At 52.5% G+C, this 57,671-nt stretch carries 49 protein-coding genes, 1 tRNA gene and 1 riboswitch (1 of these 51 running past the window's edge); of the genes, 23 read left to right on the forward strand and 27 right to left on the reverse strand.

Features of this window, described 5'->3' with window-relative positions:
* Positions 1-353: 353 nt before the first annotated feature.
* Complete coding sequence (gene tyrS, locus QWI17_RS12775; RefSeq protein WP_302722901.1) at positions 354-1,661, reverse strand: tyrosine--tRNA ligase; 1,308 nt, start codon at positions 1,659-1,661, stop codon at positions 354-356.
* 295 nt (positions 1,662-1,956) lie between these two features.
* Between tyrS and QWI17_RS12780 the strand changes: the two genes are divergently transcribed.
* Positions 1,957-3,387, forward strand: a complete 1,431-nt coding sequence (locus QWI17_RS12780) for a peptidoglycan DD-metalloendopeptidase family protein (RefSeq protein ID WP_302722902.1) — start codon at positions 1,957-1,959, stop codon at positions 3,385-3,387.
* A gap of 2 nt (positions 3,388-3,389) precedes the next feature.
* Positions 3,390-4,514 (forward strand): anhydro-N-acetylmuramic acid kinase, encoded by a 1,125-nt coding sequence (locus QWI17_RS12785; protein ID WP_302722903.1) that lies wholly within the window; start codon positions 3,390-3,392, stop codon positions 4,512-4,514.
* Between the two features lies 1 nt (position 4,515).
* On the opposite strand, the gene erpA is transcribed toward QWI17_RS12785, so the two are convergent.
* The 4 genes from erpA to argC are packed head-to-tail and all read right to left on the reverse strand — an operon-like array spanning position 4,516 to position 7,173.
* Positions 4,516-4,869, reverse strand: a complete 354-nt coding sequence (erpA, locus tag QWI17_RS12790) for an iron-sulfur cluster insertion protein ErpA (protein WP_302722904.1) — start codon at positions 4,867-4,869, stop codon at positions 4,516-4,518.
* 59 nt (positions 4,870-4,928) lie between these two features.
* Positions 4,929-5,333, reverse strand: coding sequence for a bactofilin family protein (locus QWI17_RS12795; RefSeq protein ID WP_302722905.1), 405 nt, complete (start codon positions 5,331-5,333; stop codon positions 4,929-4,931).
* Positions 5,334-5,357: 24 nt separating this feature from the next.
* Positions 5,358-6,098 (reverse strand): DUF6776 family protein, encoded by a 741-nt coding sequence (locus tag QWI17_RS12800; protein ID WP_302722906.1) that lies wholly within the window; start codon positions 6,096-6,098, stop codon positions 5,358-5,360.
* Between the two features lie 28 nt (positions 6,099-6,126).
* Positions 6,127-7,173: an N-acetyl-gamma-glutamyl-phosphate reductase gene (argC, locus tag QWI17_RS12805; protein WP_302723084.1), complete on the reverse strand. Its 1,047-nt coding sequence runs from the start codon at positions 7,171-7,173 to the stop codon at positions 6,127-6,129.
* A 150-nt stretch (positions 7,174-7,323) separates the two neighbouring features.
* Here argC and hemJ point away from each other — a divergent pair, with 150 nt between their 5' ends.
* From hemJ to hemL, 4 genes are all read left to right on the forward strand, one after another.
* On the forward strand, positions 7,324-7,746 hold the full coding sequence (gene hemJ, locus QWI17_RS12810) for a protoporphyrinogen oxidase HemJ (RefSeq protein WP_302722907.1): 423 nt from the start codon (positions 7,324-7,326) through the stop codon (positions 7,744-7,746).
* A 65-nt stretch (positions 7,747-7,811) separates the two neighbouring features.
* Complete coding sequence (thiD, locus tag QWI17_RS12815; protein ID WP_302722908.1) at positions 7,812-8,636, forward strand: bifunctional hydroxymethylpyrimidine kinase/phosphomethylpyrimidine kinase; 825 nt, start codon at positions 7,812-7,814, stop codon at positions 8,634-8,636.
* Between the two features lie 54 nt (positions 8,637-8,690).
* Complete coding sequence (gene thiE, locus QWI17_RS12820) at positions 8,691-9,329, forward strand: thiamine phosphate synthase (protein ID WP_302722909.1); 639 nt, start codon at positions 8,691-8,693, stop codon at positions 9,327-9,329.
* Between the two features lie 14 nt (positions 9,330-9,343).
* On the forward strand, positions 9,344-10,633 hold the full coding sequence (gene hemL, locus QWI17_RS12825; protein ID WP_302722910.1) for a glutamate-1-semialdehyde 2,1-aminomutase: 1,290 nt from the start codon (positions 9,344-9,346) through the stop codon (positions 10,631-10,633).
* Here hemL and QWI17_RS12830 read toward each other — a convergent pair whose 3' ends face one another.
* Entirely contained in the window at positions 10,634-10,981 is a 348-nt protein-coding gene (locus QWI17_RS12830; protein WP_302722911.1) for a PilZ domain-containing protein, read from the reverse strand.
* 5 nt (positions 10,982-10,986) lie between these two features.
* Entirely contained in the window at positions 10,987-13,377 is a 2,391-nt protein-coding gene (locus tag QWI17_RS12835; RefSeq protein ID WP_302722912.1) for a DUF1631 family protein, read from the reverse strand.
* 407 nt (positions 13,378-13,784) lie between these two features.
* A riboswitch (guanidine-I (ykkC/yxkD leader) is annotated at positions 13,785-13,889 on the forward strand.
* Positions 13,890-13,960: 71 nt separating this feature from the next.
* Here QWI17_RS12835 and QWI17_RS12840 point away from each other — a divergent pair.
* From QWI17_RS12840 to uca, 6 genes are all read left to right on the forward strand, one after another.
* Positions 13,961-15,001, forward strand: coding sequence for a putative urea ABC transporter substrate-binding protein (locus QWI17_RS12840; RefSeq protein WP_302722913.1), 1,041 nt, complete (start codon positions 13,961-13,963; stop codon positions 14,999-15,001).
* A 48-nt stretch (positions 15,002-15,049) separates the two neighbouring features.
* Positions 15,050-15,871, forward strand: coding sequence for an ABC transporter permease (locus QWI17_RS12845; protein WP_302722914.1), 822 nt, complete (start codon positions 15,050-15,052; stop codon positions 15,869-15,871).
* On the forward strand, positions 15,868-16,656 hold the full coding sequence (locus QWI17_RS12850; RefSeq protein ID WP_302722915.1) for an ABC transporter ATP-binding protein: 789 nt from the start codon (positions 15,868-15,870) through the stop codon (positions 16,654-16,656). The genes QWI17_RS12845 and QWI17_RS12850 overlap by 4 nt, the downstream gene beginning before the upstream one ends.
* Complete coding sequence (locus QWI17_RS12855) at positions 16,653-17,369, forward strand: urea amidolyase associated protein UAAP1 (RefSeq protein ID WP_302722916.1); 717 nt, start codon at positions 16,653-16,655, stop codon at positions 17,367-17,369. The genes QWI17_RS12850 and QWI17_RS12855 overlap by 4 nt, the downstream gene beginning before the upstream one ends.
* A 9-nt stretch (positions 17,370-17,378) precedes the next feature.
* Complete coding sequence (locus QWI17_RS12860) at positions 17,379-18,017, forward strand: urea amidolyase associated protein UAAP2 (RefSeq protein WP_302722917.1); 639 nt, start codon at positions 17,379-17,381, stop codon at positions 18,015-18,017.
* An 86-nt stretch (positions 18,018-18,103) separates the two neighbouring features.
* Complete coding sequence (uca, locus tag QWI17_RS12865; RefSeq protein ID WP_302722918.1) at positions 18,104-21,718, forward strand: urea carboxylase; 3,615 nt, start codon at positions 18,104-18,106, stop codon at positions 21,716-21,718.
* 74 nt (positions 21,719-21,792) lie between these two features.
* Here the strand turns inward: uca and QWI17_RS12870 are convergent, their stop codons facing one another.
* Positions 21,793-23,625 (reverse strand): fasciclin domain-containing protein, encoded by a 1,833-nt coding sequence (locus QWI17_RS12870; protein ID WP_302722919.1) that lies wholly within the window; start codon positions 23,623-23,625, stop codon positions 21,793-21,795.
* A 303-nt stretch (positions 23,626-23,928) separates the two neighbouring features.
* On the opposite strand from QWI17_RS12870, the gene QWI17_RS12875 reads away from it, so the two are divergent.
* A complete protein-coding gene (locus tag QWI17_RS12875) occupies positions 23,929-24,555 on the forward strand; it encodes a sigma-70 family RNA polymerase sigma factor (protein ID WP_302722920.1) in 627 nt (208 codons plus the stop codon).
* Positions 24,552-25,199: a ChrR family anti-sigma-E factor gene (locus tag QWI17_RS12880; protein WP_302722921.1), complete on the forward strand. Its 648-nt coding sequence runs from the start codon at positions 24,552-24,554 to the stop codon at positions 25,197-25,199. Before QWI17_RS12875 ends, QWI17_RS12880 begins: the two co-directional genes overlap by 4 nt.
* A gap of 84 nt (positions 25,200-25,283) precedes the next feature.
* Here QWI17_RS12880 and pnp read toward each other — a convergent pair whose 3' ends face one another.
* The 8 genes from pnp to QWI17_RS12920 form a co-directional block, all read right to left on the reverse strand.
* A complete protein-coding gene (gene pnp / locus QWI17_RS12885) occupies positions 25,284-27,434 on the reverse strand; it encodes a polyribonucleotide nucleotidyltransferase (RefSeq protein ID WP_302722922.1) in 2,151 nt (716 codons plus the stop codon).
* 105 nt (positions 27,435-27,539) lie between these two features.
* A complete protein-coding gene (gene rpsO, locus QWI17_RS12890) occupies positions 27,540-27,809 on the reverse strand; it encodes a 30S ribosomal protein S15 (RefSeq protein ID WP_302722923.1) in 270 nt (89 codons plus the stop codon).
* Positions 27,810-27,931: 122 nt separating this feature from the next.
* Positions 27,932-28,879 (reverse strand): tRNA pseudouridine(55) synthase TruB, encoded by a 948-nt coding sequence (truB, locus tag QWI17_RS12895; protein WP_302722924.1) that lies wholly within the window; start codon positions 28,877-28,879, stop codon positions 27,932-27,934.
* Positions 28,879-29,262 (reverse strand): 30S ribosome-binding factor RbfA, encoded by a 384-nt coding sequence (gene rbfA / locus QWI17_RS12900; protein ID WP_302722925.1) that lies wholly within the window; start codon positions 29,260-29,262, stop codon positions 28,879-28,881. The genes truB and rbfA overlap by 1 nt, the downstream gene beginning before the upstream one ends.
* An 87-nt stretch (positions 29,263-29,349) precedes the next feature.
* Entirely contained in the window at positions 29,350-32,055 is a 2,706-nt protein-coding gene (infB, locus tag QWI17_RS12905; RefSeq protein WP_302722926.1) for a translation initiation factor IF-2, read from the reverse strand.
* Positions 32,056-32,121: 66 nt separating this feature from the next.
* Positions 32,122-33,603 carry a transcription termination factor NusA gene (gene nusA, locus QWI17_RS12910; RefSeq protein WP_302722927.1) on the reverse strand — a complete coding sequence of 494 codons (1,482 nt, stop codon included), beginning with the start codon at positions 33,601-33,603 and terminating at the stop codon, positions 32,122-32,124.
* A 41-nt stretch (positions 33,604-33,644) separates the two neighbouring features.
* Entirely contained in the window at positions 33,645-34,100 is a 456-nt protein-coding gene (rimP, locus tag QWI17_RS12915; RefSeq protein WP_302722928.1) for a ribosome maturation factor RimP, read from the reverse strand.
* A 343-nt stretch (positions 34,101-34,443) separates the two neighbouring features.
* Positions 34,444-34,520, reverse strand: a tRNA-Met gene (locus QWI17_RS12920).
* Between the two features lie 212 nt (positions 34,521-34,732).
* Between QWI17_RS12920 and QWI17_RS12925 the strand changes: the two genes are divergently transcribed.
* A complete protein-coding gene (locus QWI17_RS12925) occupies positions 34,733-35,152 on the forward strand; it encodes a DUF4399 domain-containing protein (protein ID WP_302722929.1) in 420 nt (139 codons plus the stop codon).
* 36 nt (positions 35,153-35,188) lie between these two features.
* Here QWI17_RS12925 and QWI17_RS12930 read toward each other — a convergent pair whose 3' ends face one another.
* The 7 genes from QWI17_RS12930 to bioB form a co-directional block, all read right to left on the reverse strand.
* A complete protein-coding gene (locus tag QWI17_RS12930) occupies positions 35,189-35,368 on the reverse strand; it encodes a DUF3094 family protein (RefSeq protein ID WP_302722930.1) in 180 nt (59 codons plus the stop codon).
* A gap of 112 nt (positions 35,369-35,480) precedes the next feature.
* Positions 35,481-36,392: a putative metalloprotease CJM1_0395 family protein gene (locus QWI17_RS12935; RefSeq protein WP_302722931.1), complete on the reverse strand. Its 912-nt coding sequence runs from the start codon at positions 36,390-36,392 to the stop codon at positions 35,481-35,483.
* Positions 36,393-36,403: 11 nt separating this feature from the next.
* Positions 36,404-36,634 carry a hypothetical protein gene (locus QWI17_RS12940; RefSeq protein ID WP_302722932.1) on the reverse strand — a complete coding sequence of 77 codons (231 nt, stop codon included), beginning with the start codon at positions 36,632-36,634 and terminating at the stop codon, positions 36,404-36,406.
* 326 nt (positions 36,635-36,960) lie between these two features.
* A complete protein-coding gene (gene bioD, locus QWI17_RS12945; protein ID WP_302722933.1) occupies positions 36,961-37,641 on the reverse strand; it encodes a dethiobiotin synthase in 681 nt (226 codons plus the stop codon).
* Entirely contained in the window at positions 37,638-39,197 is a 1,560-nt protein-coding gene (bioC, locus tag QWI17_RS12950; protein ID WP_302722934.1) for a malonyl-ACP O-methyltransferase BioC, read from the reverse strand. The genes bioD and bioC overlap by 4 nt, the downstream gene beginning before the upstream one ends.
* Positions 39,194-40,378, reverse strand: coding sequence for an 8-amino-7-oxononanoate synthase (gene bioF / locus QWI17_RS12955; RefSeq protein WP_302722935.1), 1,185 nt, complete (start codon positions 40,376-40,378; stop codon positions 39,194-39,196). The genes bioC and bioF overlap by 4 nt, the downstream gene beginning before the upstream one ends.
* Positions 40,379-40,397: 19 nt before the next feature.
* Entirely contained in the window at positions 40,398-41,468 is a 1,071-nt protein-coding gene (bioB, locus tag QWI17_RS12960) for a biotin synthase BioB (RefSeq protein WP_302722936.1), read from the reverse strand.
* A gap of 113 nt (positions 41,469-41,581) precedes the next feature.
* On the opposite strand from bioB, the gene QWI17_RS12965 reads away from it, so the two are divergent.
* From QWI17_RS12965 to QWI17_RS12980, 4 genes are all read left to right on the forward strand, one after another.
* A complete protein-coding gene (locus tag QWI17_RS12965; protein WP_302722937.1) occupies positions 41,582-42,268 on the forward strand; it encodes a ComF family protein in 687 nt (228 codons plus the stop codon).
* 55 nt (positions 42,269-42,323) lie between these two features.
* Positions 42,324-43,316: a serine/threonine protein kinase gene (locus QWI17_RS12970; RefSeq protein WP_302722938.1), complete on the forward strand. Its 993-nt coding sequence runs from the start codon at positions 42,324-42,326 to the stop codon at positions 43,314-43,316.
* Positions 43,317-43,391: 75 nt separating this feature from the next.
* Positions 43,392-44,192: a serine O-acetyltransferase gene (gene cysE / locus QWI17_RS12975; RefSeq protein ID WP_302722939.1), complete on the forward strand. Its 801-nt coding sequence runs from the start codon at positions 43,392-43,394 to the stop codon at positions 44,190-44,192.
* Between the two features lie 125 nt (positions 44,193-44,317).
* Positions 44,318-45,139, forward strand: coding sequence for a 3-keto-disaccharide hydrolase (locus tag QWI17_RS12980; RefSeq protein ID WP_302722940.1), 822 nt, complete (start codon positions 44,318-44,320; stop codon positions 45,137-45,139).
* Positions 45,140-45,333: 194 nt separating this feature from the next.
* On the opposite strand, the gene QWI17_RS12985 is transcribed toward QWI17_RS12980, so the two are convergent.
* Positions 45,334-45,954 carry a TetR/AcrR family transcriptional regulator gene (locus QWI17_RS12985; protein ID WP_302722941.1) on the reverse strand — a complete coding sequence of 207 codons (621 nt, stop codon included), beginning with the start codon at positions 45,952-45,954 and terminating at the stop codon, positions 45,334-45,336.
* A gap of 289 nt (positions 45,955-46,243) precedes the next feature.
* On the opposite strand from QWI17_RS12985, the gene QWI17_RS12990 reads away from it, so the two are divergent.
* Complete coding sequence (locus tag QWI17_RS12990; protein WP_302722942.1) at positions 46,244-47,413, forward strand: efflux RND transporter periplasmic adaptor subunit; 1,170 nt, start codon at positions 46,244-46,246, stop codon at positions 47,411-47,413.
* 31 nt (positions 47,414-47,444) lie between these two features.
* On the forward strand, positions 47,445-50,645 hold the full coding sequence (locus QWI17_RS12995; RefSeq protein ID WP_302722943.1) for an efflux RND transporter permease subunit: 3,201 nt from the start codon (positions 47,445-47,447) through the stop codon (positions 50,643-50,645).
* Between the two features lie 269 nt (positions 50,646-50,914).
* Here the strand turns inward: QWI17_RS12995 and QWI17_RS13000 are convergent, their stop codons facing one another.
* Entirely contained in the window at positions 50,915-51,502 is a 588-nt protein-coding gene (locus tag QWI17_RS13000) for an HD domain-containing protein (protein ID WP_302722944.1), read from the reverse strand.
* Positions 51,503-51,898: 396 nt separating this feature from the next.
* The gene (locus tag QWI17_RS13005; RefSeq protein WP_302722945.1) at positions 51,899-55,351 is read right to left on the reverse strand and encodes a HEAT repeat domain-containing protein; all 3,453 of its coding nucleotides are present in this window, start codon (positions 55,349-55,351) and stop codon (positions 51,899-51,901) included.
* Between the two features lie 320 nt (positions 55,352-55,671).
* Here QWI17_RS13005 and QWI17_RS13010 point away from each other — a divergent pair, with 320 nt between their 5' ends.
* Both QWI17_RS13010 and QWI17_RS13015 read left to right on the forward strand, forming a co-directional pair.
* A complete protein-coding gene (locus QWI17_RS13010; protein WP_302722946.1) occupies positions 55,672-56,025 on the forward strand; it encodes a hypothetical protein in 354 nt (117 codons plus the stop codon).
* Between the two features lie 45 nt (positions 56,026-56,070).
* Positions 56,071-56,976 carry a transporter substrate-binding domain-containing protein gene (locus QWI17_RS13015; protein WP_302722947.1) on the forward strand — a complete coding sequence of 302 codons (906 nt, stop codon included), beginning with the start codon at positions 56,071-56,073 and terminating at the stop codon, positions 56,974-56,976.
* A 4-nt stretch (positions 56,977-56,980) separates the two neighbouring features.
* Here the strand turns inward: QWI17_RS13015 and QWI17_RS13020 are convergent, their stop codons facing one another.
* A protein-coding gene (locus tag QWI17_RS13020; protein WP_302722948.1) for a sugar phosphate isomerase/epimerase family protein crosses the window boundary here: on the reverse strand, positions 56,981-57,671 show its 3' portion. It continues 260 nt past the right edge of the window; only the last 691 of its 951 coding nucleotides appear in the window; the start codon falls outside the window, past its right edge; its stop codon occupies positions 56,981-56,983.

Genomic DNA, 57,671 nt, shown 5'->3' on the forward strand with positions numbered 1-57,671 from the left:
CACTTTTTAATAAAAGTTTTTGCCGCCGGTCAAAGCCATCAAACCGCCTTAACCGAGACAACTCAAAGCCGCTCTGGCTCCTTGTTGGGGAGGCGCATTATACGCATCCACTGGCGCTTGTAAACACTTAATTTCAAGTCAATTTTCAAGCCCGAAAAACGATCAATATCACCACCGTTTTCCGCTCCGCCCTAAGGACAGGCGCGCATTATACGCAGCTACTGTTAGCGCACAAGTGTTTTAGGAGGTAATTATTAAATTTAGTAGACACCGTATAAATTGCAAACGATATGCTCACAATAGACACAAAAAAGGCCGCTGACGCCGCCTTTGGTTCACCCTGCAAGCAAAGTTCAGACAACTTCAAACAAGTGGTATTTCTTTTTACCTAGCTTCACCACATAAAAGCGATCAAAACGCGCTGAAGCCTGGGGGAAACAAGCCGGTGCATCGAGATTTTGCTCGAAGCTTATCGCGCCCCCGTTAATTACTACTGCCTCGCGCCCCAGGGCATCCTTAACCTGCTTGCCCGAAGCTGCCATGCCGGCATCCACCAGCCACTGTGTCAACGGTTTCTCACTCAACTCTGAACGCTGCAGAGTTGAGCTTGGCAAACCGTCAAGCTTCAACTGCTCCAAATCTGACTCACTGAGCTGATCAAGACTGCCGGAAAATAGGGCCCCGGTAATACGCTCCGCCGCCTGCAGCCCCTCAGCACCATGAATAAGCTCTGTGACTTCACGCGCGAGTATGCTCTGCGCTTGCGGGCGACCTTCAGCGGCACGGTCCTGCGCTTCAATGTCTGCGATCCGCGCCAAAGGCAGAAAGGTGAAGTAACGCAAAAACTTATACACATCCGCATCTGCAGTGCCCAGCCAGAATTGATAAAAAGCATAGGGCGAGGTCTTGGCAGGATCCAACCAAACGGTACCCGACTCAGTTTTGCCAAATTTAGTACCGTCCGACTTGGTCACCAACGGCAAGGTCAGGCCGTAGGTCTCACCACTGTACATGCGACGCGCCAAATCGATTCCACCCGTGATATTCCCCCACTGGTCGGAGCCGCCGATCTGCAGTGTGCAATTATAACGCTTGTACAGCTCTGCAAAGTCGTACGACTGCAGCAACATATAGGTGAACTCGGTAAAGGATATTCCCGCACCTTCGCGGTCGATCCGCTGCTTAACCGACTCTTTGTTAATCATATTATTGACTGAAAAGTGCTTGCCCACATCACGCAGGAACGTCAGCACATCCATACTGCCAACCCAGTCGAGATTATTGACCACCTCGGCTCTGTTCTCACCACAATCAAAATCAATAAAGCGGCTCACCTGATCTTTCAGTTTTTGGGTCCAGCCCGCCACTATATCCGGGGTATTGAGCTTGCGCTCCGCCGCCTTAAAACTTGGATCCCCTACCAAACCCGTCGCCCCACCGACCAGAGCAACCGGCTTGTGCCCAGCCTGCTGGAAGCGCTTCAGTGCGAGCAGGGGCACAAGGTGACCTATATGCAAACTGTCGGCCGTAGGGTCAAAACCGCTGTACAGTGTACGACTTGCGCTGCTCAGGTATTCCGCCAGTACATCTCCACCCGTGGTTTGGGCGATCAGACCGCGCGCCTGTAAATCTTCAAACAGCGATGCATCGATAGTCGTCATGGTTTTGCCTTAAAGGTAATCATTCATCATTAACGCCGCACCTTGCGAGGCGGCCGGACTAGGCGGGCAAAGATACCTTATATAGATGCAAAAACAAGCCCCTCGCGACGCAAAATCGAGCGCCAGGCCTTGCAACTTCTGGCCCCTGAAATGGACTAAGCTGTGCCGAGCTCAATCGACATGTAAAATAAAGCGCCCCGAAAGCTCAAAAAACAACCAGAAATTATCGATATTAAACTGCATTTCTGATATAACTATGCGCAACACTTACCTCGGAAAAAGGCTTAAGAGACACGTGCAAGCCCCTGATAAACATCAAGTAAAGACTTCGGAAGTTACCAATAGCAGTTTTCCGAAGGGCCACATCCTAGCCGCTGGTGCGCTTGCTCTGGGGCTAATTGCGTGGGCTGCGTCCTCTCCATCCAAGCAAAGTCATCCCGATACCGTTGCAATTAACTTAACCCCTGCTCCCTCGGTTGAGCGAGCCGATATCCTACCTAAGAGCGAGCTGAACCCAGCCCCCTTAAACACCGAAGCTAACGTACTGGATATCGCCTTGGCGGAGAAGCCTTCGGCAAAACCAGTTGAACCTGCCATGCCGACGTTGGAACAACGCAGCTTTACGGTGCGCTCAGGAGACAGCCTGTCGACCATTTTTAAGCGCGCCGGGCTAAGCGATCGCGACGTCTACGAGCTGACACATTCGTGCCCGGAAGCCAAATCACTCACGCGCATAATGCCCGGCCATAAAATCGTGTTCTACCTTGACGAAGCGGGCGCACTGCAGAAACTCAGCCATATTACCGACCGCCTAAACTCCACTCACTTCGAGAAAAGCGAAGCGAGCTACGTTAGCATTAAAGAGATTAAACAGCCGGAAGTTCGCACCGCCTATAAAGAAGCGACCATTAGCAGCTCGCTGTATATGGCAGCGGTAGGCGTAAGCATGCCAGAAAGCCTGATCATGGAAATGGCCAACGTGTTTGGTTGGGACATCGACTTTGCACTGGATTTACGCAAAGGCGATCATTTCAGCGTACTTTACGAAGAAAAGTTTCTGGATGGCGAGAAAATCGGTCACGGCGCCATTCTCGCCGCCGAGTTCACCAACCAAGGCGACAAATTCAAAGCCGTCCGCTACACCCACGCCAATGGCGAAGCTCACTACTACACACCCAACGGCGAAAGTATGCGCAAAGCGTTTCTGCTGGCACCGGTAGACTTTCGTCGCATCAGTGGCAACTTTAATCCCAAACGCCTGCACCCTATTTTCAAAACGGTACGCCCTCACCGCGGCACTGATTACGCCGCCAACCGGGGCACCCCAGTCTGGGCCTCAGGCGACGGTAGAGTAACTGCCGCGGGCTACAGCAAGGCAAACGGTAACTACGTGTTTATCCAGCACGGCAATAACGTCGTCACCAAGTACCTGCACCTACACAAGCGCTTCGTGAAAAAAGGCCAACGCGTAAAGCAAAAGCAATCGATTGGTACCGTAGGCTCTACCGGATACGCGACCGGCCCGCACCTACACTATGAATTCTTGCTCGATGGGGTCCACCGCAACCCACGCACCATTGTGCAGAAGCTGCCAAAGGCTAAATCTATAAACGATGGTGAAATGCAGGATTTCCTTAGCCAGACGCAACCTCTAATGGCTTCGCTGGAACAACGCTTCAACGCCTCTCGCCTCGCGATGGGCACGACCGACCGCAACATAAACTGAATATGCCGCTTTATATCGGTCTAATATCAGGGACCAGTGCTGACGGAATAGACGCCGCACTGGTTTCTATAGAATCAGGCCAAACTCAACTTCTTGCCCATTTCGCCCATGACTTCAGCTCGTCTATGCGCGAGCGTATTCACGCTCTGTGCGCCCCAGGTGATAACGAAATCGACCGAGCTGGCGCCCTAGATCGGGCGCTGGGCATCGAGTTTGCCGAAGCAACCCTCGCCCTGCTTGAAACGGCAGCGGTCAAACCTGAGCAAATCAGTGCTATCGGCAGTCATGGCCAAACTATTCGCCACCGACCACCTGGGCACAGCGACACCCCCTTCACCTGGCAAATTGGTGACCCCAATATCATTGCGCAACGCACCGGCATTTGTACCGTTGCCGATCTTCGCCGGCGCGATATGGCGGCAGGCGGTCAGGGCGCACCTCTGGTCCCGGCCTTTCACCAGTCGGTTTTTACACACCCTCAGGTCAATCGTGCGATTATCAATATTGGCGGTATAGGCAATATAAGCTGGCTGCAACCCGGCCAGCCCGCTCTCGGTTTTGACACAGGCCCAGGCAACACATTGATGGACGCCTGGATACTGAAGCACCAGGGGAAAAAATACGACGCCAACGGTAATTGGGCACGCGAGGGCGAGCCTGACAGCGAGTTGCTGGCCACCCTGCTGGAGCACCCTTATCTGGCGCGACCCATACCTAAAAGCACTGGTCGCGAGGACTTTCACCTAGCTTGGCTGGAATCTCATCACCCACGGGTCAGTCAGTTAGAGCCACAGCATATTCAGGCCACCTTATTGGAATACACGGCGCAAACCCTGGCCAATCACCTGCACAGCTGCCCCAATGCCGCGTTAGGTGGAGAAGCCTATGTCTGTGGCGGCGGGGCTCATAACTCGACACTGATGAGCAGGTTACAGGCGCTGATGTCGGGCTTTAGAGTTGAAACCACGGACAGGCTAGGAATAGCACCAGACTGGGTCGAAGCGAGTGCCTTTGCGTGGCTGGCACACCGCACCCTGCAAGGTCTACCGGGAAACTTAGCGAGCGTTACAGGTGCCTGCGAAGAGGTCGTATTAGGAGCAATTTACCCGGGAAGACCCAGGGCCTAAATTAAACAGAGAAAGACGCGCCGCACCCACACGTAGTAGCAGCATTGGGGTTGGTGACGACAAACTTAGCCCCCTGCAAACCCTCGGTATAATCGACACTAGCACCTACCAGATAGGGGTAGCTCAAGGCATCAACAACCACTTTGATACCGTCTTTTTCCACCACGGTATCGTCTTCGGCTGTGACGTCATCAAAGGTAAACCCGTACTGAAAGCCTGAACAGCCTCCGCCGGTGACATAAACACGCAGCTTCAACTCGTCATTGCCTTCCTCTTCAACCAGGCCTTTTACCTTGGCCACCGCTGGGGCGCTGACGTAAATCGGCTCTGGGGTAAAAACTTCAGGGGTAGACATAGATAAACTCCGGTACTGGCTAACAGGTTATTATCCCAATACCAGAGTAAAACAGTCAACTATTTCGCATCGACATTGGACTTTTCACTGCCAAAGTTCTTGTCGGGCTTGGCTGCGGGCTGAGTCGACTCGCCGTAGACCAGAGAGCCATTGACCTGAGCACCTTTAACCATCTCGATCAATTGGTAGTGCACATTGCCTTCAACCACCGCCTTGCCAGCCAATTCAACGTGCTTACTTGAGTAAACATTGCCGATCACCTTACCGTTGATAACGACCATTGGCACACGAATTTCGCCCTCGACAACACCCTTGTCGGCGACCACCAACTTAGCATCAGCGCCGCCTTCGACAATGATGTTACCTTTTACTTTACCTTCTACTTGTAGATCACCCGTAAAATGGACATCGCCGATGATACTGGTCCCTTTGGAAATTAAGGTGTGACTATTACTGAATGCCATTGTGCTCAAGCCCCCGCACTTATTTTATCTATCTTCAACGAGCCAACTGTAGCTCTTGGATACCTTGCCACCATCACGACCTGCGGCCTGTGCTGATAGCTCAAGTTTTTGTGCCTCAAAACCCTCGGGCAGAGTTAGCTCACCCTCAACATTTTGAAAGTATTTAAACCGTAATTTGATGTCTTCGCTATCGATGTCATCCGACAACTGATATAAAGGTACTCGAGTCACGCCACCATTGCTACGACCGATAACATCGACATTCAAGGTTCCGTTCAGCACCTGATGGTTGGTCGCCAACTGTTGCATCACCACCTTGAAGGAAAAACGCCCCGCCTGTGATGTTTCGACAAGATTAACATCGCCAATCGTCAGTCCGCTATTGGACTCACTGGGCTCCATTAATCCCCGATAGAATGAGATGTCGGTTTCCAAACTCGCAATTTGCTGGCGCAACTCCATGACCTCAGTGCGCACTTCTTCTGAGGCATATTGATCCACTTCAGAGGCAAGCGATAAGTTAGCCACTTGCTGGCGAAGCTGTTCAGACTCTGCCTGTGAATCTTGCAACTCCACTCGCAATCGCTCTAGTTGCTGCAAAGCGTTGCTTTGCGTACCAGTACCCTGCCAGTAGCCGGCAAAATAAGCGCCCGCTATACACACAACCACAACAAGCAGTAACATCAGGACGATCAAAAAACGCCGGGCAGGACGATGGGGAACGACCTTTAGTGAATACTGCGTACTGCCTTTTACTGCACTCATAGGCTCTCGTAATTACTCTCAAGGTTTATTATGGCAGCAGTGCTACCACGTCGAGTCCGGCGGATTCCTCAAAGCCAAACATGATATTCATGTTCTGAATAGCTTGGCCAGAAGCCCCTTTGGTGAGGTTATCGATAACCGACAGGATCACGATGGTATCGCGCCCTTGCGGTTGGCACACGGAAATACGGCACATATTCGAGCCTTTTACCGAGCGCGTTTCCGGTACCTGCCCCTCTGGCAGCACATCGACAAACGGTTCATCCACGTAGCGCTCTTCAAATACGCGCTGTAAATCTGGCAAAGTATCGGGGTTCAATGCACGCGCATAACTGGTGACATGAATGCCTCTGACCATCGGCAATAGATGTGGTACAAAGGTAACGGCAGCAGGAACCGCTGCGGCTGGTTGAGCATCATGCAGCGCCTGCTCAATTTCAGGCAAATGACGATGGCCAGACACCCCATAGGCCTTAAAGCTGCCGCTATTTTCAGTCAACAACATACCCACTTTGGCCTGACGGCCGGCGCCGGACGCACCGCTGGCGGCGCTAATAATCAATCCGGTCGGGTCCACCAGTTCATTTTCAAGCAACGGCAGCAAACCGAGCTGCGCTGCCGTCGGGTAACAGCCCGGGCACGCTACCAGCCGGGCACTCTTGATAGCGGCACGATTATTTTCGGGTAAACCGTACACAGCCTCGCTGATTAACTCGGGGCAGCCATGAGCCTGGTCATACCAGTGAGCCCAGAGCTCGGCATCGCGAATTCGAAAATCCGCTGACAGATCAATCACTCGGGTGCCAGTCGCCATCAAGGCGGGCATCAGGTTTTGCGCAACACCATGCGGGGTGGCGAAAAAGACCACATCACATTTTCCCAATGCCTCCACATCGGGTTCGCTAAAGCACAAATCAACATGACCGCGCAAATTGGGATAAAGATCACTGACGGGAATACCCGCTTCAGCACGCGAGGTAATAACGCTTACCTTCGCCTGCGGATGCTTACACAGTAAGCGCAACAGCTCGACACCGGTATAGCCGGTCCCCCCAACAATCCCCACATTAATCACAATAACAACCTCTTGTATGTTCACGCCGATACGGCTAGCGTCTATAACGGACGCACTATCATAAGAGCGCAGCGGCTAAATTGCCAGCCGCTGGGCGGCGCCTCAACGCGATGGCATAATAACGAGCAATGCTCACTTGGGATTGACTCTATGCTTTGGATTAAAGCCCTGCACATTATTGCCGTAATATGCTGGTTTGCCGCGCTGTTTTACTTGCCGCGACTGTTCGTATACCACGCCATGAGTTCAGACGAGGTTAGCAACGAGCGCTTTAAGATAATGGAGCGCAAGCTCTACCGAGGTATCGCTACGCCCTCAATGATCGCCACACTGGTTTTTGGTGCCGGTCTTATGCACCTGCAGTGGGACTATTTAGTGACCGCCAACTGGATATGGGCGAAGCTCGCCATTGTTTTGGCCCTGATCGGTTATCACCATATGTGTGGTGCCCATATAAAACGCTTTGCAAAAAACGCCAACACACACTCTGATCGGTATTATCGGATATTTAACGAGCTACCGGTGTTTGCCTTATTTGCCATTGTCATATTGGCGGTCGTAAAGCCCTTCTAAGCCAATCGGGTCACTTCCACACTGTGCTAAGCTTTAACTAGAGTTTTAACCAGCTGGCGACCTCAATGACCGAAATGCCAACCGAAACGCCGGTAGTGCTGTCACTCTCTAGCCACGACCCGTCCGGCAGCACAGGCCTGCAAGCAGATATCGAGTCCTGTTTTAGTCTCGGGGTGCATTGCTGCGGTGTCGTCACCGCACTGTGCGCTCGCGATACCCGTCAGATCGTCAGCATGACCCCTACCGATACCAGCCTCATCATTGCGCAAGCGCGGGCCATTCTCGAGGATATGCCGGTATCAGCGATTAAGCTTGGCTACTTTTGCCAAGTTACGCAAATAGAAGCCGCACACAGTATTTTACGTGATTACCCCGAGCTGCCCGTGCTTCTCGACCCCGTAATGCACCTGTCTATTGCCGGTGACGGGCAGAGCACGGCAGACAGTGAAGGGGACTTGTGTCGTGCAATAACGACACTGTTAATGCCGCTGGCAACCATCACCACACCTGATATTGTCGAGGCCAACAGTTTGGCGCGCCAAGCCGATACCGCCGATGCATGCGGCCAACAAATTCTCAACCATGGCAGTCAAGCCGTCCTCATCACCGGCACCAGCCGCACAAACAAGGATTACATCAATACCCTGTATGTTCCCGGTCAGCAGGCAAGACGCTATAGCTGGCCGCGCTTAAGCCACTTTAGCCACGGCAGTGGCGCCACTTTATCTGCCAGTATTAGCGCCTATTTAGCCTATGGGTTACGCTTGACCGATGCAGTCGAACAGGGTCAAGAGTTTACCTGGCAAAGCCTCAACGCCAGCCGCCGCCTGGGAATGGGGCAGTGCATACCCAACCGGCTGTTCTGGGCCGATAAGCACAATAAGAGATAGTCCGCGTCTTGTTTAAGGTTTCGCTCAGGCTCCCGCACTTGTTAAAATGTCGGAATGCCGACAACTTTGCACAACACTAATGCTCTTTACGCGATTACAGACTGTGCAAACCTGCGCGGAGCTGCCCTATATTCACCCGTACAGCAGGCGTTGGCCGGTGGCTGCCGCTTCGTTCAGTACCGTGACAAAAGTGATGACAAAGTCCGGCGTTACGCCGAAGCCACTCAGTTGCTAAAACTATGTCGCCAGTTCAACGCCAAACTCATTATTAACGATGATGTCGCTCTCGCCCGCAGTGTGAAGGCCGATGGCGTCCATTTGGGCCAGAGCGACAGCACCATTCGCGAGGCGCGCCAAGCTCTGGGAGCGAAGGCTATTATTGGTGCAACCTGCCATAGCGATATGGAGCTCGCCCGATACGCCCTGCAAGACGGCGCCAATTATGTTGCCTTCGGGCGCTTTTTCCCCTCGGCAACCAAACCCGATGCACCACCCGCTCGGCTCAGTTTACTCACGCAGGTCCGACGTCGCTGGCCCGATTGCTGTATCGTTGCTATCGGCGGCATCACCCAAGCCAACGCTGAGCTTGCAATACAACAAGGCGCCAACTATGTAGCTGTATGCCATGACGTCTGTCACCACCCTAACCCCACTGCGTATGCTCGCGCCTTTGCGCGAACAAGCGCTGCTTAGCTTTTGAGGAAAATATGAACCATTCCGAGCAACTCTTTGCCCAAGCGGCCCAATTTATTCCCGGCGGCGTAAACTCCCCTGTGCGCGCATTTAAAGCCGTGGGCGGCACCCCGATTTTTCTGCAAAGTGCTAAAGGGGCTCGCATTACCGATGTCGACGGTAAAGACTACATTGATTACGTCCAGTCCTGGGGCCCGATGATTCTCGGCCACAGCCATCCTGATGTTATTGCCGCTGTGGTCGACGCGGTGCAATCCGGACTCACATTTGGCGCACCCACGGAGCGCGAAACACAGCTGGCCGAAATAGTATGTAAGCGCATGCCCGGTATAGACCTGGTTCGGTTTGTGAACTCTGGAACAGAGGCGACCATGAGTGCGATTCGCCTCGCGCGCGCGCATACAGAGCGAGACACTATCGTTAAGTTTGAAGGCTGCTATCACGGCCACTCCGACTCACTGTTAATCAAAGCGGGTTCCGGCGCGCTCACTCTCGGCGTGCCCAGCTCTCCCGGCGTGCCCAAAGCGTTAGCAGAACATACCGTAACGCTGAATTACAACAACAGCGAACAGGTTCGTCAATTTTTCGCGGAAAAAGGAGACCAGGTTGCCTGTATTATTATCGAACCAGTCGCCGGCAACATGAATTGTATCCCCCCCGTACCCGGCTTTTTGCAAACGCTGCGCGAGGTGTGCGACGAGTCCGGTAGCGTACTGATTTTTGATGAGGTGATGACAGGCTTTCGCGTCAGTGCCACTGGTGCACAAGGACACTATCAAGTACAGCCTGACCTAACCACTTTAGGCAAAGTAGTAGGCGGTGGTATGCCCGTTGGTGCTTTTGGCGGCAAGCGTGAAATTATGGAAAAAGTGGCCCCCGCAGGCCCGGTGTATCAAGCGGGTACTTTGTCCGGAAACCCAGTGGCTATGGCGGCAGGCATTGCCACGCTAGAACTGCTAGAAGCACCGGACTTTTACCCCGAACTGTTCCGCAAAACTCAAAAATTAGTAACGGGCTTACAGGCTGCGGCCGATACGGCAGGCGTTGCCTTTACCACCAATCATATCGGCAGCATGTTCGGCGGCTTTTTTACCCAAGAGAAAACCGTTACCAATTACCAGCAGGTAATGGCATGCGACACTGAACGATTTAATCGGTTTTTTCATGGCATGCTAAAGGCAGGGGTTTATTTGGCTCCAGCCTCTTATGAGGCAGGCTTTATGTCACAGGCACACACCGATAACGATATCGAGCAAACCATCGCAGCCGCCCAGAAAGTGTTTGCTAGCCTTAAGGATGAGTAACTACTGATTTTCGGATAATAAAGCAATATCTTCCAGAGCCTGGGGGGACGCGTCAATGATGCTAAACCCCGCCCAGTGCTTGCTATTGTCTTCCGCGTTGCGAACCCACAAGCAATCCACCCCTAGCTGCACACTATTGCGACCATTGACAGCATTGCTGAGGTGCAAATCTAAACGATACAGGCAGTCTTCCTCACAGGGCTTATCGCCAATTATCATTAATCCGTCATTGTGAAGATTAACTACACGACCAAGGTATATGTCGTGAATATTATCGTAGACATCAATACTTTGCTTGACACCAAGGCGTTCGAGTTTACGGTCTTCATGCTCACTGGGTTTATCCATATTAGTTACTCACGATTCAGCAACTCACCGGATGCTCTGGCATTTAAACTGTGATAAATATTTTCCAACGCGCGCTCGAAAAACGGTTTAGCGCTACCGGCGATAACCCGCAATCTACCTGCAATCATAGCCCGCGCCATTTGCAGTGCCGAGGTCATTGAGACCTTCTTGCCCTGTTGGTCTACCAACATATAGTGCATGGTTTTATGGTTATACCAAGCAACTTTCAAGCGCTTGCCCTGGTCGTCCTCGAGCCAGGTGCCAAATTCAATCAACTTGAGCTTTTCAATTAACTGCGATTCTTCCTGAGACGCGATACCGGCCTCCTCCTCAACCCGCCCGGCCTTTTCAGCAGCCATTGTTTCCAGTTTCGTGCGCATAGGCTTTGGAGCTGGCTCTGCTTTTTGACTTTTAAGCGCGAGCCTTTGTAACGATTGAATGGCATCCGTCAGTTTGCGGGCCTTATCTTGCTCATAACCAATTGTTTCAAAACCTGACTGAACGGCTCGCATTAGCCCGTCCTGAATTTCCAGCTGTCGGATTTTATCCGATTCGAGCAATTTGGGCTCAACACTCCAAATCAATTCGCGTGCTGTTTTCAATGCATCGCCAAAATTTTGCGAGTCCGTGCCATAGCGAAGAATCATAAACGATAAGTAGTCAGACCACGGCAGCAGCATCAACAAAAGGACTGGCGATGGTAAGTCCTTGCCATCAATCAGTCGGGAAACTTCGTCATTAACCAGTATTTTGGCCTCTCGCAGCTTTTCTTCGCCGCGAGCTTTTTCAAGCGCGCGCTTTTCCATTAAGTCTTGCCGCCGTGAAATATTGCGGGTGTATCCGCTAAATTCCAACAAAGCCTCAGCAAACACTTTGGCGTCGTTGCCAAAATCCTTCAAAATGTCGAATACAGTAGTTTTAATTTTTTCGTAAATATTGTACTCGTTGGTGCCATCATTACCGACCCAACGTGCCCCAGCCTCTGCCATTTGATTGAGCAAAAGGCGCGCCGGATGCTCAACGTTTTCAAAAAATTCTTTATCAATAAACGCAAGTTTTAATACCGGCGTATGCAAATAACTGAGCAAAGCTTTCACCGAATCCGGCAACTGCTCGTCCGAAAGAATATATTCGAACAGCAATCCAACCAACTCAATAGTGTGCATGTCATCGGCATGATCGCCGTCGACATCTTTACTTTTGAGTTCTGCAACCAGCTGTGATGACACGGCACTCACAGCTAAAGGTTGAACTTGCCCGACTTGCGCATCAAGCAGGGGCTGCACTTGCGCAAACTGCTGATCTTGTGATTGCTGGAAAACACCCAACAGTTGACTTGCTGACAGGTTAGAACCGCCGCCAGCTGCAGTGCCGGACGGAGCAGACACCGGTGTTGCTCCACCTGAGCCTTGTGGCGCAACACTGCCTTGCCCCTGTGGCGCGGGCGTGGCGCCCAAATGAGTTTGGAGTAAGCGAATCGCGCTGATTAGCCCCTGCTCATATTGCTCCGGTCCTTTACTGTTCTGACTCGCGACCTGATCTGAAGCTCGGCGACGCGGCTCAGGTTCACGGTCTGTGGCCCGGCGTTTTGGTACTTCTTCCTGGTCGCCTTCAGGCGCCTTAGCAGCGGTTTCATGATCGGTCGCTGAATCAGGTCTTCCTACCGAAGAATTAATACCAGAGAAACGCAAATTAGGAAGAATTCCCTCTCCAGCCAGTCTTTCGTTCAGCTCTTGGTAGAGCGCACCCAAAACTTTGATAAAGGAGGACTCGAAATGTTTATAACCTATGACCTTTATGCGAGTATCAAATTTGTACTGCGCAATGGCTTTACGAAGAGACTCACAAAACTGAATAGCGCTGGCAGGGTTACCTCGTTCGTCAATTTTTTGCCCGCCATTGAGTAACGCCAGACGCTGGTGCAATGCCCATAATATTTCAGCGTACTGGGAGTCAGCACGATGACAAATTGAGGTAATTGCGATGGTCTCTTCCAACTCTGCGTTTTCTACCAGAGACAGCCCGGAAGGTGAATTGAACCGCTCTTGTCCACTGGGAGTTTGCAAACGACGCTGAGCAAAATCACTAAAGTTATCCTTAGAAAAGCTCAACAGCTGCTGCTGCACTGAAGGCGCAATGCGCCGCAGAAGCTTAATCAACTCATTCAAGGTGACTTGCTCCTTATTGGAACGAGCGTTCTCTTCACGCTTTTCTACAGACGCGACCCACTCCCCCCAGAAGCTCGCGAAATGGTCCTGAATAAACTCCTCGGTGCTGGCAGCACAAAGGTCCAGGCATTTCTGCGTTTGTGCCGGAGTCAATGGGCCGAAAGAAGGCGCTGAGTCTTCTGTTTCCTGCAATTTGTCTATCCCCTGTCCTATGGAATTGTCCGTCATAAACCACTTCCACCAATGGCCGCTGATACAATTGGCCGTACCTGCTACCAAAGCACACCTATAGCAGGTCTACTGCTGAGTATAGCCCGAATGCCAACTTGCGCACATTTTAGCCTGAATTCGCCGCCACCAAAAACAAACGGATAGAGTTTTTCTCTCGGCCGCCAAAATTGACGCCTCATTTTGGGGCAGAATGCGCACGCCAGCACCAAAATCTCACCAGCACACCCGATTACGATGCGAAACCCGCCCGTCACAATCATCGCTCTTCGCCGTTTATAACTATCTTTTCAAGATGTTACAACTACAAAGTTCAGCTTGGTATCCAACTTGCTTAACTCCCACCGTTAAAAATTTGCTACACATTTGTCCGCACTTGGTTGGCGAGTTGGGACAACGACAATTTGTAAATGGAAAGCTAGGGTTCCGGTGAGGCTACCGCCTCACGACTGGTCCGAGAGCTTTCGACCTTCGAAGTGAAGGTTACACGGCGGGACAAAAGCCCGGGAGAACTGCTTGGCCAGCTTGCCAAAAGGTGCTCCGTATTTCCGTATAACCTGACACATACCTCCGGAGGTTTGTCATGAAGCGACTTTCTATCGCCGTTTTTGCACTACTACTATCCTTTCAGGCCCAAGCGGCCGACTCTTTCAAAATATGTTGGTCCATTTATGTAGGCTGGATGCCCTGGGGCTACGGTGCCGAGCAAAACATTGTCGATAAATGGGCCGACAAGTACGGCATTGATATCGAAGTCGTACAAATCAACGACTACATCGAATCCATCAACCAATACACAGCCGGCGAGTTTGACGCCTGTACCATGACCAATATGGACGCGCTCACTATCCCTGCTGCCAGCGGCGTTGACAGCACTGCATTGATTGTCGGTGACTTCTCAAACGGTAACGATGGAGTCATTCTTCGCGACATGGAAACGCTAGCCGACGTGAAGGGCCAAAAGGTTAATCTTGTTGAGCTTTCTGTATCCCATTACCTGCTGGCTCGCGGCCTTGAAAGCGTGGGCATGTCGGAAGCCGACGTACAGGTGGTGAATACTTCAGACGCAGACATGGTCGCACTCTACAATTCAGGTTCGGTCAGCGCTGTCACTACCTGGAACCCATTGTTGAGCACCATATTAGAAGAAGACGATGCCAATTTAGTGTTTGACTCATCACAGATTCCCGGTGAGATTATGGACCTGCTGGTTATCAACACCGAGACCCTGGCCGCCAACCCGAAACTGGGTAAAGCATTGGTAGGCGCATGGTATGAAATTATGAGCCTAATGAGTGCCGACAGTGATAGCGGTAAAGCGGCCCGCACCACAATGGGTACCGCCTCAGGCACGGACCTAGCTGGATACGATTCACAGCTCGCCAGTACCAAAATGTTCTATCAGCCAAGCGATGCCATTGCCCTCGTTGAAAGTGAAGAGCTGCTGAGCACCATGCAGAAAGTAGCGGAGTTTTCGTTTGATCACGGCTTGTTAGGTGACGGTGCTCCAGACGCAGGCTTTATTGGTATTGAAGGCCCCAAAGGCATTTACGGTAGCCAGAGCAACGTTAAGCTGCGCTTCGACACTACCTATATGCAAATGGCCGCTGACGGCAAACTGTAACCATTACACCTCCGAACCGGGGGCACTGCCCCCGCCTGAGAGCTGCCTATGAAACGCCTGGTTAACCTAACCCCCTCCAAGCCGGTTAAGATTCTACTGGGGCTACTGCCCTTTGCCTTAATTGTGCTGATCTATATCATCGCCTCCGATGCGAGACTTGAAGCGAACCCCAGTGACAAATTGCTACCCAGCTTTGGCCAAATGGGCGACGCAATCCAACGGCTCGCTTTTGAGCCGAGTAAGCGCACCGGTGAATACTTATTTTGGCAAGACACCTTGTCTAGCCTGACGCGCTTAGCATTGGGAATTGGTATTGCCGCATTCATTGGCTTCAGCTTAGGACTGGTCACGGGAGCATTACCCTCGGTACACGCTCCGCTGGCACCGCTGTTAACCGTGATATCGCTGATTCCTCCTATGGCACTGCTCCCCATTTTGTTTATTGTATTTGGGTTGGGGGAATTGTCGAAAGTGGCACTGATTATATTTGGTGTTGCGCCCTTTATTGCACGAGACATGCAGCGCTGCACCCAGGAGATACCTCAGGAGCAGCTCATTAAAGCGCAGACATTGGGCGCTAGCAGTTGGCACATTGTATGGCGAGTATTGATACCCCAGCTGCTGCCCAGGCTGATCAATGCCGTGCGCTTATCACTGGGTGCCGGCTGGCTGTTTCTAATTGCCGCAGAAGGTATCGCCTCAACTGACGGTCTTGGCTACCGTATATTTTTAGTCCGGCGTTACCTTTCTATGGACGTCATTCTGCCTTACGTCGCGTGGATCACTTTGCTTGCGTTTGTTATTGACTGGCTACTGGCCAAAACCAGCCAGATCGCTTTCCCCTGGCACCACCAAGGAGGCAAGGCATGATCAAAATTAATAAACTCTGGAAAGAGTACGGCGACAACGTTGTGCTGGAGGACATATCCAAAACCGTCGCCGACGGCGAGTTTGTCACACTGGTGGGCACCTCCGGTTGTGGCAAAAGTACTTTTTTAAAAATGCTGTTAGGCATGGAAACGGCATCGCGCGGCGAACTCCTGATCGACGACAAGCCTATACCCGGCGAACCCGACCAAAGTCGCGGTATTGTTTTCCAGCAATACTCGGTTTTCCCGCACCTTAGCGTGCTGGAAAACGTAATGATTGCCCGTGAGTTTGAGCGATCTGCTTTGCTGGGAAAACTCTTCGGTGTGGCAAAGAGAAAAGTTCGCGAAGAAGCTCAAGCCCTATTGGAAAAGGTAGGCCTCGGCCCCGCCGTAAGCAAGTACCCCCATGAGCTTTCCGGCGGCATGCGACAGCGCTTGGCCATAGCCCAAGCCCTAATTCGTAAGCCCCGCGTACTCTTACTAGATGAGCCATTTGGCGCTCTCGACCCAGGCATTCGCGCCGACATGCATAAACTTATCCTTGAGCTTTGGCGAGAGCATCAGCTAACAGTATTTATGGTTACGCACGACTTATCGGAAGGCTTCTACCTTGGTACGCGTCTTTGGGTATTTGACAAGGTTCGTCATGACCCGCAGGCACCGGGAGCTTGGGGAGCCAAAATTACTTATGACTTAACTGTGGGAGAAATTCCCAGTGATACACTGGCAAAGGTACAAAAAATTACCTCGCCAGAAGAACAACAAGAGGTTGGAGAGTTAACGTGAGGACGATTGATTACACCACATCACTACCCGGCGCCAGCCACTGGTCACTAGAAGTACGCCGCGGGAGCGCAATGCGACTGACCGACATAAGCGGCGATGGCAACGTGGGGATGCTTTTCTACAACCCCCGTAATTTGCTGGAGCGTTACAACGCACCCGACTCTTTGAAGTGTCAACATACCTTCAAGCTTACCGCCGGCCACTGTTTGTATTCGGACATGGGTAGAATTTTTGCGTCCATTACCCACGATAGCTTCGGCTGGCACGATACCGTTGCAGGCACTAGCCACAAGTCGGCGATCGATAAACGCTGGGGCAAACGCGACTATCAATCACATGGTAATCAATGGCTGCAGAATGGGTTCGATGCATTTTTAGTTGAGCTTGCTAAATATGGTCTCGGCCGGGCAGACATTGCCGCCAACCTTAACTGGTTTAGTAAAGTGGCGACCGATGACAACGGGGCAATAATGCTCGATACCAGTGCCCGCAAAGCAGGAGCCACAGTCGACCTTCGCTTTGAAATGGACACCTTGGTGGTATTACACACCTGCCCGCACCCGCTGGACGCAAGCGAAGAATATCCTCGCGCAGACATCCGAATCGATTTAGGCGCGGCAGCGCCAATACAAGAAGACGACCTCTGCCTAAATTCTCGCCCTGAAAATGCGCGCGGCTTTGCCAACAACGCGCTCTACCATATTGGAATTTAAGAGTTTGCCATGACAATACTAGAAAGCCAGCTGGCAGCGGAAAATGCACTTGAGCGTCACACGATTGGTGCTGGTGATTATTACTTTGCACCGCTTAAAAAAGGCCAAATCCTTCGCATCCTCGACCTTGAAGGTAATCAAGCCGCTGATACACTATTTTTTAATGCCAACGATGTATCGGAGCGCTACAGTGCCACTGACACTATTCGTGAACAGGGCAATGTTTACCTTAGCGCGGGTAGCGTGTTGCGCTCCAACCTAAACAACCCAATGTTAGAAATTACCGCCGACACCTGTGGCCGACACGACACCCTCGGCGGCGCCTGCGCCACCGAGAGCAATACGGTGCGCTACGATCTGGAAAAACGCTGCATGCATGCCTGTCGCGACAGTTGGATGCTAGCTGTGGCTGAGCACCCGGAGTACGGCGTCAACAAGCGAGACATCAGTCACAATATTAATTTCTTTATGAATGTGCCGGTGACTTCTGATGGGGGATTAACCTTCGCCGACGGCATATCTGGCGCAGGAAAATACGTGGAAATGGTCGCACTTATGGATGTACTGGTATTGATGTCCAATTGCCCACAGCTGAACAACCCTTGCAATGGATACAACCCAACACCTGTAGAAATGATAATTTGGTAAGCGCGACGCGCTTATAAATTATATACGCCGAAGGGGACGACCTCTTTCACCAAAGGCACTGCCGGGACGACCCGCTGGAGCTCACTATGTTCAACAAAGTTCTGATTGCCAATCGTGGCGCCATCGCCACCCGTATTATTCGCACCCTGCGCCGGATGGGAGTTCAGTCGGTTGCTGTTTACGCCGAAGCCGATGCTGGCAGCTTGCATGTACGACAAGCCGATGAAGCCTACAGCCTAGGCGAAGGTGCAGCCGCTGACACCTATCTCGATCAAACAAAAATTCTCAATATCGCCAGGCAGACTGGCGCTCAGGCGATTCATCCTGGCTACGGATTTCTAAGTGAGAATGCCAGTTTCGTTGATCGTTGCGAAGCTGCCGGTATTGCTTTTGTTGGGCCTACACCCGAGCAAATGAATATATTCGGACTAAAGCACACCGCCCGCGATATCGCCGAACAAAACAAAGTACCCTTGGTGCCGGGTACCGATCTACTCAACAGCCTTGAGCAAGCCACGCAAGCCGCCGACCAGATCGGCTACCCTATCATGCTGAAAAGCAGTGCTGGCGGTGGCGGCATCGGCATGAAATTGTGTGAGAGCGAGCAGGATCTAATTGACAGTTTCGACTCTGTACGCAAGCTCGGCGCCAATAACTTCTCTGACGACCGCGTTTTTCTGGAGAAATTTATTGGCCAGGCTCGTCATATCGAAGTTCAGGTTTTTGGTGACGGCAAAGGCAAAGCGGTTGCTATCGGGGAGCGCGATTGCTCCAGCCAGCGCCGCAACCAAAAAGTGATTGAGGAGTGCCCCGCCCCCAATTTATCTGACACGCTACGCCAAGCCATGCACGAGACAGCCGCCAGACTATTAGCTGCGGTTAGCTATCGCGGCGCCGGTACCGTCGAATATATTTTTGATGCAAAAGATCAAAAGTTTTATTTTCTGGAAGTGAATACTCGCCTCCAGGTTGAACATGGCGTTACAGAAGAAGTGTGGGGACTCGATCTGGTTGAATGGATGTTACGATTGGCCAGTGCAGAACCCTTTGACATAGACCGCGAATTCTCAGATCTAACCCCCGAAGGGCACGCCATTCAGGTAAGGCTGTACGCAGAAGACCCGGTAAAAAACTTCCAACCCAGTGCAGGACTGTTAAGCGAGGTTAAATTTGCCGACAATCAGAGAAATTCACAACAAGTGGTTCGAATCGATCACTGGATTGAATCCGGCCTTGAAGTATCGCCCTATTTCGACCCAATGCTGGCGAAAGTAATTACCAAAGGCTACAATCGCAGCGCGGCAATAGACCTTCTGCGTGACACACTGAGCACCAGCAAACTGTACGGAATTGAAACCAACAAAGAGTATGTCACTGAACTATTGGGCGAACCGATTTTTATTGACGGTGAAATCACGACCCGCTACCTCAACGAACGAGGTTTTAGCGAAAGCCGAATCGATGTGATTAACGGCGGCACCCAAACCACTATTCAAGACTACCCCGGGCGCAGCGGTTACTGGCACATTGGTGTGCCACCGTCAGGGCCATTCGATAATTATTCGTTTCGCCTGGCCAATAAACTGCTTGGTAATGCCGATGATGCAGCGGCACTGGAAATTACCGTAGCAGGACCTAGCCTTCAGTTTGGCTTTGCCTGCCAGTGCGCGCTAACAGGCGCCGCAATTAACGCAACCCTTGATGGAGAACCTGTAGCTAGCTGGGAAGTGTTCAGTGTGAAAGCCGGGCAAACGCTAGCGCTCGGACGCGTCAGTGAAGAAGGGGCTCGCGCCTATTTGGCCGTTGCCGGAGGTATTCAGTGCCCTGACTATCTGGGCTCTAAGTCCACGTTTACGCTTGGCCAGTTTGGCGGGCACAACGGCCGAGCCCTGCTCGCCGGTGACGTATTAAACTGCCATTCTACAGCGACTGTCGCTGCGGCGAAAATACCAGACACATTGCGCCCTGAGATCCACAATTGTTGGGAGCTTCGCGTTATCTATGGGCCGCACGGCGCACCAGATTTTTTTACCGGTGACGACATCAACACCTTTTTCTCTACCGACTGGGAAGTGCACTACAACTCCAGTCGTACCGGCGTGCGGTTGAACGGCCCCAAACCCCAGTGGGCGCGTACTACGGGCGGTGAAGCCGGCATGCACCCATCCAACATTCACGACAACGCCTACGCATTTGGTAGCGTTGATTTCACCGGAGACATGCCGGTTATTCTCGGCCCTGACGGACCATCGCTGGGAGGATTTGTATGCCCGGCAACAGTGATTACAGCCGATCTGTGGAAGCTCGGTCAGGTGCGCGCCGGGGACAAAATTCGATTTATACCGGTTTCCATCGATACGGCCGTCGCCCTGGAGACAGCACAGACCGAGTCACTCGCCCGCCTCGAATATGTAGACACAGCCTCAGCAAGGCTGCACACGGATCAACTCCCGTCCCCAGTTGTTGCGACATTACCCGCCTGCGACGTAGGCGAAGACGTGAACTATCGCGTCGCTGGTGACCACTTTCTACTGGTCGAGTATGGCCCACTACAGCTGGATATTAAGTTACGCTTTCGCGCCCACGCCTTGATGCAGTGGCTGGAACAAAACCCTTTACCCGGCGTGCGTGAACTCACCCCCGGCATCCGCTCGCTGCAAGTACACTACGACAGTCAAAACGTTAGCCTCGCGGAATTACTTGAACATTTACAACGCGGCGAAAAATACCTAGCTACCCAAATAGCAGAACTTAGCGTGCCTTCGCGTGTAGTGCATTTGCCCTTGTCATGGGATGATGAAGCGTGTCGAGAGGCCATTGCCAAGTATGAGCAGAGCGTTCGTCCAGGCGCCCCTTGGTGCCCATCAAATTTGGAATTTATTCGTCGTATTAATGGCCTCGATAATATTGAGCAGGTTAAGGATATTGTATTTAATGCGTCGTATCTGGTGATGGGGCTCGGCGATGTTTACCTCGGCGCTCCCGTTGCAACCCCTATGGACCCACGCCATCGATTAGTCACCACAAAGTACAACCCAGCGCGCACCTGGACGGCTGAAAATTCAGTTGGGATTGGTGGCGCCTACCTATGTGTATACGGCATGGAAGGCCCGGGTGGTTATCAGTTTGTGGGTCGCACGGTACAAATGTGGAATCGCTACCGGAAAACACCTGAGTTCGATCAACGCTGGCTGTTACGATTTTTTGATCAAATACGCTTCTACGAAGTGAGCGCCGACGAACTTAAGCAAATGCGCCGAGACTTTCCCCGCGGGCAGTACCCGATAAAAATAGAAACTACAGAATTTAGCCTAGCTGATTACGAGCAGTTTATTACCGACAATCAATCAGACATCGATAGCTTTCAGGCGCAAAGGCAAAATGCTTTTGATGAAGAGCTGGAACGCTGGCATGCCGATGGACAGTTTAATTTTACCCCGCTTGAACAAATTGAGTCGGAAAGTGAATTAGATCTGGCCGAAGGCGACACCTTGGTGGACAGCTCTGTCTCTGGCAGTATTTGGCAGGTTAACGTGGAGGTCGGTGATACTGTAGAAGCCGGTCAAACACTGGTGGTTTTGGAGTCCATGAAAATGGAAATAAATATTCCAGCTCCGATTGGCGGCAAGGTGAAGCAGATCCTAAAAACCACTGGCGCCGGCGTCAAGCCAGGCCAAACGCTGGTGCTGTTAGAAGACTAAAAAAAAGCCCCTGAATTTACCAGGGGCCAACAGTCACGGAGAGTATATAGTGCGCATTAGCAATGCGCTGAGCTCTAGGGTGCTAGCGTTTCGGTAATCACGGTATCAATGACATGAATTACACCGTTATTTGTGTAGATGTCATAGACCATTACATTAGAGCCTTGCACCTGCAACATTCCATCAACGATCTCTATCGTCACATCGTCACTCGCCGCAGTACCCACACTGGTGCCATTCAGGGTAAAGGCCGTTACCGAATCAACGGCTGCGCCCTGAATCACATGTTGCAGTAACACCTGCGTCAATGCGGGTACATCCATGATCAAAGCATCGAGGGTTGCGCTATCGATTTTGGCAAAGGCGTCGTCCGTTGGTGCAAATACGGTGAAGATCTCAGCTTCATCTGCCAGGGTTGCATCCAGCCCAGCCGCTTGCAGCGCACTAACCAATGTCGTGAAGTTGCCTGCCGCTATGGCTGTCTCGACTATATTGCTGTCGGGCATACCCATTTCGGCCGGTGGCATCATCACCTGATCGATTACATGAATCACGCCATTGTCGGCCATCACGTTCGCCTGGCTGACCATCGATGTGTTGATGTAGAGATCTTCACCGCCGAGAGACAAACCAGCCATATCGCCGTTACCCATTGTGACTTTCGGCATATCCGAACCGGCAGCCGCTATTGCCCCATCCGCTAAAATTTCGCTACCTACAATGACGTGATAGAGAAGTATATCGGTTAGGGTATCGGTATCAGCCAGAAGGGCATCTATCGTATCCTGGCCAAGAGCTGCGAAAGCATCATCGGTCGGAGCGAATACGGTAAAGTCCGTATCCAGATCGGCCAGCGTGGTGTCCAAGCCGGTAGCCTGCAGAGCAGCGACCAAGGTTGTGAAGTTTCCTGCTTCCATTGCTACATCCACAATGGACATCGGCGGTGCTGGCAAATCGACGTCACCCACAATAACCGTGTCAATCACGTGAATAATACCATTGGTGGTGTATAAATCTTCCATCACCACCTTGGCACCGCCAACCGTTAGCATGCGGTCAACAATATCAACCAGAACTTCTGCACCGCTCGCGGTAGTTACATTGGTGCCGTTGGCAGCATAAGCGTTAACCGACGTTACTTCACCAGCCACAACGTGCTGGAGCAGCACCGCTTCCAGTGCATCGGCATCGCCCAGCAGCGCGGCAATGTTGTCAGCACCAACCATATCGAAGGCTGCATCGGTGGGAGCAAAGACGGTATAACTCTGGGACTCATCGGCTAAGGTTGTATCTAAGCCTGCCGCTTGCAGAGCCGCTACCAGCGTTGTAAAGCTGCCGTTATCTACCGCGGTTTCAACAATGTTCATAGTGGGTTCGCCGCGCTCTGCCGGAGGCATCAGAACCGCATCTATGACATGAATCACGCCATTGTCCGCCTCGACATCGGCCATGGTCACAACGGACAAATTCGCCATCAAGGACTCGCCTTCCAGAGATAGACCCACACTCTGACCATTTGCCATTTCGACCGTTGAGCCAGCGCTAGAGATAGCGGCTGACGAGTCTACCTCGCTGCCCGCGATCACATGGTATAGAAGGATGTTAGACAGAGTGTCCGGATCAGCTAACAGAGCATCGATAGTGTCCTGGCCAAGCAAAGCAAACGCGTCGTCTGTTGGCGCAAACACTGTGAAGGTTTCATTTTCATCGTCCAGTGTAGCGTCGAGGCCGGTTGCCTCAAGCGCCGCCACCAAGGTTGTAAAGTTACCATTTGCAGCCGCAACATCGACAATGGTTTTCGCCGGTTCGGGCATCGGTTCATTGTCGTTATCGTCGTCACTGCCGCAGGCGGCCAGGCCCAGCGCCAACAACACCATTGCGGTAAACCTCATTAATGTAGCTGTCATTGTTGTTCTCCCATGCGATTATTAGGTTGCTCGTTCGACTCAAGCTACGCAAGCCGTGAAAGAAAAGATCAAATAAAATGGGTCGCATCGAATATTTTCGAACATAGAATCGATTTTTTTGATCCGATGTATGCACTAGCGCGTAATTAGCGAAACACAGTGCTGTTGCCACACCACGCCTAGGCGCATTAATTTACATTCTGCCCAACGTGCCGGTCGATGCACTACGTGCTAAGCTGATGATCCAAGAGCATTCTGTGGCCGTATCTAACAGCAACTTAGGTTTTTAAAAGAGGCTTCACGGTGACTCAACGAAAAACGGCGGCAAAGGTCACATCAATGGAAGCGGCAAAAACTGGCATGGGTTCTGATGAGGCAAAGAAGTGGGGTCGCTTACTTCAGCAAGTCGCTCACGATCGTGACCGGGCCGCTTTTCGCGAGATATATGAATACTTTGCACCACGTATCAAGGCCTACGCCATAAACCAAGGTATAGGTCAGCAGGCTGATGAACTTGTTCAGGAAGTGATGACCAGCGTCTGGCGCAGTGCTGATAAGTACGTGGATACGCTGGCATCGCCTTCAACCTGGATTTTCACAATCACCCGCAACCAGCGCATCGATCTGCTGCGCAAGCTCGGGCGGCTGAAGGCGGAGATCAATGTTGAAACCGAAGACCTCTGGCAAATCCCCACGGAAGAGGACACAACAATCCATTCCATACAAGCCCTGGCGGCGGAAAAGCATATCCGCCACAGCATTAAACAGTTGCCTGAGGAGCAATTAATTGCCGTGCGTAAAGTTTATTACGAGGGAAAGACTCACCAGGAGGTGGCTACCGAGTTGAATGTTCCTTTGGGAACGCTGAAAGGGCGTCTGCGCTTGTCTATGCAGAAGCTCAAAGTGATGCTGGAGTCTAAAGATTTATGAGTAACCATCACCCAGACGACATCACCATGCTGGACTACGCTGCAGGCACGCTGCCTATGGCACAGTCTCTGGCCGTTGCCGCGCACTTGTTTCTATGCGAAACCTGCCGCACTCGTACCACCCAGCTCAACACACTGGGCGGGGCTGTGTTGGAGCAATCTTCGCCACAGCAAATCAAGGTACAGGAGTTTGATCGGTTTATGGATGGCATTGACGACGAGTCAGTGGCAGCAAAGGCAGCCGTGCCTAAAGCGAAGAACGGCAACCCTCTGGCGAAGATTCTACCCGAGCGGTTTAGCGATATTAATTGGCGGCAACAAACCAAAGAAATTGCCGAGTATGATTTGACAAAATCTCTGGGATTGAAAGGTTATCGCGTTGCCCTACAAAAAATTAAAGCCGGCGCGAGGGTACCTGAGCACACTCACAAAGGGCGAGAATTGACCGTCATATTGAGCGGTGGCTTCTCCGATGAGCTCGGTGTTTATCATGAGGGCGATTTCGTCTCGCGCGATGCAACGCATCAGCACACACCCACAGCGCTACAAAATGAAGACTGCATTTGCCTGACCGTACTCGATGCGCCTATACGCTTTACCGGGCCACTTTTACGTTGGTTAAATCCTTTGTTTGCCTGGCGCTGAGAGACCACTAACGGTATTGTCAAAACGAAAAAGGCCCGGCAGTGAAACTGCCGGGCCTTTTGCTTAATCCAATCTACTGCTGAATTAAGACTCTTCGCTGTTGCCTTCTTCCGCTGTCGCAGCTTCAGTTGGCGCCTGGGCACCGCCCTCTTCAGCCTTCGCTTCTTTGATAGACAGCTTGATACGACCACGTTGATCAACGTCGAGACATTTAACGCGCACCACTTCACCTTCTTTCAGGTAATCGGTAACGCTATTAACACGCTCATCGGCGATCTGCGAGATGTGAACCAGACCATCTTTACCTGGCAAGAAGTTCACAAACGCGCCAAAATCGACGATGCGAACCACGGTACCTTCGTAGATGGCACCAATTTCAGCTTCAGCGGTAATGCCTTCAATACGCTCAACAGCAGCGCGCAACGCGTCGCCATCGTCAGCGTAGATTTTCACCGTACCATTGTCGTCAATATCGACAGACGCTCCGGTCTCTTCAGTAATAGAGCGGATCGTTGCACCGCCTTTACCGATGATGTCGCGAATCTTGTCTGGATTAACTTTAATGGTTTCAAAACGAGGAGCATTGTCGCTTATGGTCGTACGCGACTCGGCAATCACTTTGTTCATCTCGCCCAGAATGTGCAGACGCGCATGCAATGCCTGCTCCAGAGCGATTTCCATGATTTGCTCGGTAATGCCTTCGATCTTGATGTCCATTTGCAGCGCGGTGATACCGGAAGAGGTACCCGCCACTTTAAAGTCCATGTCACCCAGGTGATCTTCATCACCGAGAATGTCGGTCAACACGGCAAACTTTTCACCTTCTTTCACCAGGCCCATAGCGATACCGGCTACTGGTGCTTTCAAAGGAACACCTGCATCCATCAACGCCAGCGATGAGCCACATACAGAGGCCATAGAGCTGGAGCCGTTAGACTCGGTAATTTCGCTAACCACACGCATAGTGTATGGGAAGGTATCTGGATCTGGCAGTACCGCCGCGATGCCGCGGCGAGCCAAACGACCGTGACCCACTTCGCGACGACCAGTACCACCCATACGACCACACTCACCTACCGAGTAAGGAGGGAAGTTGTAGTGCAACATGAACGGGTCTTTACGCTCGCCTTCAAGTGCGTCAATGATTTGCGCATCGCGGGCATTACCCAACGTAGCAACCACTAAAGCCTGAGTTTCACCGCGGGTAAACAGCGCAGAACCGTGAGCTTTATTGAGCACACCAACTTCAACTTCAATCGCGCGTACGGTTTTTTGGTCGCGGCCGTCAATGCGAGGCTGGCCTTCAACAATGCTGGTACGCACAATAGCTTTTTCCAGCTTGCCAAAGGCTTTTTTCACGTCTTCTTCGCTAACGCTGCCGCCTTCTTTGACTAGCTCCGCAACCGCTTGGCCACGAAGTTCAGACAGACGGTCATAACGCTTAGCTTTATCGGTAATGCGATAAGCTACGCCAATAGAGTCACCAAAGTCGCGCTCAATCGTCGCGGCCAAATCAGCGTTAGCCGCTTCTGGCTGCCAATCCCATTGAGGTTTACCTGCATCGCGAGCCAGTTCAGCACACGCCTGAACAACCGCCTGCATTTCCTGGTGAGCGTAAAGTACGGCGCCCAGCATAATGTCCTCAGGCAACTCATTGGCTTCTGACTCCACCATCAGTACCGCGTCTGAAGTACCGGCAACAACCATGTCCAGCTCAGAAGATTGCAGCGCTTCGTAGCTTGGGTTCAACAGGTAACCGCCGTCCTGGGTATAACCAACACGAGCAGCACCGATAGGGCCGCTGAACGGGATGCCGGAAACGGCTAATGCGGCAGACGTACCAATCATGGCTGGGATGTCTGGGTCCACAGTTTTACAGGTTGACATAACGGTACAGACAACCTGCACTTCGTTCATGAAACCATTCGGGAATAGTGGACGAATTGGACGGTCAATCAGACGAGACGTCAAAGTCTCTTTTTCTGAAGGTCGACCTTCGCGCTTAAAAAAACCACCGGGGATTTTACCGGCCGCGTATGCTTTTTCCTGATAGTGTACAGACAGCGGAAAAAATGCTTGGTCTGGTTTGGCCTCTTTGGCACCAACAACGGTACAAAGTACGGATGTTTCGCCCATGGTAACCATAACCGCTCCGGAGGCCTGGCGCGCAATACGCCCAGTTTCCAAAGTTACGGTCGCATCACCATATTGAAATTTCTTAATAATCGGATTCACTCTTCTATCCTTTACTTACCTGACATTGCGTTGTTCTACGCAGCTTCTTGGGCTCAATTACAGATTTTCAACAAAAAAGTGCCCGCAAAAGCGGGCACTTTGCAATTAGCGGCGCAGACCCAGTTTTTGAATCAGAGACGCGTAACGGCTGGTATCTTTACCCTTCAGGTAGTCCAGCAGTTTACGACGCTGGTTTACCATGCGGATCAGACCGCGACGGGAATGGTGATCCTGCTTGTGGCCGGCAAAGTGGTTTTGCAGTTTGTTGATGTTGTGGGTCAACAGAGCTACTTGCACTTCCGGAGAGCCAGTGTCACCTTCGGCTTGTTGATACTCTTTTACAATTTCAGATTTTTCTTGTGCACTTAGTGCCATTGTCGTTTCCTCATTACAATATGCCTTAAAGTTACAGCCTTACCCGTGCATATTTACAGGTAGGCCAGACTACGACACCCGCTTGCGCAGGTGGGTTTATCGCCCAGGGCGATAAATTCGGTTTACTCAGCGTTGGGGCTATTCGCCACCGAACGCTTGGGCGCCACACGGCCCTCTTCGATAGCCGCAACGCCTAAAAATTGTCCACTTTCACAAAAGACACGCACCATATCACCTTCTTGGCCGACGCGATAGACCTGCGCATCCATAACCGGGTTACCCATGCGAAAATAGTAGGCACTTTCGGCACTCAATTCAACGCGAGGCAAGTGATCAACGGGGGCGTCAACCGGCAGTAAATGGTGGTCGAGCGACTCAGCTCTACCTTCTCCCCTCTCATGGCTTAGAGCCTCAAGGGTGACACACTGAGCTTCATCGAAACCGCCGGTAAAGGTACGGCGAAGTGCACTGACATGCCCACCGACGCCCAGCGTTTCGCCGAGATCTTCCGCCAGAGAGCGAATATACGTCCCCTTGGAGCAATGGACCTCTACATCAACTTCTGCGCGGAATCCTGAGCGGAACGCCAAAAGATCATACTCCAGGATCTCCACCCGGCGCGCCTCTCGGCTCACCTCAATGCCTTTGCGGGCCAATTTGTAGAGTGGCTGTCCATTTTGCTTGAGAGCCGAATACATGGGAGGAATCTGGTCTATTTCTCCCACAAACTGGCCTATAGCTTGCTCAATCTGAAGCTGCGTTAACGCTGATGCATCAACACTCTCAAGTACCTCGCCCTCGGCATCACCAGAGGCCGTTTTCTCGCCCAGCACAAAGGTCGCGCGATAATTTTTATCAGCATCAAGCAAATACTGGGAAAACTTCGTGGATTCACCAAAACAAATGGGTAGAACACCGGTTGCGAGCGGGTCTAGACTACCGGTATGGCCAGCTTTTGCGGCGAAATATAGTCTCTTCGCTTGCTGCAGAGCATGGTTAGAACTCACACCCAATGGTTTATCCAGCAATAATACGCCATCGATAGCCCGGCCTTTTCTTCTACGGCCCATTATTCGTCCTCGTCGCCACCCTTAGAGCGATCTTCGGCCACAGCCTTGTCGATCAAAGAGGACAGCGCCTGACCGCGCACCGAGGTGTGGTCGTAGTAAAACTGCAAACGCGGCACTGTACGCATGTTCAATTCTTTTGCCAGCAAAGTGCGCAAGAAGCCCGCAGCCTTATTGAGCACTTCGCCACTGGCACGGCTTTCAGCCTCATCGCCACCGATCAAGGTGAAATATACCTTAGCAAACGACATATCGCGCGAGACCGTGACGTCATTAATATTGACCATACCCACCCGCGGGTCGCGGATTTCCTGTTGAATCATATTCGCCAGATACCGCTGTATGGCATCACCGACTCGATCTGAACGAAAAAATTCTCTGGCCATTTTATCACCTGCCTCAAACAAAAATGCCCCGGCGCCCAGTGTCACTTAACACAAGTACGCGCCGGGGCGACTGGTATGCGCGTACGATTAAAGCTCGCGCGCTACCTCTTTAACTTCAAACACTTCAATTTGGTCGCCGACTTTAACGTCGTAGTTTTTAACACCAATACCACACTCCATGCCGTTACGAACATCGTTCACATCGTCTTTAAAGCGACGCAGTGACTCCAGTTCACCTTCAAAAATTACCACGTTGTCACGCAGTACACGGATGGGCTTATTGCGATACACAGTACCTTCGGTAACCATACAACCGGCCACCTGACCAAACTTGGGCGAGCTGAATACTTCACGCACATCGGCAATTCCGACAATCTCTTCAACACGCTCTGGATCAAGCATGCCCGACAGAGCACTTTTAACGTCATCCAACAGCTGATAAATAATGCTGTAGTAGCGGATTTCGATACTCTCTTGCTCGGCCAGGCCTCGAGTTGAACCGGACGCACGAACGTTAAAACCAATGACAATAGCATTCGACGTCATCGCCAGGTTCACATCATTGTCGGTAATACCACCAACACCAGAGGAGATTACCTGCACTTCAACTTCGTCGTTACCGATGTCGGCCAAAGATGCCAAAATCGCTTCTAACGAACCACGCACATCGGCTTTTACCACGACGGACAGAATTTTCTTCTCGCCCCCGTCCATGTTGGCAAACATATTTTCCAGTTTTGCCGCCTGCTGGCGCTGCATACGCTCTGTGCGCTCTTTCTCGGCACGGAACTGCGCTACTTCACGAGCTTTGCGCTCGTCTTCAAGCACAACAAACTCGTCACCCGCGCTCGGGGCCGTATCCAAACCAAGGATCTCTACCGGCGAAGAAGGGCCTACCTGCTTCACTTGCTGGCCCAATTCATTCATGGCAGCACGCACCCGGCCGTAGCTTTGTCCCGCTAACACCAAATCACCGTGCTTCAAGGTACCCTGCTGCACCAATAAGGTGGCAACCACACCGCGACCTTTATCGACACGGGACTCCACCACCACACCTTGCGCAGGCGCATCGGCCACTGCCTTCAATTCCAGCAGCTCTGCCTGCAAGGATACAGCCTCAAGCAGCTCATCAACACCATCGCCAGTGTGCGCGGAAACTTCAATGAACTGAGTATCGCCACCCCAATCCTCAGGAATAACTTCTTTCGCAGCCAACTCATTTTTAACGCGGTCTGGGTCAGCACTTTCTTTGTCACACTTGTTAATGGCGACAACAATCGGCACACCAGCGGCACGCGCGTGAGTAATCGCTTCTTCAGTTTGTGGCATTACACCGTCATCAGCAGCCACAACCAAAATAACGACGTCCGTGCACTGAGCACCGCGAGCGCGCATTGCGGTAAAAGCGGCGTGTCCGGGAGTATCCAGGAACGCAACTTCGCCGTGACTGGTAGGAACACGGTAGGCGCCGATGTGCTGGGTAATACCACCCGCCTCACCTGAAGCCACCTTGGCCTTACGAATGTAATCCAGCAAAGACGTTTTACCGTGGTCAACGTGACCCATTACCGTCACAACCGGGGCGCGCGGTATTTCTTCGCCTTCCACTTTAACGTGTTCTTCCAAATGGGTTTCGATATCATTTTCGCTGACAAGCTTTGCCGCATGCCCCATTTCCTCAACCACTAACTGAGCAGTTTCCTGGTCCAGCGGCTGATTGATGGTGGCCATAACACCCAGCTTCATCAACTGTTTAACGACTTCAGCACCCTTGATGCTCATGCGTTGCGCCAACTCCGACACCAAAATGGTCTCTGGCACTTCTACTTCATGAATCATTTTTTGCGTCGGCTTTTTGAAGCCGTGCTTATTCGAAGCTTTGTGAGCGGCACGAGCGGCGCGACGGCGCTGCATAAACGCCTGATCGAGATCGTCATCAGCCAATTCGTACAAATCGGCTTTGGAGGATTTCTTCGGCCCCATACCTTTTTTACTTTTGGTACGTTTGCTGCGCGGAGTTTCGTCATCTTCGAAGTCTCCACGGCGATTTTCTTTCTTGCGGCCGTGCTTAGTGTCTGGCTTATTGGGCGCAGGAGCGGCATCAGCTGGAGCTGTGGGCGCGGCTGGCTTCGCTTTTGGCGCTTGCTTTGCAGTTTTCGCTGTTTCCTCTGCCGCTTTTTGCTCGTCACGCGTCTTTTTCAGCTCTGCTTCACGCGCAGCGTCTTCAGCCATGCGGCGCTCTTGGGCGGCGCGACGTTTCTCTTCAATGTCGTCAACAAAGGAGCTTCGCACAGGTTCAGCAGACGGAGCTTCTGGCTCAGCCTCTGGCTCTTCTGCCACAGGTTCCTGCTCTAGCGGCTCCGGCGCGGTTTCTGGCTCTGGCTCAGAAACTGGAGCAGGGGTTTCAACCACCGGCTCTTGCTCAACTTCGGGAGCTTCATGCTCGGCCACTTCTGGCGCCAAACTTTCATCCAACTCGGGGGAATCGTCACTGGGCTTGCGCTTAACGTAGGTGCGCTTCTTACGCACTTCGACATTAACCGTTTTACGGCCGCTGCCACTTCCCGCTTTCAAGGTGGTTGTGGTTTTACGCTTCAACGTAATTTTGCGAGGCTCACTGGTCGACTCACCGTGGCTGCTTTTCAAATAGGCGAGTAATTGCTGCTTCTCTTCGTCAGAAACCACCTGATCTTCAGCGGTCTGATCAAGCCCGGCTTCCTGCATTTGTTTAAGCAGTCGCTCAACGGGAGTTCCCACTGACTTGGCGAGTTCGCTTACTTTTACTTCTGCCATTCTATTTCCTCAGTTGTAAATTTTGCCTTCTAGCTCACACGTCTACACGTCCAACAACGTGTGGAATCAGGCAAACCAGGGCTCGCGGGCTTTCATAATCAACGCAGCCGCGCGCTCTTCGTCAACACCGCCTATTTCCAGCAATTCATCAATGGACTGCTCAGCGAGATCTTCCATGGTCACAATGCCACGGCTCGCCATTTTGACCGCCAGCTCGCGGTCCATGCCTTCCATATTAACAAGGTCATCGGCCGGCGCCGCGCCCTCGAGTTGCTCCTCTGATGCCAATGCCTGTGTTAACAATGCGTCTTTTGCACGCGCACGCAACTCCTCGGCAACATCTTCATCAAATCCTTCAATGGACGCAATCTCATCAAGCGGCACATAAGCTACTTCTTCGATACTGGTGAATCCTTCCTCAACCAGCACCTGAGCTACGTCTTCATCAACATCCAGCGCGTTAATAAACACCTGAATGTATCCGCCGGTTTCGGCTTGCTGCTTTTCTTCCCACTCAGCGGAACTCATTACATTGATATCCCAACCGGAGAGTTCGCAAGCCAAACGAACATTTTGACCGCCCCGGCCAATTGCCATCGCTAAGTTGTCTTCACCGACGGCCAGATCCATGGAGTTGGCCTCTTCGTCAACAACAATGGATTCAATTTCGGCAGGAGACATAGCGTTGATCACAAACTGCGCCGGGTTATCATCCCAAAGCACAATATCGACGCGCTCATTGCCCAACTCATTGGATACGGCCTGCACGCGCGAACCGCGCATACCAACACAAGCACCTACCGGATCAATACGACCATCGTTAGTATTGACGGCAATCTTTGCCCGCAGACCTGGGTCACGTGCCGCCCCGCGAATTTCAATAATACCCTCAGATATTTCCGGGACTTCAATTTTAAACAGCTCAACCAACATTTCTGGGCAAGAGCGGCTCAGGAACAGCTGTGGGCCACGCGACTCAGAACGCACGTCCTGCAGCAGCGCTCGAACACGATCGCCCATTCGAAAAATTTCTCGGCCGACCAATTGGTCGCGCGGCAACAAAGCCTCGGCATTATTGCCGAGATCTACAATAATACTGTCACGAGTCACTTTCTTTACGGTGCCGTTGACCAGCTCGCCAACTCGATCGAGATATTCATCGACCATCTGCGCACGCTCAGCTTCACGCACTTTTTGCACGATAACCTGCTTAGCGGTTTGCGCAGCGATACGTCCAAACTCTACGTTTTCAATTTGCTCGCGGTAAATTTCACCTATTTGCAAATTTTCATCAACTTCTGCAGCTTCCTGAGTGGTCCACTGAGTGCCCAGCTCTGCCATCACATCATCTGCAACCACTTCCCAACTGCGGTGAGTTATATAGTCACCTGTGGTCCGATCGATTTTAACTTCGATAGTGGAGTCTTCATCAAAACGTTTTTTTGTCGCCATCGCTAAGGCACTTTCAATGGCCTCAAAGATCACATCCTTGTCGACACCTTTCTCGTTAGAAACGGCGTCTGCGACCAGCAAAATTTCTTTGTTCATGAGTCAGCCTCTTCAACTCCTGCAACCAATCGATAACTCGATCAGAACTGGGGGACAATATTTGCTTTTTCTATAGATTCAATCGGCAACAGATACTCTTCATTATCCACCACCAAAACAACGTCACTGTCTTCAATGGCGTTGATACTACCTTTAAATTTACGCCGCCCATCAAAAGCAATCCGCAGCTTAACCGCAGCGACATGCCCGATAAAACGCCGAAACTGTTCCAGCGTAAACAAAGGACGGTCCATTCCTGGCGAAGACACTTCCAAGGTGTACTCACCTGCAATAGGGTCTTCTACATCCATCAGCGCACTGAGCTGGCGACTCACTTTTTCACAGTCTTCCAGCGAAACACCTTCATCGGTATCGATGTAAACGCGAAGTATTTTTTGGGGTCCGCCGGTAATGTACTCCACCCCCCAAAGTTCGCACTCCAGAGCCTCGACGGTCGGAGCAAACAATGCTACCAATTGTTCTTCTTTGGACGCCATAATCAATTCCTGAAACTTCGACCAGCGAGGCGAAGGCCCGTGGTTCCGACCGCACCTGACTGCAAAAGTCGGCGCCAAAAACAAAAAATGGGCCTCTAGGCCCACTTTAGTACTGATCGCCACCGGCCTGACACCCGCGGCAGTGGTACCCCACTGTCTTTCAGATACAAAAAAGCCCCATGCAGGGGCCTCAGGTTACGCCCGTGCTTAGGGCGCCGGCTGAGCATTCACCATAGAATACTTCAACCTATGATTCCAGCAAAGCATGCTGGGGCCACCTGCTGTGGCATTACTGTCTTAAGACAGCGGATCAATGATCCAACATCATCATCAATCCTAAATTTGGTAGCGGGGGCTGGATTCGAACCAACGACCTTCGGGTTATGAGCCCGACGAGCTACCAGGCTGCTCCACCCCGCATTCGCAACTCAGTGTCGGGCTTTGCCCTAACCGAGGACGCGCATTATAGGGAGGCACATGCCATCGGTCAAGGGTAAATTTATTTAAATTCCAATTGTTTACATAGCCGCGCGCAGCATGACTCCCTATAATCAAATCTGCACAATAAGCGAGTCAGCCATTTCCGAAGACCGCATCATATTTTTGTGAATCAATGAAGTTAAGGAGTTGCTATGTTTGCCACCAAGCTCAAACTCACGCTGGGTACACTAACGCTTGCGATGACAAGCCTGACCATGACCGCCAGCGCCGAAGACGCCGATGTGTATTTTATATCCCCTGCCGACGGCAGCACTGTAAGTAGCCCGGTTAAAGTTCAGTTTGGCCTTACAGGCATGGGAGTAGCGCCTGCCGGCGTAGAGAGAAGCAACACTGGACACCACCATTTATTAATCGATGTTGACACGCCACCTGCACCCGGCCAGACCATTCCTTCCGATGAGAACCACAGGCATTTTGGCGGCGGCCAAACCGAAACCACCCTCGAGCTGAGCCCAGGCACACATACGCTACAGCTGCTGGTAGGCGACCACCTGCACCGCCCACATGCAACACCGGTAATGTCGGAGAAAATCTCTATAACAGTAGAGTAACTCTTTTCCCACACCAACTTGGCGTCGCGGGAAGAACTACACCACCCCGTGACGCCAAGCGATATAAAAACTAATCAGGCTCATCACGGTGAGCAACGCCAGTAAAGCCGCAAACAGCGTCCACACCCTAAATGGCTTGCGCTCAGTGCTGTTGACACCACGGTGCAAGACGCTATCGACCCGCGCCTGATCCTCTGCTGACAGCTTACTTGTCATTACCCCACCTCTGTCGATTTATACTTGTTCGCAGACGCACGAGATTAACAGTAATTGAAGGGAAACTCACGCCAACAAGCGCACTAAACAAAGCATACCAAAGGAGGGAATCTTATATTTTTTGGCTAAACAACGAACCGGTGCCAGCAGGCGGCTCAACGACACCAATTTCGATCAACCGGCGATTAATATCGATGTTGCGGGCACTGGCTTGTGCAAACTCTTGGGCACGCTCTTCGCGGCGGCGCTGTTCTTGTGCCTGCCTTTCAAGTTCTGATTCACGTGCACTATCAGATTCGCGCACTGCATCGGGCTGAGCCTGCTCCTGCGCACGCGCTTCAGCTGCCTGCTCACGTTCCAGACGCTGAGCTTCACGCTGCTCGGCAACCAGATCCGCTCTTGCCTCGACAGCAAGCTGGGCCGCCCGGGCCGCGACTCGCCGATCCTGCGGGGAAGGCTCCGCCGGCGCCAAGGCGGCGCGACGAACCTGCTCGGCTTTTTCAATAGTGGCCTGCGGATCGCCTGGTACTGCACTGACATCAATGCCCACCTCTCCTGAAACGGCATAACTCACACCATCAGGGCCACGCTCATACTGATAGCTAGGCGCTCCGGCATACTGCCCGCCCACCGCAGCGTGTGCTCGCTCATGAGAACGAACTTCACGATCGCGAGCGGACAGCTCGCGTATCTCAGCTTGCTCTTGCTCTAACTGTTGGCGCTCGGCGCTTGATGGTTTGTCGCCGTCACGCGCCGCTTCACCTCGACTGTCACCGTCCGGCTCCGCTTCCGGCGTTTCATCTTGCGCACTACTTAAAATCCGGGTGCGCTCACGCTCTTCCACTTCGCCCGAGCGCTGCTCCGCAGAGCGCTCGTTAGCACCGCGGGCTGACTCTGCACTCTCCTCGAGAGGCTTGAAGCTCGTGGACTTAAGCTCGGTACTTTCCTGACTCACGGCCTGCCGCCCCAGTGGCGCGTAGGGCGCTACTGCATTGGCAAAATTTGAAGGCAATGAGTTAATCACAGTTCAGTTCCTTAGGCGTCGATATCAAGCAAGGTACCGATAGACTTATCGGCCGCCTCGATCACACGCGCACTGCTGTCAAACACCTGTTGCTGCGCCTGAATATTAATCAGCGGCTCGACAACATCCTGGGCTTGGTCACCCTGCGCTACCTGAGTAATCTGCTGAGCGGATTTAGCGATCTCGGCCTGCGAGCTTTGCAACCCGATCAGACCTTGATTGACGACTGAGCCAACGTCCATAAACACCTCTCAAACCTTACATTTCGCGCTATAAGCTACTTGAGGCCTTAGCACACTAAAATCTATTTCCAGTTATTTAGTATTTTAGCTCCGAATGAGTACAAAAAACAACCAACAGTGGCGCCAATTTCACCGAACATAAGAATGGTTAGTGTTAAAGCAAGAGAATAAAAGCGCTAAGGCTTATAAGGGACGGGGGACGGGGGACGGGGGACGGGGGACGGGGGACGGGGGACGGGACGGGACGGGACGGGACGGGACGGGACGGGACGGGATTGTATCCATCAACCGTCAACCGTCAACCGTCAACCGTCAACCGTCAACCGTCAACCAACATCTTCCGGCAGCACAAGATACTCCGCGACCGCCGCTGGAGTGGGATCAGCCAGAAACGGCACCGAACCCAGGCAAGGCGCGGGCAGGCGCTCTTTCAAGCATTCGATATTCGCGGCGATGCACGCGCTGTGCGGATCAATTACATTGGCAACCCAGCCAGCAAAGGCTAAACCATCGCGCTCGATCGCCTCTGCCGTGAGCAAGGCGTGACTAATACAACCCAATCGCATCCCCACAACCAGCACTACTGGCAGCTGCAGCTGCTGAGCCAGATCAGCGAGAGTTTCGTTATCATTGAGAGGCACCCGCCAACCGCCAGCTCCTTCGACGACCGATATAGCGGCCCCCTGTGCAAGCACGCGCTGTACTTTAGGCAGCAGATCCGCCACCTGTAAGCTCAGCCCAGCTTGCTGGGCCGCGATATGCGGGGCAATGGCCGGAGCCAAGGCAACGGGGTTAACCGCATCATATTCCAGCTCGGGGTGACACTCAGCCATCAAGGCAAGGGCATCGCTATTGCGCAACCCCTGCTTTTCCCGCGCGCACCCAGCTGCGATCGGCTTAACCGCCGATGTGGTGAGTCCGCGCTTTGCGGCAAGGTGCAACAACGCCGCTGCCACTTGGGTTTTACCAACGTCGGTATCGGTTCCCGTTACAAAGTAATGATTCATGTCGGCTTACTCGCGCTCACGTAGCAAACTTGATAGGTCACCGGCAGACCTTGGTCTGTGCGCTCAGCCTCATAGGCGGCCTCCAGCCTGGACAGGCGCTCGCGCCCAGTCAACCCCTTGGGCCGGCCTGTATTGACGTTGTGGGCGCCCAATGCCTTGAGCTCTGAGCTCAGCTCTCGCAAGCTGGCGCAGTGCAACAAAACTGTCTCTTGGCGAATCTCGATATCGATAAAACCGGCCGATTTCAGCGCTTGCACCACAACATCTGCCGCCACAAAACGATTGACGTGGATATATTTATCCACCGCCTGCCATGCTTTGGCCAATTCTGCCAGAGTGCCGTCAGTGAGCGTAGACAAACACAGCTGCCCACCGGGGCGCAGGCTCCGCAATAACTCGGAGAACAAACAACCCTGATCCTCGCACCACTGAATGGCTAAACTCGAGTAAAATGCAGCGATACTGCCAGAGGTAAACGGCAAGGCCTCGGCGTCGGCACACAACCACGCGTCCGCCGGGCGCTGCTGCTCTCGCGCATGCAACAACATCCCCTCAGCGAGATCCAGCGCCAGCAAATTGGCCTCAGGATTACCCCGCTTAAGATCGTTTAGAAAGTGCCCGGTTCCGGACCCCAAGTCCACGACCGTGCCTGAAGTGGGAGCCAGCCCCTCTAACAAGCTCTGCCCCACTCGTCGCTGCAGGCGTGCCGCTGAGTCGTAACTGGCGGCAGCCCGCGAAAAGGATTTAGCCACCCAGCGCTTATCCAGATGATTGCCAACGACAGGGCGTAAAAAGTTGTTCAGCGCAGATAACACTTGCCCGGTTTGATCCCAGTGCAAAGCGTGGCCGGCACCGCTAATAACCTCCACCTGATGCGAGGCATTCAAGCCCCGCATATCATCCAAAACCTGCGCCGGTACTAAGGCATCCTCAGCGGCTAAAAGGTGTAGACACGGAATCCGGGTTCGCTGCAGCGTTTGCCGAAAATCGGCTTGACTTAGAATGCTTAACCCCTGACTCCAGCTGGCCATACATGTCGAATCCGGTAGCTGCACCAGACCTCGCAAATGGCGTAAGCGGGCACGCTCATCATTGGCGCCTTGCGCGACCAATCCACAAAAACGCTTCAGGGTGGTCGCGGGCTCGGCATCGAAACCGCGATTAAACAACCGGTTCACTTGGCGGTCCATGGCACGGGGCCAATCGGGCGCGGCAACAAACTTAGCGTTACACGCCAAGGTGGCAATGGCGCTCACGCGCGCGGGATACTTCTGTGAGTAAGCAAGTGCTAACATACCACCTAGCGACCAACCCACCAACGCTGCACTCGCAGGTAGAGATTGTGCCAGGAATTCTAGCCAAGCCTCCAGATCGGATTCCCGCTCTGGCGACTCCCCGCCAAAGCCCGGGAGATTCACATTCCAAACGTCGGCCAACTGCCGCAATGGCTCTATCAATGGCTCCATGGAAGAGCGGTCAAAGCCCCAGCCGTGCAGCAACACGATAGGCTCAGATTGAGTGGGTGACGTCGACTTATAGATTTCAGGGTTGCTCATAGCGGCTCTTTACGCAGCTCCTGCTGAGCCTCAGCGAGCGCCTTTAGCAAGGCGTCTACCTGATTGTTCGTGTGCGCTGCGGTCAAGGTCACCCGCAGCCGGGCACTGCCCTCGGCGACAGTGGGTGGGCGAATAGCCGCAACCCAAAATCCACGTTGGCGCAGCGCATGGGACATCGCCTGCGCATCCGCATCGGCGCCCACCACAATGGGCTGAACAGCGGTCTTTGACGGCATCAGGGTTAAACCCAACTGCTCCGCACCCGCGCGAAAACGCGCGATCAATTCGCCCAGGTGCTGGCGACGCCACGGCTGCTCAGCCACCAACTGCAAACTGCGCCGGGTAGCAGCCGCAACCGCCGGTGGCATTGCGGTGGTGTAAATATAGGGGCGAGCCAACTGTATCAAAGCTTCAATAAGCTGCCCGGAACCCGCTATAAAAGCCCCGAAGGTACCGAGCGCCTTACCCAGAGTCCCCATCAATACCGGGACATCGTCTTGCTCCAACCCCAGTAAATCAAGAGTACCGCGACCATTGGGCCCCAAACAGCCAAAACCGTGGGCGTCATCCACCATCAGCCAGGCATCATACTCGCGGGCAAGCGCAACTTGCTGCCGCAACGGGGCAATATCGCCATCCATGCTGAAGACACCATCGACCGCAATCAGGGTGCGGCCGCTATCGATCTTACTGAGGCGCGAGCACAACGAATCTATATCATTATGCAAAAAGCGGTTGAACTTAGCGCCGCTTAACAGCCCGGCATCAATCAGCGAGGCGTGATTGAGCTTATCTGCGAGGATATGATCGCCACGGCCGACCAGTGCGGTGACCGCCCCCAGATTGGCCATAAACCCGGTGGAAAACACCAGGGCTCGCTCGCGCCCACAAAAAGACGCAAGCTCTTGCTCCAGCGCGTGGTGTTCCGCGCTGTGACCGCATACCAGATGTGAAGCGCCACTGCCCACCCCAAACTGATCGATACCTTCACGCATTGCCAATGCGACATCGGGGTGATTTGCCAACCCCAGATAATCGTTGCTGCAAAATGCCAGGTACGGTACACCGTCGACCGTCAGTTCCGGCCCTTGCGGGGAGTCGATTCGCGGGCGTACGCGATAGCGGCTGAGCGCGCGGCGCTCATCGAGCACCGCCGCCAGGTGTTGTTCAAAGGGGTTCATTGTGGGACCGCTGGCTACCTTATTTGGCCGCGTCGTAAAAGAACTGGTCGTTGTGTGCCGACTCCAGCGCACCGGATATTTGCGCTTCGACAGCGGTATCATCATCGTGCACGTGGCGCTGCTCAGGCTGAATCCCCAAACGCGCGAATAACTGCATATCTTTGTTCGATTCAGGGTTTGCGGTGGTTAATAATTTCTCACCGTAAAATATCGAATTAGCTCCCGCAAAGAAGGCCATCGCCTGCATTTCATCGCTCATTTCTTCACGCCCTGCCGATAAGCGCACATGCGACTCAGGCATTAAAATACGGGCAACGGCAATGGTACGAATAAACTCCAACGGGTCGAGGTCCGCCTCTTGATCGAGCGGCGTACCCTCTACTTTAACCAGCATATTAATGGGCACCGACTCCGGGTGCTCAGCCATGTTGGCTAACTGCTGCAACAGACCCGCGCGATCGGCCGCCTTTTCGCCCATACCAACAATGCCGCCACAACACACCTTCATACCCGCCGCACGAACATTAGACAAGGTATCGAGACGGTCCTGATAAGTTCGCGTGGTGATAATCTCACCGTAGTACTCAGGTGAGGTATCCAAATTGTGGTTATAGTAGTCGAGGCCAGCCTCAGCCAAGGAGCTGGCCTGCTGCTGATCGAGCATACCCAGGGTCATACAAGTTTCCAGGCCGAGAGATTTCACCTCTTTCACCATTTTGGTGACATAGGGCATGTCCTTACCCTTCGGTGAACGCCATGCCGCGCCCATGCAGAACCGAGTCGCGCCCGACGCCTTAGCCGCCTTTGCCTCTTCGACCACTTTTTCCACCTGCATCAGCTTTTCACGCTCCAGACCGGTGTCGTAACGTGCACTCTGAGGGCAGTACGCGCAATCTTCCGGGCAGGCCCCGGTTTTGATTGAACACAGGGTGCTTACCTGCACTTCATTGGGGTTGAAATGCGCACGATGCAGGGTCTGCGCCTGAAACAACAAATCGTTGAACGGCAGCGCAAACAGCGCCAGAATTTCATCTCGCGTCCAATCGTGACGCACAGCACCAACGGGCGCATGAGTGACAGGGGCGTTCATAATAATTCCACGGTTAGTGCGCAAAGCGCTGGATATGATTAGACTGTTTTAGAGGTGCCATAATAGTGGCCCTGCGGACGCTGTCAACCTAAAAAGGACTTTGAGGTTAACCAATGCAATTTACCCCCGTGTGCCTACTGTGCCAGCAAAGAGCGGCCCAGCGCTTGTGTCCCGACTGTTACACCGCCATCGCCCACCTGGCCATCGGTACAAACCAGTGCCAGCAATGCGCTTTGCCTCTCGCTCCCGAGGAGCCCTACTGCGGTGAATGTCTGGCGCTGCCGCCGAGTTTCGACTGCGCATACATCCCATACCGTTACCAATACCCTCTGGATTATCTCGTGGCCCGCTATAAATTCAGCAGCTGTCTGGCATCTGGCCAGCTATTACGGGAACTGTTTACTCAATTTATCGCAACTTATGCGCCGACACCTGACATAATCATTCCTACGCCTTTACATTGGCGCAGCCAATTTAAACGGGGTTACAACCAGTCACTGCAACTTGCGCGAGCTGCAGCGCAAACACTCGACCTACCCGTCAGTACCAAACACCTTTACAAATTACGCCACACCCCTGTACAGCACGGCCTGCCCCGACGCGAGCGCAAGCTCAACCTGCGCCAGTGCTTCCACTGCAAACCCTTGCAAGGACAGGCTGTCGCCCTAGTTGACGACGTCGTCACTACGGGGACGACCGCGCGCGAGTTGAGTAAACACCTACTTCGCGCCGGCGCCGGATCCGTGCATATTTGGGCGCTGGCGCGAACACCAAGCGCACGACACACACATGATTTGTAGACAGGGGGAGGCATCGACAACGTACAATGGTGGCTTTCTTGGAGCAGAGTAATTTATGAGTGAAGCAAACCAGGCGGGCCACCCCTACGAAAAGTTAACACCAGATTTGGTGATGGATGCCGTCGAACATCTGGACTATACCTGCGATGCCCGTGTGTTTGCCCTCAACAGTTACGAGAACCGGGTCTATCAGGTCGGGATCGAGGATCAGGTCCCGCTGATTGCCAAGTTCTACCGCCCGGAGCGCTGGAGCGACGAGCAGATACTGGAGGAGCACCGCTTTTCCCAGGCGCTGTTTGATCTCGGGGTTTCGGTTGTTCCGCCCACCAGACTTGACGATGTCAGCCTGCACACATTCAGCGGTTTTCGCTTTGCGCTCTACCCTCGCCAGGGCGGGCATGCGCCAACGCTGGATAACTTCGACCACTTGCTAAGTCTGGGCCGCTCGCTCGGCCGCATTCACGCATTGGGGCGCGTAGCCCCCTTTCAAAGTCGACCCGAGCTCAACACCGAAAGCTTCGCCCAAGCCAGCTACGAATTTCTACTGGACAACAATTTTATTCCGGACTCACTGGTCGCAGCTTACGAAACTTTAGGGCGCGATTTAATCGAACGCTGCCAATCGATACTTGCCAGTGTCGACTACCAACGTATTCGTCTGCACGGCGACTGCCACCCGGGCAATATTCTTTGGCGTGATGACTCCGCACATTTTGTCGATTTCGACGATGCGCGCAACGGCCCCGCCGTGCAAGACTTATGGATGCTCCTATCTGGCGAGCGAGCCCAGCAAACCGCGCAGCTGTCGGAGATTTTAGAAGGCTACAATGAGTTTTGTGATTTCGATTGCGCCGAGTTGCCACTGATTGAGGCGCTGCGCACATTGCGCCTTATGCACTATGCCGGCTGGCTGGCCCGGCGCTGGCAAGACCCGGCCTTTCCCCACAGCTTCCCTTGGTTTAATACCGAGCGCTACTGGGCCGAGCATATTCTGGAGTTGCGCGAACAGCTGGCAGCACTGAACGAGCCAGCGTTGGAAGTATATTAAACACAACCAATAGATAGGGTAGAAATTGATACGCACAACCCTAATAATGGGACTGTAGCCAACCAAGGAGTCACCATGACCACCAAAACGGCAGCCGCCAGTGCCGACCCTGTCTGGGAAGAAATTCGAGAACGCGCCTACGAGCAGGCAGCGCAAGAGCCCATGCTGGCCAGCTTTTTATATTCCACCATTCTCAATCACGATTCGCTGGAAGATGCCCTCAGCTTTCATTTAGCCAACAAACTGGAAAGTCAGGCTCTGCCCGCCATATCCATGCGCGAGGTGATCGATCAGGCATTGGCTGAAGACGCCGACATTGGTGCCGCAGTTCGAGCTGATATACAGGCCATTAATGAGCGCGACTCGGCTTGCTGCTCTCTGACGACACCGTTTTTGTTTTTTAAAGGCTTCCACGCCTTGCAGGCCTACCGGGTTGCACATTGGCTCTGGAAGAATAAACGCCACGCGATGGCGCTGTTTCTGCAAAATCGTATTTCTATGGTGTTTTCAGTGGATATCCACCCTGCCGCCCGTATTGGAAGAGGCATTATGCTCGACCACGGTACGGGTATCGTTATTGGTGAAACCGCCGTAGTTGAAGACGATGTCTCCATTATGCAGGCCGTCACGTTAGGCGGTACCGGCAAAGAAAGTGGCGATCGCCACCCCAAGGTGCGCAGCGGTGTACTGATCAGTGCCGGGGCCAAAATTCTCGGTAATATCGAAATTGGCCACTGCGCCAAAGTGGGAGCCGGTAGCGTAGTTTTAAAATCTGTGCCTGCGCGCACCACTGTCGCGGGTGTACCCGCTCAGGTCGTTGGATCGGCCGATTGCAGTCACCCATCCAGAGCGATGAATCACACCATCGGCGGCTAAGCCCGCCGATGGTATTAGCATTTCTTTATCTTGACGCCCCTGCCTAAGTTCCAGCGCCTGAGGTATAGTATTTCACGCATATTTAATACCTCAATTCACCAATAAAAACTAAAAGAGAGCCTACTATGTCACCACTCAAAACCTGCCTAAGCGCCGCCCTATTGTGCGCGCTGGTACCTAGTACCCTTGCGGACAGCGCTGGCGAAAAAGAATGGATCAACCTATTCAATGGCAAAGACCTGAACGATTGGGCAATTAAAATCAGACACTCCAAACTGGGAGAAAACACCCACAATACTTTTCGTGTGGAAGATGGTCTGCTAAAAGTTCGCTACGACCAGTATCCATCGTTTGACCACGAGTTTGGCCATATTTTCTACACCCCGCAGGACTTCAGCTATTACCGTATTGAGTTGCAGTATCGGTTTGTCGGGCAACAGGTCGCCAACGGGCCCGCTTGGGCCAACCGCAACAACGGTATTATGTATCACGCCCAAGCGCCCGAAACCATGGGCCTGGACCAGGACTTTCCTCTGAGTATGGAGTACCAATTGCTGGGCGGTCTGAACGAAGGTGAGCGCTCTACCGCCAACCTGTGCACCCCAGGCACCCATGTGGTGATGGGTAATGTACTGCGCAAAGATCACTGCATTAATTCCAGCAGCGCAACCTATAACGGCGACGACTGGGTGAATATTAGCCTAGAGGTGCACGGGCGCGAACTTGCCGTTCACACAGTTGAGGGGGCAGAGGTAATGCGCTACCGAGATTTACAAAAAGATGATGGCAGCGCGTTGGAGCGAGGCTATATTGCCCTGCAAGCGGAGTCAGCGCCGATTGATTTTAAAGTAGTGCGTCTGCTTAATTTAGAGGGTTGCATGGACCCAGAGGCCAACAACTATAAAAGCTATTTAGTGAAACACGACAGCAAAGCCTGTCAGTACTAAAAGCCGGCAAGAGCGCGCCTCAGATTTGAGGCGCCGCGATATCCACAGGGCGTCATCACACCATCTATTTTCTTTTCAGGCGAAGCAACACCAAACAAAGTCGGCAAACTTAACAGCTATGACGCGAACCTTCTCTGAATGAGACGGAAGGCATTTTTTATAATCGCGGCTGTTAGCTTTTTGTTTTTATCGATTTACTTTGGTGAACTGGAAGGCCAATACTCACGTTTTAACCCCAGCAGTCGATAGACACCCTCCGGCAAATCTGCCCGCACCTGATCGAGGTTGCGGTGCACCTTGCCGAAAATCAAAACACCTTGAATGTACTGATGCATATAGCGGGCGGCCTGATCCTGGTCCACACCGTCCTCCAGATACCCCTCGCCGGCCAGCGCGCGAACCAACGATAAATTGTACCGAATCGACGCATTCGACATATCGCGTAACGCTTGCTGAATTCGGTCATCGTTGTTGCCACACTGGGAGCCTGCGCTAAAGAACGCGCATCCCGGGATATCGTTATTTTCTTCATCGAGCTTCGACTGCAAGATAAACGACAAGACACTTTCCAATTGCTCGAGAGGTGACTGTGAAGGCGAGTACAACTCGTCGAAATGCTGCTTAACATTGTTCCAATAAAATTCAGTCGCCTCACAAAACAACTGCGCTTTGGACTCAAAGTGGTGATAAAAGCCACCTTTGGTCACGCCGGCCTGTTTGCATATTTCATTGACACCAACACTGCTGTAATTGCTCTGCCATATCAAATCCAAGGCGGTAGACAACAGACGCTCGCGGGTTTCAACTGCACTCATGGAACTTGCTCTCTTAGCACCGGCCAGTCACAACATACCGGTTGGTTTGTAAAATATCCTACAAAAGATACATGCGCTATCTGGCCAACACTACCCCGACCAACTGGTGCAAACAAGGGTCGATTCCGCTGACACTCTGCCATATCTGAGTCTTTACACGGTTATTTGTTCCCGGCAAACACAAAATGAATCTCAAATTGTCACTTTTATCCTATTGACTAACATACCGACCGGTATGTATTCTAGCACAATTCACCGTAACAGCATGCCAATCAGCAAGGAAATCACCATGCTCAGCCTTCTATCCAAGCCAGCGCGTCAGCTGACTGTCGCTTTTGCCATTACCGCCGCCACTGTCACCGGCCTGACCTTCTATCAGGGAGGCGCCCGCGCTCAGACCGAGGCAGGCACTCCACCGCCACCGACGGTGATGGTGACCCAGCTAGAGCAGCAGCAGATTCGCACCTGGGCCAGCTTTTCTGGCCGCTTGGCGCCGGTTGCCAGTGCCCAGATCAAACCTTTGGTTGGAGGCACTATTCAACAAGTTAACTTTCACGACGGACAACAAGTCGAGCGGGGCCAGGCGCTGTTTTTGATTGACCCTCGCCCTCATCAGGCCGCACTCGCTCGCGCTGAGGCCCAATTGACCGCTGCGCAATCGCGTCTTGCATTGGCACGCCATGAGCTGGAGCGGGCTCGTCAGTTACTAACCGACAAACTAATTTCTCAGAGTCTGTTCGACGCCGCACGCAACGAAGCGCAAATCGCTGAGGCCGCTGTAGCAGAAGCGCAAGCGTCCTCATTACAGGCTGAATTAAATCTGGAATACGCCCACATCAGCGCCCCCGTCAGTGGCCGCATCAGCCGCGCCGAATTGACCGTTGGCAATGTGGTAGAAGCTGGCCCTAATGCCCCCATTCTGGCCAGTATTGTCGCCAATGACAGGTTATACGCAGAATTCGATGTTGACGAACAAACCTTTATTCATTTTGTCCGCGCCACTGAGGACCCGCAAACAATGCCTGTCGAGCTAACGCTTGCCAGCGATAAGAGTGTTATCTACGAAGGTAAGCTGCACGCGTTTGATAACCGCCTAAACACCGAAACTGGCACCATTCGCGCCCGTGCCATCTTCGAAAATATTGACGGCGCCCTAACCACCGGTATGTTCGCCGAAGTTCGTTTAGGGGCACCGCAACTGAGTCAGGCGCTCATTGTTCCTGAGCGCGCGATTGGCACCAATCAGAACAAAAAGTTTGTGTTGGTGGTCGATGCGGACAACACAGCGCGTTACCGCGAAGTGAATCTGGGTAAGCAGTGGCGCGGGCAACGCATTATTGACGGCGGCCTTAATGCAGGCGATCGCGTCATTGTCGGCGGTCTGTCTCATGTGCGCCCCGACACTCCGGTCACACCGCAACCGGCAGCTCCGGCCAACAGTGTCGCCGCCTCTCTTTAATTGACTCCAGTCCTACTGATACGGAAAAGCCATGAACATTTCCAAATTTTTTGTAGACCGCCCTATTTTTGCGGGCGTTCTCTCGTTGATGATTTTTATCGCGGGTTTCCTGGCTCTGTTTGAACTGCCAGTAACCGAGTATCCTGAAGTGTCACCGCCCTCAGTGGTGGTCAGCGCCTCATACCCGGGCGCCAATCCAAGAGTTATTGCTGAAACCGTCGCGACACCGCTAGAGGAACAAATGAGTGGTGTCGAAAATATGCTGTACATGCACTCGCAGGCCACCGCAGACGGACGTTTAGCCTTAACCGTTACGTTTGCAATTGGCACCGATCCTGACCTTGCCCAGCAGCTGGTACAAAATAGAGTGTCGCGCGCTTTGCCACGCCTGCCGGAAGTGACCCGACAACTGGGGGTCACCGTTGTTAAGAGCTCACCCGACCTTACCTTGGTTGTGCATTTGCTATCACCTGACAACCGCTATGATGATTTGTACCTTCGCAACTATGCGCACATGAACATCAAGGATGAACTGGCAAAAGTGCCCGGGGTAGGCATGGTTAATATGTGGGGCTCCGGAGATTACGCCATGCGCGTTTGGCTCAACCCCGATAAAATTGCCGAGCGCGGTTTGAGCGCGCGCAATATTGTGAACGCTATACGCGAGCAAAACGTGCAAGTGGCGGCCGGTATTATTGGTGGCGCCCCGATCAGTGAAGCGATTGAAGTACAGCGCCCAATTAATGCCAAAGGGCGACTGCAGTCTCCGCAAGAGTTCAGCGATATAATCATTCGAGCCGGCAGCAACGGCGAAATCACCCGCTTAAGCGATGTCGCCAGAGTTGAGCTTGCCTCCTCCGCGTATAACCTCAACTCCATGCTGGACAACAAATCCGCCGTAGCCATAGGTTTGTTTCAAAGTCCCGGCGCCAACGCCATTGAGATTTCCAACAACACTCGCGCAAAAATGGCCGAGCTGAAAAGTATGTTTCCTGACGGCGTAGATTACGAAGTGGTTTACGACCCGACAGTATTTGTCAAAGGCTCTATTGAGGCAGTGGTTAAAACGTTACTGGAAGCTTTGCTGTTGGTGGTCATTGTCGTGGTGGTATTTTTACAAACCTGGCGCGCTTCGATCATACCACTACTCGCCGTACCTGTTTCTATTGTGGGTACCTTTGCATTAATGCATGTGTTTGGTTTTTCCATCAATACCCTATCACTGTTTGGCTTAGTGCTGTCCATAGGGATTGTGGTGGATGACGCCATTGTAGTTGTGGAAAATGTTGAAAGGAATATCGAGGAAGGATTAACCCCGCTTGCCGCGACCTACAAAGCCATGCGAGAAGTAAGCGGTCCTATTATTGCCATCTCTCTAACGCTGGTGGCAGTGTTTGTCCCCATTGCTTTTGTCAGTGGCTTAACGGGTCAATTCTACAAACAATTTGCATTGACGATTGCCATTTCCACCGTAATCTCGGCCATTAACTCGCTGACATTGAGCCCCGCGCTTGCAGCGCTGCTGCTAAAAGACCATCGCGCACCGAAAGATTGGCTAACCCGCGTTATGGACAAGATTTTTGGTCGGTTTTTTAGTGGATTTAATAGAGTTTTTAATAAAAGTGCAGGCAGCTACTCCACCAGCGTTGGCAAGTTATTAGGTCGTAAAACAATAACAGTAGCCGTATACGCTGTGCTGCTTGCCGTTACCGGTATCGGCTTATCGTCTTTACCCAAGGGTTTTGTCCCGGCCCAGGATAAACAATACCTGATTGCCTTTGCACAACTGCCCGACGGTGCCACTTTGGGTCGCACCCAAAGCGTCATCAGGGAAATGGGGGAAATAGCACTGGCCGAACCCGGTGTTGCCAATGCGGTGCAATTTCCGGGTCTTTCCGTTAACGGTTTTACCAACAGTGCCAGCGCGGGCATTGTATTTGTACCTCTGGATCCGTTCGATGATCGCACCAGCGGCGATTTGTCCGCTGGGGCAATAGCACAAAAATTGCAAATGAAGTTCGCCGCTATTGAAGAGGCGTTTATTGCCATCTTTCCGCCGCCACCGGTGCGAGGTCTCGGTACCACAGGCGGTTTCAAGTTACAAATTGAGGATCGCGCAGACTTAGGCTACGAAGCGCTGGCCGACGTGGTAAACCAAGTCACAATGAAAGCCTGGCAACGCCCCGAGCTGGCCAGCGTGTACTCTAACTACAAAATTAACGTGCCTCAGCTATATGCCGATCTGGATCGAACCAAGGCCAAACAACTCGGGCTAAACATTGACGAAATTTTCGACACCATGCAAATATATTTAGGGTCACTATACGTCAATGACTTCAACCAATTTGGTCGAACCTATCAGGTGATTGCCCAGGCCGATGCTCGCTTTCGAGCCACAACCGAAGATGCGCTGAAATTAAAAGTTCGCAATCAAAACGGTCAAATGGTTCCGCTAGGTAGTGTCGTGCAAATGCAGGAAAGCTACGGACCGGAAAGTGCCAGTCACTATAACGGCTACCTCGCAGCCGACTTAAATGGTGATGCTGCTCCGGGCTACTCCAGCGGCGAAGCGCAAGATGCCATCAGTGAGATTCTGGCCGAAACGCTGCCACCCGGAATGGCCTTTGAGTGGACCGACCTCACTTTTCAACAGGTGCTGTCCGGTAACACGGCCATTTATATTTTTCCGCTGTGTTTATTATTGGTCTACTTAGTGTTGGCTGCACAATATGAGTCACTCGCTCTGCCGCTTGCAGTGATTGCCATTGTGCCCTTATCGGTGCTCGCCGCGGTGACCGGCATATGGATTACAGGAGGCGACAACAATATTTTCACCCAGATTAGCCTGTTCGTGCTTGCAGGGCTCGCCAGCAAAAATGCCATCTTAATTGTGGAGTTTGCGCGGGACCTGGAGCGCCAGGGCATGCCGACCTATCAGGCGGCCATCAATGCATCAAGGTTGCGTCTGCGCCCCATATTGATGACATCGTTCGCCTTTATTATGGGGGTTGTGCCCTTAGTGCTGTCTACCGGCGCCGGCGCTGAAATGCGCAATGTTATGGGTATCGCCGTATTCTCAGGCATGCTGGGAGTGACCTTTTTTGGCTTGATTTTTACCCCGATTTTTTACGTGTTGGTGCGTAAGCTTGAACGACCAGAAAAGTACCTGTTGCCCGAATACAGCACGATCGCACGCACATCGAGTACCACGAAACAGCCAAGCGAGGTATAGCGAATTAGGAAATTTTCCTTCACAGCCATATCCGCCGCGATGCTGCTTACTAGCTGCGCGAATTATCGCGCAGTTAGCGCAAAGTGAAACGCAGCTACTTATTGCTCTGGTCGCGATTTATAAAAGCCTGGCAGGTGGCTTGAGCTCGCCCCAAGACTCCCAGATGGCCTCTCTGGCGCTGGCCCCATAATACCTGGTTTTTCACCTAAGGTTTGACCAGGCAACAGAAAACACTGGCCAAACCTGAAGTGACGTGCCACTGTTTAATATCAGTCTTCACGTAGCCAGCCTAGTGCCAGTGCCCGCGAAATTTCGCGCATCATCCAATCGTGTATGTCAGGGAAGTCTGCCTCGATAAAAGCCAATACGGACTTGACTTGCGCCGCCGTAATACCATGCTCTCGCCAGGGGTAACCTTGATGCTGGAGGTTAAGTAAAAACGGCAGCAATCGATCGGCGACTTTAAGCAATTTTGCCTCCCGCGAGCTCCCCTCTTCCTGCTCTCGCCAAAGAGCGTCAAGTTCGCACGGTAATGCCGGAAATTCACTTGCCAGGCGAGTGATGCAGCTCGCCTCCTTGTCTGCAGCTTGTGCACGGCTGGCTGAATAGAGAAAAGTATCACCGCCGTCGATTTCACCAAGATCGTGCAACAAAGCCATTTGCAATAATTTGGTCATATTAACGGCAATGTCGAATTGCTCTGCAATCACCCAACAGGCCATCGCCAGGTGCCAGCTGTGTTCAGCAGAGTTCTCTCTGCGGCGCTCGCCTTGGACGGTATAGGTTTGTCGCTCAACACCCCGCAACTTTTCAATTTCCAATAACGCTTGGGTAATTTGCTCTACTTTGTGACTCATAACTGATTTCGGCTCCAACTGAGTGCGAGGCATCATCCATTGCCAGCTAAGCAAAAAGAGTAGGACTCTTTTTCAAAGACATGCATTCGATCGCAGCCAACGCGTTTAAGTAATCACGGCACAAATACTGCTGTCAGTATAGAACCTTAACTGCTCACTTTGTTATGGAATTGATACCGGCCTGTGCCAATAAGGAATCCCCATGGGGCGAACCCACCCTCAGGTCAGAGCATTCTTGCCAACCATTCGATCCGGACTGTCTGCACTGCGAGAACGCGGCGCCATTACCCGCGCCTATCAACAAGCAGACTTTTTAACTCACAAACCGAAGGCTGGCCAGTGTTGCCCGCCACAAAAAAGCCGCCCGAAGGCGGCTTCTAACTGACCATACTGCAATTAATGCGACACGGCCTTTTCCTGTCCGCGCTGCCAGTGCAAATATTCCACTAGGTCGCGCAGTTGACCTTTGTCCAATAGCAATCCCATAGGCGGCATACCCGATGGCGAGTAACTTTGCTCGGCAATATCGGCACGAGCAATTTCCCGCGATTGCCCATCATTGGTTTTAACCGTAATCGTGGTTTCGCTTTCGGCCTCGAACAGACCGTCAACACTGGAGCCATCTTGCAAAGTTACGGTAGTACGGCCATAACCTGGCGCAATACGTGCGCCCGGCGCCACCATGGATTCCAGCAGCTGTTCACGAGTAAGTTTGCTGCCAATGTCAGTCAACTCTGGCCCCACCTTGCTGCCGCGCGGACCAATAATATGGCAACGAACACACTGCGCCGTCGAGTTGTAACTGAATATACCAAAGCCATTGCTTGCATCCCCACCTTCCAAAGCTTCAGCATACTTGGCTATTGGGTCACTCTGGTCTTTAGCCGCTTCATACTCAGCCAGCAACTGGGTTAGCTCTGGTTGAGCCGCCGCTTCAGCTGCATTAACTAACTCCAACTTAACCGCGGGAACAATATCCCCTGCCTTTAGCTTGTTAAGCTCAGCGGCCAACACCTGATAAGCCTCGGGCGCTTTAATATTGGACAAAGATTTATAAGCCGCCTGCTTTTCCCCAACCGTGCCTTCAGCCAATAGTATTGTATGCATATCGACTTTCGTATCAATTGCTATGTCGAGATCTGGCACAATTGCTAAGGCCGCCATACGAACATCCTGCGCCTTATCGTTGAGCGCACCATAAACAACGGCTTGCATGTCTTCGTAGCCAATTTTATGCAAGTTATTCAATGCACCGAGTCGCACTTCAGCCGCTACGTCGTCCTGCACAACCGCCACCAATCGCTCACTGGCATCGGCAAAGCGCAGATTGCCTAGCGCATTTACCGCCGCGACCCGAACTTCTGCAGAATCATCGTTGAGCAAAGCGACATAGATATCGCCCAGTGCAGACCGGGCAACATTGCTATCACCGGTGCGCTCGCCACGATACCGACCACTGACACGATCAAACACTGATGGCGACTCCCAGAACGTCAATGCACTCAACGCTTCTGCGCGCAGCGCTGCCGGCGCTGATACGTCGCTGGCGTACTGTGCCAAACGCTCTGCTTCAGCTTGCCCTGCGACAAAAGCATTGGCGTTGATAACGCGACGGATTAGCTCTTCATTTTGGAAGGGGGTTGCTCCTAACAATTCAGCCAAGGCGGGTAACGCCGCTTGAACAAAAAGATCATCGTTAATGGCGCGCGCCGCATTGGTCACGACAAATTGACTCGAGTCCTCAAGGAAACGGGCCAGCTCGGGGCTAGCCAGACGACGCAAAGCAACAACCGCCGCCACCCGTAGCGCCTCGGATTCATGATCAGCCAAGTTCGCCAACGCTGATTCATTCCCAATACGGGCCAAGGCTATAGCACCGGCCTGACGCAGGTAGACATCTTCATCATTGTTGGCCAACAGCATATCAATAATTGGGGCTGTCGCCTTGTCATTGGCGATACGCCCCAAGGCCTCAGTCGCGAAGAAACGCACGCGCGCATTGGCATGCTGAAGATTGCCAACTAAAGCATCGATTGCCTCGGAATATTTCGCATCGCCAATAGTGCGGGCAGCCTGCGCTCGAATTTCGGGATCATCAGCTTCGAGTATTGCCAATAACGGCTTAGCTGCTGCGCTGTCTTTACGGGCAAATTGACCAATCCCCCAGATGGCGTGAATACGAACCATCTGATCTTCACTTGCCAAAGCGCCGGCAAGCGCAGATTGCTCGCCGCGATTAACCAACTCAAACTGAGCACGTGAGCGTACACGCATATCGACGTGCCCCATTAATCCGACCAGCTCAGGGACGGACTTTTGCGTTAGATCAGCTTGTAATAGCGCCTTGGTTTCATCACGCTGCACCTGATTGCTGCCATCGGCGTCAATTTTCCAAATGCGCCCTTTGCCATTGCGTCCCCAACCTTCAATCCAGTCACTAGTGTACAGTGCGCCATCCGGACCGATATCGAGACCAGTGCTTTGCACACCGCGCATAAATTTCTCGTCGGTATTTAACTCAAAGCTCGCGCCATTTGGTTTCAGTGTGAATGCATTAATTCCAGAACGCGGACCGCTACCGGTATACTCAACAACGAAGAAATGATCCTTCCAGCGCTCCGACAAACCAGTACCTGGGTGATAAACCATACCAGTCGGCCCGGCGTGATAAGGCGCAACAGGCGGCAGAATATGAGCTGCTTGATTATCAAAGCGCGGCTTGTAGAACTCTTCGTCCATCCATACCTTGTAATCATTGTTCTTGGGGTCGGTATACTTACCAAACTGCCAGTTGATTCGCCAACCGCTATCGGAGCCATCCACTAAATACACCAAACGCTCGTACTCGCCCGGGTGGTCCCCGTCGTTATCTACGGTAATAAGGTTGCCGTACTTATCGAATACAAACTCATGGGTGTTGCGTACACCGTGGGCAAATATTTCAAAGTTACTGCCATCGAGCTCACTGCGCACCACGACACCGCGATTGGGATACTCATACTGGTTACCATCGTTATCGGTGATATTGGCGCCTATGTCGCCAATCCCGTAGTAGATTCGACCGTCAGGCCCCAGGGTGACACCGGACATACCATGACCACTAAAACCGATGTGTACGCCAAACCCATCGGACAGCTGCTGCTTATCATCCGCGACACCATCACCATTGCTGTCTTTGACCCGCCAGGCATGAGGTGCAACACCGAGAAATAACTCGTCAATTTCGTTGTGGTAATAGATACCACCCAATACGTCGGTGACCTCGCTGTTGAAATCTTCCAAAAAAGTCTCAGCTTTATTCGCCGTACCGTTACCCGTCGTATCAGAAATTTTAAGTACTTCTTCTTTGACAACGGCCAGATCTTGCCAGTCATGCACGCCGTCTTTGTTGCGATCGGGCACATCCTCTTTCGTTAAGTTTTTATCAGCGCCAAAATAGTCTTTTAAGAAGGCACGACGGTCTTCTACCGAGGTCATTGCCTGCGAAGGGGTTAGCCAGTGCGGATAGGGACGAATATCAAACTCGGAATTGTTACTGCGGTGGGTAATCGCAACCCAAGCATTTCCGTCATAATCCATACTTAAGGCAACGGGGTCAGCCAACAGTTTTTCGGAAGCCCATATCTGCATATTGATACCATCTGCCAGCTCCAAGCTGGTTTGGCTGGTAATGCGCTTGGCTTGTTTGGCTGCCTCGCTGTCAGACACTTGCTTCACTTTGGGGGCAAGAGTTGCCTCTGCAGGGCTTGCCGGCTGCTGATTGGCCACCTTTTGATCGGCGGACTCTTCCTGCTTAGCACAAGCCGTTAAGGCTATGCACATAGCTAAAGTTGAAACGCGGAAACTCAAAGTCGCGCTCTTGGTAAAATTCATCATAGGCTTCACAATTATCGTTATATGTACGAGAGGGTCGCAGTTTACAGTCAATATTAAGATGTCAAAGTCAGCGAAGTATAAATCAGGCGTTAACACGCGCAAGTAAAGTAGTGTTTTTAAGCCTTAAGCAGTCATTGCACTAATTTGGGCATGCCTGGCGGGCACGCGACCTAAAATATAGCACCTCTAGCCAACAATGGGGCAAATTGACGTTTTAAATGGCTCCACGTGTTGGCGGATTTCTTGCACGCAAGGTAGGCTCAAATCAACCTATCTGCTGCCTGAGGGTCCGTATGCAATACAGCAAGCCCATGATAGACATTATTTTAGAGCTGCGCCGTCGAGTTCCCTCCAACCTTAAACCCGGGATCAAACTTGCCAACCCTGACGTATTGAACGAGCTCATCGCCCACTACCCAGCCTCGAGCGATAACGTCTCGCGAGCACTGATCAAGGAACTGCTCATGATGGCGGGCGATGATTGGCTCATCCGACTGGAAAAACCAGTGCAATCAGAGGGGCCAAAGCCGCAAGTCAAGGTATACCGCGGTCAGGTAAGATTAGAAGAGGCCAAACCTGCCCCCAACCCCACTGCACAAAGCCCGAAGAAGACACGTGTCTACCGAGGCCAAGTCATCAACTACTGATTAGGGCTACAATTGGCTATGTAACTCACTCCTGGATTATGACTGGTGCCAATATTTTCGTCACGTCGCCAAAGGTTGTTAACAGCATGGGCACTCGCGATTGCGATGTGTTTGCTGGCGCTGCCGCTATACGCCGCACCTTTGCGGGTAACCGCAACTCCCGACATATTGGATGATTATGAAGTGTTTATGGACGGACGCCGGGTTGAAGATGTGAATTATTATGGCGGCGCCGGCGCCAGACGCGATGTTATTGAGTTGCTGCTGCTGCAAAAAGCGCTAAAACTCGGAGGGTTTGAGAAGGAGCTTACTTTTATCCCCGAGCAAAATTACCGGCGCACACTCTATCGTGTGGCCGCGGGCGAGCTGATCAGCTCAGGTGCACTGGTTTGGCTGGAAGATACTCGCCCCATAGCAGAGGATGTCAGGGTGAGTTCGGCTGTCGTTCGCAATGGCAATTTCAAAGTTGGCTTATATACGTCAGCCGACAACAAAACGGCTTTGGCCACCACTTTCGCCAACCTCAACCGTTTGAGCGCGGTCAGCAATGCCAACTGGAAGACAGATATCAATACACTCGAAATACTGGGTTTTGAGCGGATTTATTTAGCCAACAGCTGGATATCAATGGTGAAAATGCTGGCTGCACAGCGCGCGGATGTCACACTCGCGCCCTTTCAGCCCGGCGATTCTATGGCAATCCGTCAACAGGAAGGCGTTTTGATTCCTATACCCGGAATTAAAATAGCCTTGAAAGGAAGCCGGCACTGGGTTGTGAGTCGAAATCACCCCGATGCAAATGCTTATTTTCAAGCTTTGCAAACAGGAATTCGGCACTTACAGCAAAGCGGGACCATCGCGCGTGCATACCGCGAAAGCGGTTTTTATCACCCTCAAGTCAAGCAATGGCGAACCCTTAATGCCCCCGCCATTACACCTACTGCGCCTTAGAAGCTCAGGCGAGCTCCTTACGCACCCTTTCAAGCAGGTGTTTGGTCGCACGAATACCATCTTCGGCCGACATATCGTGACCTTCGTACTCAATCCCCACATGGCCCGTGTAACCCGCCGCTTTCACCAGCTTGAATATCCGATGGAAATCAATATCGGGCTCATTGCCATTTTTATCGAAACGAAACGCCTTGGCGCTAACAGCACCTGCATAGGGCATTAGATCCGCCACGCCCTGGTAAATATCGTACTGTTTGACACAGGGGGAATCCCACAGGTCGCCTGAAGCACGCTGATAACAAAAGTTACCAAAATCTGGCATCGACCCACAAAATGGCGAGTCAACTTCTTTTAGTACCGCTGCCAGCATCGCCCCGTGTGATGAATAACCACCATGATTTTCCACCAGAATTTTAATATTGCGGTCTGCGCCATACTCGCCGAGCTCAGCCATACTCTCGACCGACGTTCGATGCCAGTCCTCAGCACTGCCGGAACCATGCAAATTCACCCGAATACTGTGACAACCTAGCTGCGCCGCGGCATCAACCCACTTATGATGATTGAGAACCGCCTGCTTACGGCGTTTCTCATCGGCGACCGAAAGGTCTCCTTCGCCGTCGATCATAATCAATAAGCTTTCTACATCGTGATCTAGAGCGCGCTGTTTAAGCTCATTCAAAAAAGCTGTATCT

Origin of the sequence: Gilvimarinus gilvus (genome assembly GCF_030518155.1) — a bacterium.
In the GTDB taxonomy this organism is placed as follows: Bacteria; Pseudomonadota; Gammaproteobacteria; order Pseudomonadales; family Cellvibrionaceae; genus Gilvimarinus; species Gilvimarinus gilvus.

Excerpts from the sequence above, each read along its gene's own strand:
- tyrS (WP_302722901.1), bottom strand. The coding sequence starts at position 1,661 with ATGACGACTATCGATGCATCGCTGTTTGAAGATTTACAGGCGCGCGGT.
- QWI17_RS12785 (WP_302722903.1), top strand. The coding sequence starts at position 3,390 with ATGCCGCTTTATATCGGTCTAATATCAGGGACCAGTGCTGACGGAATA.
- erpA (WP_302722904.1), bottom strand. The coding sequence starts at position 4,869 with ATGTCTACCCCTGAAGTTTTTACCCCAGAGCCGATTTACGTCAGCGCC.
- QWI17_RS12795 (WP_302722905.1), bottom strand. The coding sequence starts at position 5,333 with ATGGCATTCAGTAATAGTCACACCTTAATTTCCAAAGGGACCAGTATC.
- QWI17_RS12800 (WP_302722906.1), bottom strand. The coding sequence starts at position 6,098 with ATGAGTGCAGTAAAAGGCAGTACGCAGTATTCACTAAAGGTCGTTCCC.
- hemJ (WP_302722907.1), top strand. The coding sequence starts at position 7,324 with ATGCTTTGGATTAAAGCCCTGCACATTATTGCCGTAATATGCTGGTTT.
- thiD (WP_302722908.1), top strand. The coding sequence starts at position 7,812 with ATGACCGAAATGCCAACCGAAACGCCGGTAGTGCTGTCACTCTCTAGC.
- thiE (WP_302722909.1), top strand. The coding sequence starts at position 8,691 with ATGCCGACAACTTTGCACAACACTAATGCTCTTTACGCGATTACAGAC.
- hemL (WP_302722910.1), top strand. The coding sequence starts at position 9,344 with ATGAACCATTCCGAGCAACTCTTTGCCCAAGCGGCCCAATTTATTCCC.
- QWI17_RS12830 (WP_302722911.1), bottom strand. The coding sequence starts at position 10,981 with ATGGATAAACCCAGTGAGCATGAAGACCGTAAACTCGAACGCCTTGGT.
- QWI17_RS12835 (WP_302722912.1), bottom strand. The coding sequence starts at position 13,377 with ATGACGGACAATTCCATAGGACAGGGGATAGACAAATTGCAGGAAACA.
- QWI17_RS12840 (WP_302722913.1), top strand. The coding sequence starts at position 13,961 with ATGAAGCGACTTTCTATCGCCGTTTTTGCACTACTACTATCCTTTCAG.
- QWI17_RS12845 (WP_302722914.1), top strand. The coding sequence starts at position 15,050 with ATGAAACGCCTGGTTAACCTAACCCCCTCCAAGCCGGTTAAGATTCTA.
- QWI17_RS12850 (WP_302722915.1), top strand. The coding sequence starts at position 15,868 with ATGATCAAAATTAATAAACTCTGGAAAGAGTACGGCGACAACGTTGTG.
- QWI17_RS12860 (WP_302722917.1), top strand. The coding sequence starts at position 17,379 with ATGACAATACTAGAAAGCCAGCTGGCAGCGGAAAATGCACTTGAGCGT.
- uca (WP_302722918.1), top strand. The coding sequence starts at position 18,104 with ATGTTCAACAAAGTTCTGATTGCCAATCGTGGCGCCATCGCCACCCGT.
- QWI17_RS12870 (WP_302722919.1), bottom strand. The coding sequence starts at position 23,625 with ATGACAGCTACATTAATGAGGTTTACCGCAATGGTGTTGTTGGCGCTG.
- QWI17_RS12880 (WP_302722921.1), top strand. The coding sequence starts at position 24,552 with ATGAGTAACCATCACCCAGACGACATCACCATGCTGGACTACGCTGCA.
- rpsO (WP_302722923.1), bottom strand. The coding sequence starts at position 27,809 with ATGGCACTAAGTGCACAAGAAAAATCTGAAATTGTAAAAGAGTATCAA.
- truB (WP_302722924.1), bottom strand. The coding sequence starts at position 28,879 with ATGGGCCGTAGAAGAAAAGGCCGGGCTATCGATGGCGTATTATTGCTG.
- rbfA (WP_302722925.1), bottom strand. The coding sequence starts at position 29,262 with ATGGCCAGAGAATTTTTTCGTTCAGATCGAGTCGGTGATGCCATACAG.
- infB (WP_302722926.1), bottom strand. The coding sequence starts at position 32,055 with ATGGCAGAAGTAAAAGTAAGCGAACTCGCCAAGTCAGTGGGAACTCCC.
- nusA (WP_302722927.1), bottom strand. The coding sequence starts at position 33,603 with ATGAACAAAGAAATTTTGCTGGTCGCAGACGCCGTTTCTAACGAGAAA.
- rimP (WP_302722928.1), bottom strand. The coding sequence starts at position 34,100 with ATGGCGTCCAAAGAAGAACAATTGGTAGCATTGTTTGCTCCGACCGTC.
- QWI17_RS12925 (WP_302722929.1), top strand. The coding sequence starts at position 34,733 with ATGTTTGCCACCAAGCTCAAACTCACGCTGGGTACACTAACGCTTGCG.
- QWI17_RS12930 (WP_302722930.1), bottom strand. The coding sequence starts at position 35,368 with ATGACAAGTAAGCTGTCAGCAGAGGATCAGGCGCGGGTCGATAGCGTC.
- QWI17_RS12940 (WP_302722932.1), bottom strand. The coding sequence starts at position 36,634 with ATGGACGTTGGCTCAGTCGTCAATCAAGGTCTGATCGGGTTGCAAAGC.
- bioD (WP_302722933.1), bottom strand. The coding sequence starts at position 37,641 with ATGAATCATTACTTTGTAACGGGAACCGATACCGACGTTGGTAAAACC.
- bioC (WP_302722934.1), bottom strand. The coding sequence starts at position 39,197 with ATGAGCAACCCTGAAATCTATAAGTCGACGTCACCCACTCAATCTGAG.
- bioF (WP_302722935.1), bottom strand. The coding sequence starts at position 40,378 with ATGAACCCCTTTGAACAACACCTGGCGGCGGTGCTCGATGAGCGCCGC.
- bioB (WP_302722936.1), bottom strand. The coding sequence starts at position 41,468 with ATGAACGCCCCTGTCACTCATGCGCCCGTTGGTGCTGTGCGTCACGAT.
- QWI17_RS12965 (WP_302722937.1), top strand. The coding sequence starts at position 41,582 with ATGCAATTTACCCCCGTGTGCCTACTGTGCCAGCAAAGAGCGGCCCAG.
- QWI17_RS12970 (WP_302722938.1), top strand. The coding sequence starts at position 42,324 with ATGAGTGAAGCAAACCAGGCGGGCCACCCCTACGAAAAGTTAACACCA.
- cysE (WP_302722939.1), top strand. The coding sequence starts at position 43,392 with ATGACCACCAAAACGGCAGCCGCCAGTGCCGACCCTGTCTGGGAAGAA.
- QWI17_RS12980 (WP_302722940.1), top strand. The coding sequence starts at position 44,318 with ATGTCACCACTCAAAACCTGCCTAAGCGCCGCCCTATTGTGCGCGCTG.
- QWI17_RS12985 (WP_302722941.1), bottom strand. The coding sequence starts at position 45,954 with ATGAGTGCAGTTGAAACCCGCGAGCGTCTGTTGTCTACCGCCTTGGAT.
- QWI17_RS12990 (WP_302722942.1), top strand. The coding sequence starts at position 46,244 with ATGCTCAGCCTTCTATCCAAGCCAGCGCGTCAGCTGACTGTCGCTTTT.
- QWI17_RS12995 (WP_302722943.1), top strand. The coding sequence starts at position 47,445 with ATGAACATTTCCAAATTTTTTGTAGACCGCCCTATTTTTGCGGGCGTT.
- QWI17_RS13000 (WP_302722944.1), bottom strand. The coding sequence starts at position 51,502 with ATGAGTCACAAAGTAGAGCAAATTACCCAAGCGTTATTGGAAATTGAA.
- QWI17_RS13010 (WP_302722946.1), top strand. The coding sequence starts at position 55,672 with ATGCAATACAGCAAGCCCATGATAGACATTATTTTAGAGCTGCGCCGT.